The sequence below is a fragment of the Prosthecobacter sp. genome (assembly GCF_044226605.1).
Classification (GTDB): domain Bacteria; phylum Verrucomicrobiota; class Verrucomicrobiia; order Verrucomicrobiales; family Verrucomicrobiaceae; genus Prosthecobacter.
Genome location: NZ_JBGAGS010000003.1, coordinates 226,443 through 284,113, shown reverse-complemented (window position 1 = coordinate 284,113; position 57,671 = coordinate 226,443). Strand labels below are relative to the sequence as shown.

Below are 57,671 nucleotides of genomic sequence, written 5' to 3'. Positions count from 1 at the left end.
TCCCGTTCAGCCCCCGAAACTTCCCCGGTGCCATGCCCGCATAGCGGGAAAAATGCCGCGTAAACGCACTCTGGTCACACCACCCCGTCTCGATCGCGATGTCCGCCAGCGAGCGATCCGTCTCCCGCAGCAGCCGCGTCGCCTCATCCAGCCGCAGCTTGTGCAGCAGTTGCAGCGGACTCATTTGAAACAGCCGCTGCACCCGCTGCTCGAACTGATACACACTCAGTCCCGCCTTCTTCGCGATGTCCTCGATTCTCAGGCTCTCCGCAAAGTGCCGCTGCATGTGCTTCAAAGCCGCCGCCAGCTCCGCAAAGCCACCCGCCTTGTCGCTCGGCGCATTCAGATCCCGCGAGATGCCCGTCACACCGACAATGCGCCCCTTCGCATCGCGCAGCGCATGCTTCGTCGTCAGGCACCAGCCCGCCTTGTGCCCGGGGTAGATGTGCAGCTCCAGCTGATGCTCCACCGGCTTGCCAGTCTTCAGCACTGCCTCATCCTGCCGCGCATAGCTCGCCGCCAGCGCCGCCGGAAACACCTCCTCCGGCCGCCTGCCCCGCAGCTTTGCCTTGTCCCCTCCCGCACAGCGATCCGCCAGCGTTTGGTTCACCCGCACATACCGCCCCGCCGCATCCTTGATAAAAAACACCACGTCCGGCAGCGCATCAAACAGCGCCTCCGTCGTCGCATGCTCAGAGAACATCCCTCCCGATTCCATCATTTTGACTGAATTGGCAGCCTCCCAGCCAAAAAGCAATCAAGACCCTCAGCCCCCCAAACCGCAGTATCCTGCCCAGCCACGCCCCATCCAATTTCCAATTCTCAGTTTTCAGTTCTCAGTTTGCAGTCCCCTGCCGCCTCACGCACCGCTCTACATTCGTCATTCATCCTTCCCTCATGTCCACCTCCTCCCTCCCCCGCTGGTCCGGCGTCTTCCCCGCCGTCGTCACTCAGATGCACGAAGATCAGTCCCTCGATCTCCCATCCTCGGCCCGCCACTTCGAGGCCCTCATCCAGTCCGGCATCTCCGGCCTCATCGTCTGCGGCTCCCTCGGCGAAAACCAGTGCCTGCAGCCCGATGAAAAACGCGCTGTGCTGAAATGCGCCATCGAAACCGCCAAGGGCCGCATCCCCGTCGTCAGCGGTGTCGCCGAGATGAACACGCAGGCCGCCATCCAGTACATGCAGGACGGCGAAAAACTCGGCGCCGCAGGCTTCATGATCATGCCGCCCATGGTTTACAAGAGCGACGCGCGAGAGACCGAGCACTGGTTCCGCACCCTCGCCAAGGCCACGCCCCTGCCCTGGATGCTCTACAACAACCCCGTCGGCTACCACACCGACGTCACGCCCGAAATGTTCGCGCAGATCGCCGACATCGAAAACCTCACCTCAATCAAGGAAAGCAGCGCCAACCCCCGCCGCATCACCGAACTGCGCAATCTCGTCGGAGATCGCTACCAGCTCTTCACCGGTGTGGACGACCTCATCCTCGAATGCAGCATCCTCGGCATCGACGGCTGGGTCGCGGGCAGCGGCATCGCCTTCCCGCAGGAAAATCAAAAGCTCTGGGACCTCACCCGTGCCGGAAAGTGGGACGAAGCCCGCACCCTCTACCGCTGGATGCAGCCCCTCATGAAGCTCGATACCCACATCCACTTCGTGCAATACATCAAGCTCCTCTGCCAGGAGACCGGCCTCGGCAAAGAATGGTGCCGCGAGCCCCGCCTCCCCCTCTCCGGCACCGAGCGCGAGCAAGTCCTCAAAATCATCCGCGACTCCCTGGCGAAGCGCCCTCAGGTGTGAATGCGATAATCCCAGCGTCTGAACCCCCGCGCCAGCGTCCCCGGAGTGCGGCGCTTCAGCGCCGCTTTCGAATGTCCCACCGCCAGCGCAAAGCTCCAGAGGGCTGGAGCAGTCCAAAACGCTTCCTCGAGCATCGATAATCAGCCGCTTCGCTTCTAGTCGTTACCACGCCATACCATTACCTGCCATGACTTTCCGCTCGCTGCTTCTCCCCCTCCTCGCACTCGCGGCCCCCGCCTCCGCCCAAACCGTCGACGCCAAGCTCGAAGCCTTCTTCAAATCCTACCTCGAAGAAACCTTCCAGCTCCGCCCCATGGACGCCACCTCTCTCGGCGACCACCGCTTCGACGACAAGCTCGATGACATCTCCCCCGCCGCCCGCGCAGGATGGCTCGCCCAGGCCAAGCGCACCCTGGAAGCGCTGCCAAAAACCATCCCCTACGACCAGCTTTCCCGCAGTTCCCAAATCGACTTCGAGATCCTGCGCGATGACCTGACGCGCAGCATCTGGCTCACCGAAAACACCCGCCCCTTCGAGGAAGACCCACGCACCTACGGCGGCTACATCAGCGACAGCGTTTACACCCTGCTCGCGCAGTCCACATTGCCCAAGGAGACCAACATCAAAAACGCCATCGCCCGCATGGCGCACATCCCAGGTATCGTGAAGGTCGCCCGCGAAACGTTGCAGACCGTCCCCCGTTCCATCCTCGACACCGCCATCCTGCAAAACCGCGGCGCCATTTCCTTCTATGAAGAAGAAGTCTTCACCCTCGCGGGCGAGACACCCCAGCTTCCCGCGCTAAAGTCCGCTGCCAAACCCATCGTCGCTGCGCTGAAGGAATACCAAACCTTCCTCGAAACCGAACTCCGCCCCAAAGCCACCGAGAATTGGCGCATGGGCAAAGAGAAGTTCTCGCGTAAACTCGAGCTGGAACTCGACACCGGCCGCAGCGCCGATGAAGTCCTGGCCGATGCCGAAGCGGAATTCGCACGCGTGCAGCGAGACATGTACGTCGTCGCCCGCCAGCTCTGGAGCCACTACTTCCCCAAATCCCCGCTTCTACCCGATGACGATCAAGGCCGCCACGACACCATCGCTCAGATCATCCGCGAGGTCAGCCGCGACCACGGCAAGCCCGAAGACCTCGTCACCGATGCCCGCGCCACCGTGGACCGCATCAAGGCCTTCATCAAAGAGCACGACATCCTCCGCCTCCCCGAGCCCGACCGCTGCCAGATCCTCGAAATGCCCGAGTTCCGCCGCGGCAACTCCGTCGCCTACCTCGAGTCCGCGCTGCCGCTCGATCCCTCCGGCCCCAGCACCTATGCCGTCAGCCCGCCGCCATCCGATTGGAAACCCGAGCGCGTGCAGACCTTCCTGGAAGAGTACAACAAACACATGCTCCAGGTGCTCACCATTCACGAAGCCTACCCCGGCCACTACGTGCAGCTCGAGTATTCCAACCGCTGCCCCTCGCTCATCCGTCTCATTCTCGGCTCCGGCACCTTCAAGGAAGGCTGGGCCGTGTACACCGAGCAGATGATGATCGACCAGGGCTACGGCGGCGGTGACCTCGCGCTGCGCCTGAACCAGCTCAAATTCTACCTGCGCGCCGTCACCAATTCCATCCTCGACCACAAGATGCACTGCACCGCCATGACCGATGAGGAGGCCCTGCACCTCCTCACCCACGGCGCGTTTCAATCCGAAGGCGAAGCCAAATTGAAGATCATCCGCTCCAAGCAAAGCACCGCGCAGCTCAGCACCTACTTCGCCGGACGCATGGCCTTCTACCGCCTGCGCCAGCAAATGCAGCGCGAGCTTGGCGAAAAATTCGACCTCGGCCGCTACCACGAAGCCGTCATCGATCACGGCTCCCTCCCCGTCAAATTCCTCCCCGAACTCGTCCGCACCCGCCTCACGAAGCCCCGCTGAGCCTTCCGTAATCCGCGCCAGCGTCCCCGGAGTGCGGCGCTTTAGCGCCGCTCTCGCCACGCCCCTCGCGATCTCCTTCCAAAGAATCCATCGCCGCACAAAAACCTCCCCCTCAACTTTAAACCTTAAACTTCAAACTTTAAACTCTTCCCCCGCGTGCTCCGCATCCCCATCATCGACTCCCACACCGGCGGCGAACCCACACGCGTCGTTCTCAGCGGCGTCACCGAAGAGACCCTGGAAACCTACCGCCGCGCCATCATCTGCGAACCCCGCGGCCACGAAGTGATCGTCGGTGCTCTTCTCGTTCCGCCTCAGGACCCTTCCTGCGCCGCCGGCGTCATCTTCTTCAACAACGTCGGCCGCCTCGGCATGTGCGGCCACGGCATGATCGGCCTCATCACCACGCTACAGCATCTTGGCCGCATCGCCCCCGGGGAGCACCGCATCGAGACGCCCGTCGGAGTCGTCACCGCCACCTTGCATGAAGACGGTCGCGTCAGCATCCGCAACGTCCCCTCCTACCGCCACGCCAAGGCCGTGCAGGCGGGTGGCGTCACCGGAGACGTCGCCTGGGGCGGAAACTGGTTCTTTCTGGTATCCGGCCACGGCCTCGCGTTCACCCGCGAAAACATCCCGCAGCTCACCCGTGCAGCGCTGGACATGCGCACCGCCATTCACGCCGCCGGTTATCCCGAGGTCGATCACGTCGAACTCTTCGCCGCGCCTCACGATCCCACCAACCACAGCCGCAACTTCGTCCTCTGCCCCGGCGGTGAATACGACCGCTCCCCCTGCGGCACCGGCACCAGCGCAAAACTCGCCTGCCTCGCAGCCGATGGAAAACTCGCCCCCGGTGAAACATGGCGTCAGGAAAGCATCATCGGCAGCGTCTTTGAAGGCAGCTACGCGCCCTCCGGTGACCGCATCATCCCCACCATCACCGGCACCGCTTTCGTCACCGCTGAATCCACCCTGCTCCTCGATCCGACGGATCCCTTTCAGTTTGGAATCCATTGAACCTCCGGCCTATGAAGCGTCTCCTGCTCTTCCTGCTGATCTTTTCGACTCACATCGCAGCAGCGCAGCCCAATGTGCTCTTCATCGCCATCGATGATCTCAACGACTGGGTCGGCTGCCTCGGTGGTCATCCGCAGACGCGGACACCCAACCTCGACCGCTTCTCAAAAAGCGGTGTGCTCTTCACCAATGCTCATTGCGCCGCCCCGCAGTGCAATCCCTCGCGCACCGCCGTCTTCACCGGCCTGCCACCCCACCGTTCCGGCGTGTATCACAACGGCCAGAAGATGCGCGATGTGCTGCCAGATGCGGAGATCCTCCCGAAGTTTTTCTCCCGCCACGGCTACTGGAGCGCAGGCTCCGGCAAGCTGCTGCACTATTTCATCGATGCCGCGTCATGGGACGAATACTTCCCAGCGAAGGAAAAAGAAAACCCGTTTCCACCCACCTTCGATCCGCCAAACCGTCCCATCAGCCTGCCCGTCGGCGGTCCCTGGCAATATCGGGAAACCGACTGGGCCGCCCTGGATGTAAGCGACGAGGACTGCGGCGGCGACTGGAGCGTCACCCAGTGGATTGGCGAGCAGCTTCAGCGCCGGCATGACAAGCCCTTCTTCCTCGCCTGCGGCATTTACCGGCCGCACGAGCCATGGTTTGTGCCCAAGGAGTACTTCAAGCCCTTCCCTCTCGAATCCATTCAGCCCGGCCCCGGCTACAAGGAGGACGATCTGGAGGACCTGCCGCCCTCAGGAAAGAAGATGGGCCCCAACCGCTACTTCGAGCACATTCAAAAGCAGGGCCAGTGGAAGAAGGCCATCCAGGCCTACCTCGCCTCCATTCATTACGCGGATGCCATGCTGGGTCGCGTGCTCGATGCGCTCGACAAGAGTCCGGAGCGTGACAACACGATTGTCGTGCTGTGGAGCGACCACGGCTGGCATCTCGGCGAGAAGCAGCACTGGCAGAAATACACCGGCTGGCGCCTCTGCACGCGTGTGCCGCTCATCATTCGCGAGCCGGGAAGAAAATCCGGCGCTGTCTGCGACCAGCCGGTCAGCCTCACCGATCTCTTCCACACCCTCACCGACCTCTGCGGGCTCCCAGCGCCGGAAAACATCAGCGCGCACAGCCTCGTGCCCTTGTTGCAGAATGCGGATGCGCCCTGGCCGCACGCCGCCGTCACACAGCTCAGCGTGCCGGAAGAATACGCCGTCAGCACGCGCTCCTGGCGCTACATCCACTACCGCAATGGAGACGAGGAACTCTACGACATCGCCCATGATCCTCACGAATGGGACAACCTCGCCGCGAACCCCGGACACGCTGCCAGAATCGCCGAACTGCGCGCACTCGCCCCCCAGAACCCCGTTCCCGTGCCTGAAGTGCCCGTGGCTTCATTGCCCGACTTGAAATGGCACCCCGCCAGCGAACCCGCACCACCTTCCAAACCCGAGGGTGGCACCTTTGATGTCGTCTTCATCAATCAGCGCCCGAAACCTGTCGAGCTCATGTGGCTTTCCCCCGATGGCACGACCAAGTCCTACGGCTCCATCAAACCCAGGGAGCAAAAGCGCCAGTCCACACGCCCCGGCGCTGTCTGGATGGTCCGCGATTCATCGCAAAGCCCCATCGGTCATTTTCAGGTCGGCGACCGTTCCTCGAAAGCCGTCATTCCAGCACGATGAAGCGCATCATTGGATCCTTCACCTCATGAAACATCTCCTGCTCTTCCTCACGATTGTTTCAGCCCACGCCGCAGCAGCGCAGCCCAATGTACTCTTCATTGCCGTGGATGACATGCGCTGTGAGCTGGGATGCTACGGCGCAGGCCACGTGCTGTCGCCAAATCTCGACCGTCTCGCCGCCTCAGGCGTGCTGTTTGAGCGTGCCTACTGCCAGCAGGCCGTGTGCAATCCCTCCCGCGCTTCGATCATGACTGGGCTGCGGCCGGACACGACCCACGTGTGGGATCTCAAAACCGACTTCCGCCAGCAGCTCCCCGATGCCGTGACCATTCCGCAGCACTTCCGCAGGCATGGCTACCGCGCAGTCGCCTACGGGAAGATTTTTCACAACAGCCTGCCCGATGAAGTTTCGTGGGATGAACCGACTCATCACACGGAAGGGACCGTTCAATACTCGCCCGAAAACCAGCAGCGCCTCGCCGACTACAAGGCGGAGATGAAAGCCGCAGGCAAATCTCAGGCCGCCATCACGCGCATGCGCGGCCCGGCCACTGAAATGCAGGAGCAGCCAGATGAAAAGAACCCGGATGGCAGGCAGACCACGGATGCCATTGCAAAAATGCGCGAACTCTCCGACGGCTCTGCGCCCTTCTTCCTCGCTGTCGGCTACATCCGCCCGCATCTGCCCTTCATCACACCCAGGAAGTACTGGGATCTTTATGACCGTGCAAAACTCCCGCTCGCGGACAATGGCTTCATGCCACGCGGCGCCCCCGCTGTGGCGTTTGGCGACCGCTCCATGGGCGGCTTCTACGAGCTGCGGGACTACCTGGACTACGCGAATGCTCCCTCCCCCTTTGTCAGCCCGCTCACCGAGCCGCAGCAGCGCGAGCTGAGGCATGGCTATTACGCCTCCGTTTCATTCATCGACACCCAGGTGGGCCGCCTGCTTGCGGCGCTCAAAGAGCTGTCACTCGCTGAAAACACCGTTGTCGTGCTCTGGAGCGATCACGGCTGGAAGCTCGGCGAGCATGGCGGCTGGTGCAAACAGACCAACTACGAGATCGACACCCGCTCTCCCCTCATGATTCGCGCCCCTGGCGCCAAGGCCAATGGCAGCAAGTGCGCGGCCCTGGTCGAGTTTGTGGATGTTTACCCCACGCTTTGCGAGCTTGCCGGGCTGCCCGTCCCTTCGCAGCTCGAAGGCCGGAGCCTCCTGCCTCTGCTCACAAACTCCGCCACCAAGGTCAAAGACGCCGCCATCAGCCAGTTTGAGCGCACCCATGAGGGCCGCCGCCACATGGGCTACGCCATCCGCACCGAAACACATCGTTACATCGAGTGGCTCGACGCCACCAGCGGCGACATCGTGGCACAAGAGCTCTATGACCACAGCACCGATCCGGCGGAGAATGAAAACCTTGCCCTTAAGTCTGATCGCCGTGCGCTTCTCTCCGATCTAAGCGGCCAGTTGTGGAACACTATTCCGCGCCCGAAGTTCCCTCATGCATGGCTGGAGCGTGCCCCCCGCCCGGAAAACACCAAGGGCTGACCCGCCGCCCATTCCGCGCGAATCCTCTTTCCGTCTCTGACGTTCGCGGCGGAAACGCGCAGCGGCTTTCGCCACGGGATTAAGCCGGAAAAAACAGCTTCATGATGTCACACCCTGCGGCCGTTGGTCTAATGGGTGTAAATCATTTTACATTTCCCCCATGCCCACATCTAGAAACGTCCAGGCAGGAATAGAGATTCTTCAGGAGATCGCATCGAATGCCGGGACGATCGCCGGCACACTGGCAGACACCACCAGCCAGGCAGCCCCTGCGGCAGGCAGTCTGGCCGTGGGCACCTTTCTTGAGAGCGTGGAACTTATCAAAGCCGGCAAGGACGTCGTCATGGATGGTGCTGAGCTCGCCAAAAAGGCCAAGGCGGAGCTCAACTACAAGGCGGCCAAACGCGATCCCGAGATCCAGCAGCTTCTGGGCATGCGCTCCTATGCCAATGGCATGCTCAAGCTCCAGCAGGCCGCGCTCAGCGATGCGCAGCAGAAGGTCGCCCACCTCGATGAGATCGCCGCGCTCGGGGAGCAGCTCGCCGCCGACCCGAATATGAAGCTGCCCGACGGCCTGAGTCCGGATGACGCGCAACTCCTTTCCATGAACGCGGAAGAACGCGCCCAGGCCATCGGCACCCGCAAGCAGGGCCTGGAGACTCAGATTGCACAGATAAATGAAGGTGCCAGACAGCTCGACATGGTCGTCGATGCCGTGAACTCCCACCCGCGCATCAGCAATGCCGAATTCCGCAAGCTCGAGGCCAAGCACAACCTCGACAACCGCCTCGGCGAGACCGGCATGCGAACCGTGCGCGACATGATGGCCGCCACCAAGGCAGGCGTGGGCGTCGGCGGCAATCTCCTCAGCGGCGCTTCCACGGTCCTCACTGCCGCGGGAGTGTCCAGTGCCATTGCCACCACCGCGCTCGGGGCCGCCTCGGCCGGTGCCGCCATCGTCGGCGGCGCCATGATGGTGGCAGGCGGGACCGCAGGCATGGCGGCGGCGGCTTACGAGCACCACGAGCTTTCCAAACTCCAGGCCGCAGCCGGTGTCGCAGCCAAAGAAGCCATGGCCATGGCCCCGGATGCAGCAGACCCCGACGAGGCGGTGCAGATGGCCTTTGCCATGAATTGTGTGGAGGAAAGCGCACGCCAGGGAAAGAACATCGAAAAACTCAAAGTGGTCCGCAATGCTGGCATCGTTGTTGCCGGCGTGGGAGTCACCACCATGGGCACGGGAGCCTTGCTTTCTGTCGCAGGTGCCGCCGGTTATGGCGCGGGCGCCGCACCGGGCCTCATCCTCTCAGGCGTGGGTGGCGGCATTGCTGCCGCGGGCGGTATTGCGGCTCTCGGCGCGCAGGCTGGCATTGAAGGGTACAAGGCCTATCAAGAGCACGTTCAAAAGCAGGATGTGGCCCAGGCAAAGCTCGCCTTGGAAACGCAGGACATCATGATGCAGATGGTCGCCACCGAAGACCCCGCCGCCCGCCAGGCACTGCAGGACAAGCTCACCCCCAAGCACTTCGAAGCGCTCGATGGCATGAAGCAGGGCCTCAAGACCACTCTCGAAGGCCTTGATGTGGATCCAAAGGTCATCGCCTCTCAGCTCAACGACGCCAGCCAGGTCGCCAAATTTGCCGCCTGCGTCGTGATCCAGCGCGATCCCAAGATGGCTGCCGAGACCATAGCCAAAGCCGCCCTCAACGAGTGTCAGGGGGCCTTCGTCAAACGAGCCATCGGCGGCGCCACCGCCCGTGGTGCCGGCATGATCGGCAACGGCCGCGCCGTGAACATTGTGGAGGCCGACCTCCCGGCAAACACCCCGGCCATCAATGCCATGCGCAAGCTCGGCATGGACGACCGCAAGATCACCCAGACCGTGAACGCACTCGCCAGCACCAACACCCGTTCCATCGGTCAGAGGACCCTCCAAAGACACACCGGCCTGAAATAAATTCTTTCTCACCATGGACTCCGCCACCCCTCACATCACACGTCTCCATTTTCTCTCCCAGATCCTGGCCGAACACCAGATCCCCGTGGCCTATCTGCCGCCCAATGAAGACACCGGCGAGATGCTGCTCGTCACCGCCGCCGTCATGAACGGCAAGGTGGTGCCCCTCCGCCTCATCCCGCTCAATGACATCATCCCGCAAGCCAAAGAAGGGATGGCTCCTCTCACCGCCTGGCTGCTGCATGCCTCCCTCATTTTCCCCTTCCACATTCCGGATGACAGGGTCACTGAAGTCATGCGCGCTACCCAGCTCGTGAGCCGCATTCTTCCGCTCTGCTCTCTCGGCGTCATGGAGCCGGACGGCGCCTGCTACCTCCAGGCCTGCGTGGCCATTGAAGATGTGGACGCCATTCCCCGCGCCGTTCTCATGGACGTCATTGGCATGGCACGCATGGCCGCCAGCACCTACGGCCCCGCCCTGGCGGACATCGCCGCAGGCACGCTCAGCTACGCCGGATTTGCCAAAGCCCTGGAAGCGAGCGGCCTCATGCCGCCTTCGCTCTTCAGCGCTCCTGTTACGACAGCCTGAGGCTTTGGCTGAAATACCAGCCACATGCCGCAAAAGCCGTCAAGAAACCCGCTGCGCGCGGTGTTTCATGCACGCTTTTTGACGCATGAAATTCTCCCCCGGCCACGCCCTGCTCCTCTGCTGTCTTTCGTTCGGCCTTCGGGCTGCCGCCGCCAGCATTGATGAAGCTCTCGCCTTTCCCAAGCGCACCGAGAACCTCGTCTTTCGCGATCACCTCAAAGCAAACTGGCTGCCCGGTGGCAAGTCATTCTGGTATCGCGTCCAGACCGGCCCCAAGACCCACGAGTACGTCCTCATCGACGCCACAACCGGTCAGCGCAAATCCGCGCCCACGCTCAAGGCGCTTGGACTTCCCGAGCAGGAGGCGCTCAAATCCTCCACCGCCAAAATCGAACTCCGCAAAACCTCACGCACAGGCGGAGAGTCCGGCCTCAAATTCATCAACCAGCTCGACTCCGACGTCGATCTCTTCTGGATCAACCAGCAGGGCGAGCACGTGGGCTACGGCCGCATTCGTGCCGGCAGTGAGCGCGAGCAGCACACCTTTGAAGGCCACGTCTGGCTCATCACCAGCGCCACCGGCGAGCATCTCGCCATCATCGAAGGCGCAGCCGTGCCGCAGACTTTGATCATCGATGGCAAAGGCATTTCCCCGGCCAAGCCAGCGCCCGAAAAGAAGGAGCGCGGTGCCAGATCTCCCGACGGCAAATGGTCGGCCATGATCGAGAAGGAATTCGTCCTGCTGCATGATCGCACCGCCGATAAAACCCTGCGCCTGAAAATCGAGACCGCCGCCCAGTCTCCATTCACCAGCCCGATCTCGTGGTCTCCCGACTCCAAGTCCTTCGTCGTCAGCAGTTGCGTCCACGTCCCCGTGCGCAAGATCACCATCGTCGATTCCACTCCCAAGGGCCAGGTGCAGCCCAAGCTCATCGAACGCAACTACGCAAAACCCGGCGATCCCCTTCCCAAACCCTTCCCCGTCCTCTTCACACTGACTGACAGCGGCTGCGAATGGACTCGCATTTCCTCTGATCTTTTCCCCAATCCCTTCACCGAAGCCGAAGACCTCAACTTCCGCTGGTCCGCCGACGGCAGCGAATTCTTCTTCGACTACAATGAGCGCGGCCACCAGCGCTACCGCATCATCGCCGTCAATACCAGGACGCATTCCGTGCGCGCTGCCGTCGAAGAAACCTCGAAGACCTTCATCGACTACACGCAGAAAACCTGGCGTCACTGGCTGGACAAAACCGGCGAACTCCTCTGGATGAGCGAACGCGACGGCTGGTGCCACCTCTACCTTTACGACAGCAAAACCGGCCAGCTCAAAAACCAGATCACCAAGGGCACATGGCCCGTGCGCAAAGTGCTGCATGTTGACGAGGCTGCTCATGAAATCACCTTCCTCGCCAGCGGCCTGCGCAAAGAAGAAGACCCCTATCACCTCCACCTCTGCCGCGTGAAGTTTGACGGAAGCGGCTTCCAGCAGCTCACGCAGGGCGATGGCAATCACCACATCGAGTTCTCGCCCAATCGCGAAACCTTCGTCGACACCTACTCCCGCGCCGATCTCCCACCCGTAAACGAACTCCGCCACAGCAGCGACGGCAGCCTCGTCTGCGAATTGGAAAAAGCCGATGCCTCCGCCCTCCTCGCCGCCGGCTGGACGATGCCGGAGCGCTTCGTCGCCAAAGGCCGCGATGGAAAGACCGACATCCACGGCATCCTCATCAAGCCCTCGCACTTCGATCCCGCCAGGAAATACCCGGTCGTCGAAGACATCTATGCCGGACCGCACGGCTCCTTTGCTCCCAAGGATTTTGACCGCCAGCTCCGCCTGCATCAGATCGCCGAACTCGGCTTCATCATCGTCAAGATGGATGGCATGGGCACCAACCATCGCGGCAAAGCTTTCCACGATGTGTGCTGGAAAAACATCAAGGACGCCGGATTCCCCGACCGCAAACTCTGGATCAAAACCGCCGCCAAAACCCGCCCCTGGATGGACCTCACCCGCGTCGGCATCTACGGCGGCAGCGCCGGTGGCCAGAACGCCATGCGTGCGCTGCTCGATCACCACGACTTCTACCAAGTCGCCGTCGCCGACTGCGGCTGCCATGACAACCGCATGGACAAAATCTGGTGGAACGAGCAGTGGATGGGCTGGCCCGTGGACGAAAGCTACGCCCGCAGCTCCAACAAAGACGACGCCCACAAACTCGAAGGCCGCCTGCTCCTCATCGTCGGCGAACTCGACACCAACGTCGATCCCGCCACCACCACCCAGGTCGTCGGCGCTCTGCAAAAAGCCGGCAAGACCTTCGACTTCATGCCAATCACCGGCACCGGCCACGGAGCAGCAGAGACGCCCTACGGCTCCCGCCTCCGCATGGAGTTCCTCGTGAAACACCTGCGCCCCTGATCTACGCGCCAGCGTCCCCGGAGTGCGGCGATTTATCGCCGCTTTCGAACGTCCCACCGTCCCCACCGCGAAACGGCCCCACGTCTCTCCACACCATCATCCGAGATCTCCCCCCTTTTCTGCCGCTTATCCAGCGCCTCCGTCATCTCCCTCGCAAGCAGGAGCCCCCCGCATCACTTTTCGCGCCTCAGCACCGGCTCTCCCCACGCGCCCCAAGCCCCATTGATGCTATCCTTCCCTTCAATGCGCAGGGTGAGCTTCTTCACCCCTTTGACCTCCACATGAAAAGCCGCCAGATCACCCGCCTTCAGCACACTTGATTTCCACAGCTCGCGGCCATCGCCTAAAACCGTGGCTTCGATTTTTCCGAGCCCGCCCTGCAATTCGCAAACGCTGCCGCTCAGGATCTCCCAGCGTCCGCCGAGCTCGTATTCAAACAGCGAATTCGCATGCGCATACAGCCCATGCTCAAACAATCCCTCCGGCCCCAGCAAAGGCTCTCCTTCCGGAGTGCGGTCATAGTGCACGCCCGCCCAGCCCGTCTCCGCATGCAGCGGCGCTGCATCAGATAGCGCCATCTCATTCACCTTCGCCTCCGCAGGCGGGGTCTTGCCCTTGGCGCTGTCCGCCGTGCTCAGTCGTTTCAGAATCCCCTGCACTGCCGGACTCAGCTTTGCCATCTCTTGCTCCGAAATCTTTCCCGCACGGAAAGCAGGCCACTGCGCATCAAACTCGATCTTCTGCGCCGCCTTGCTCACGTCATACGCCGAATCCGCCGTGATGCGCCCGTTCATCGTCAGGGCCTGATCGGACCACACGCTCGCCGTTGCCGCACCGTTCACGCACACCGCCACAAAGTGCAGGCTCACACTTGTGTCCTTCTTTTCAGAACGCGGCAGCAGCAGCGCAAAACGCCCGCCTTCTCCCGGCACGGCCACGGCGATCTGGCTGTCATAATCACCTCCTCCCGCAGGGTCCGCATACGCCAGCACGGCATGCACCGGCAGATTGGCCTGCACGCTCCCACTCACCGCCAGCCCCTCCGCACCCGGCTCAAGTTTCCATCCAGCGAACGTCGCTTTCGCCTTGGTCCCGATCTGTTTCACGGAGCCCGAAAACTGCGGATGCGCCGCCAGCTTCAGCGCATGCGGCAGAGAAAGCAATGAACCCTGACCGTCCCCTCTCAACTCATCGCCATAGGTGCGGTTGCCACTCCCCATCAGCGCCGTGCCACGCAGCTTCCGCGCCGCCACGCACTCCTTGCAATGCGGCAGCCCCAGCGCATGCCCGATCTCATGACACACGCCGCCGATGAAGATGCTGTTGTACTTTCCCAGCGAGATTTTCCCATACTGCCTGTCCTGAATCATCTGATCCTTCACCGCGAGCGAGTCCGCATCCAGCAGCGGCGAGTCCACTTGCCATGCTGTGCCATGGGCACTGTCGCCACTCGCATAGTAGGGGCTGTGGTGTCCCATCGTGCGCGTCTCTGCATCCCAGTCCGCCAGATTGCAAAAGATCACCATCGTCTCCTTCTCCCCGTCGATGCCCGCTTCACTCAGCACCTTCAGGCAGTCCTGCTTGATCTCTCGCCCGTCCTTCTGATCTGCCTCGCTGCATTCCTCAGACTTCAGCCGTCCCTGCACCATGTGCAGCTTCAGCAGGCCATCCGCTTCCAACTCCAGCTGAATCGTCCGTTCCGGGAAACCCCAGCTCTCCATCTCGCGCCGATAAAACTCCTGCACATGTTTCAGCACCCGCGTCAGCCGCGCCCGATAGTCCGGCTGCGGTTCGCGGTCCGACGGACTCCAGTAGCAGATGCGCATAACCCGCCGTGCTTTCTCCGGCGCCTCATTTTCCCATTTCTCCAGCATCCCTTTCGCGCGGACCAGATCCTCCCGCGTCGGCTCACCCGGCAGCAGTTCTTTGAGCTGAGCGGCGGCAAAGGTGGCGAGACACAGCAGAGGGAGAATGAGACGAATCATGGTTGGGTTCATGAACAACGCCGCATGCCCTCTTTCCCATAGAAAAACCTTCGGCTTGTCGAAATTCGGCCCGCTTCAGCCACGATTCGTTCAAGATGCGCGCGCAGGCCCGCTGTATAGCCCGCCATGCCCACCCACATCACCATCCTCGGCGCCGGAGTCATCGGCCTGAGCACGGCGCTCTACTGCGCCCGGCGCGGCATGCAGGTCACGATCATTGAGCGCAGTGCCGCTCAGCGCGACGGCTGCTCCTTCGGCAATGCAGGCATGATCGTCCCCAGCCACTTCATCCCCCTCGCCGCCCCAGGCATGGTAAAGCTCGGCCTCAAATGGATGTGGAATCCCGAATCGCCCTTCTACATCAAGCCCCGCCTCGATGCCGATCTCCTCTCCTGGGGCCTGCACTTCTGGAAAGCCGCCACCAAGCAGCGCGTCGCAGCCGCAGCCCCCGTGCTACGGGACCTCAGCCTGCTGAGCCGCCAGTGCTTTGAAGAAATCGGCCTCGATTTCGGTCTGGTGAAAAAAGGACTCCTCATGCTCTGCAAGCAGCAGCAGACCCTGGATGAAGAGGCGCACATGGCCGCGCAGGCGAATGCACTCGGCATCCCCGCCGAGGTGCTGGATGCCAGAGCCACCGATGCACTCGACCCCAGCGTGACCATGAATGTCTGTGGCAGCGTGTATTTCCCCAAAGACTGCCACCTTCCGCCCCGCCGCTTCATCGCCACACTGGAGACTGAACTGAAGCGACTCGGCACGGAGTTCCTGTGGGAGACTGAAGTGTTGGGTTTTGACACCGAGCACGGAACGCTGCGTGGCATCCAGACATCGAAGGGGCTGGTGGAGGGCGATGAGGTGGTGCTGTGCGGCGGTGTATGGTCCGCAGAGCTGGCGAAGTCCCTGCAGCTCAAACTGCCGATGCAGGCAGGCAAAGGCTACAGCCTCACACTGCCACAGCCGAAGCAACTGCCTGAACTGTGCAGCATCTGCACCGAGGCCCGTCTGGCCGTCACACCCATGGATGGTGCACTGCGCGTCGGCGGCACCATGGAAATGGCAGGCATCGATGAATCCATCACCCAGCGCCGTGTGCGCGGCATCACGCGATCTTTTGTCTCCTATTTCCCTGCGTTTGAAGAAGATGACTTCGCCGAAGTGAAACCCTGGAGCGGCCTGCGCCCGGTCTCCCCGGATGGCATGCCCTACATCGGCCGCACGCAGAAGTGGAAGAATCTCACCCTGGCGACCGGCCACGCCATGATGGGCCTCAGCCTCGCTCCCGCCACCGGGCAGATCGTCAGCGACCTGATCGCGGGCGAAAAGCCGCCTGTCTCGCTCGATTTGATGTCACCCGACCGCTTCGCATGAAAACTCTCCTTGCCACTCTGCTCCTCGTTTCCTCCGCTGCCCTCGCGCTGGACCGGCCCAAGCTGCAGATCATCAATGCAGCGCCGCATGCAATCGAAGTGTTTTGGATCAACCCGGAAGGCGCGCGTGTGCCGAATGGCAAGATCGAACCGGGAAAGGACAACATCATCGGCACCACACTCGGGCATCGCTTTGTGATCGTGGATGGCAAACGCGAGACGGAGGTGGTGAGCAAAGTCCCCGTGCAAGGCTTCCGCTACGATCCCGCAACCAAGGATGGAGTGCCCGCGATCTACACGCAGCGCGAAAGCGCCCATGGTTTCCCCATTGTCGCCACCGCAAAGACGAATCCGTATGCGCTGAAGGAAGTGGCGTATCTGCTGGATCTCATGCTGCAACATCGCCCGGATGTGCGTCAGGCAATGATCGACAGCGGCGCGCGCATGATCATCATGGCGCATGATGAGTTCACCACAGACATGCCGGAGTTTGCCAGCATGGCTGCCGAGCCGATGAAGGGCTTTGAGAAGCTGTCTGGCAAAGACTACTGGGATACGCGCGCCCGAGGCCTGGGCGGCAGCAAGACAGACCCCTTCTGCTCCTGCGCGGAGGAGAATGTTCTGGGCTTCCCCGGAGATCCTTATGAAAAAGAGTGCATCGTCATTCACGAATTTGCGCACGCCATCCATCTGCGCGGCATGGTGAATGTGGACCCCACTTTCGACAAACGCCTGAAGGCCACCTACGACGCGGCGATGAAGGCGGGCCTGTGGCGTGGAAAGTATGCGAGCGTGAACCACAGCGAATACTGGGCCGAGGGCGTGCAGAGCTGGTTTGACGACAACCGCGTGAATGACCACGACCACAACCACGTGCATCTGCGCACACAGCTCATCGAATATGATCCCGGTCTCGCCGCGCTGTGCCGTGAAGTTTTTGGCGAAACAGAACTGCACTACACCAAGCCGCCCACGCGGCTCAGAGGCCACATGGCGGGCTACGATCCCGCCAAGGCTCCCACCTTCGCGTGGCCCGCGCCGCTGCAGGCAGCAAGAGAGTTGATCCAGGAGAAGGCCAAAAAACGCGATGCCGATGCCAACGCCACTGGCGCGCGAGAGATCCGCAGCATCGAAGGCTGGAGCGTGAGCATCAGCCGAGAGCTTTTGAAGAAGGAGGCGGAACTCACCGAGAAAGCGCTAAAGCTTCTTGCGCTGCAGTTGCAGGAGATCGTGCGTGTGGTGCCGCCGAAGGCTGTGACGGAACTTCGCAAAGTGCCGCTGTATTTTAATCCCGAGTATCCAAAATCCCACCCGCGTGCTGAATATCACCCCGGCGCAGGCTGGCTGAAGGACAACGGCCGCGATCCCGTGATGGCGAAGGGCGTTGAATTCACCAACGTCCGCATCTTTGAAGCCGAGACCCGGCGCATGCCGAACTTCGCGCTTCACGAACTGGCCCACGCCTACCATGACCGTGTGCTCGGCTTTGAAAACGCGGAGATCGAAGCCGCCTTCCAGGCTGCAAAAGCTGCGGGCAAATACGACAAAGTGCAGCGCCAGGATTCTGAAGGACGCAAACGCATCGCCAAAGCCTATGCGATGACGAATGCGAAAGAGTACTTTGCCGAATGCTCGGAGGCCTTCTTCAGCCACAATGATTTCTACCCCTTCACCAAGGACGAACTGAAGCAGCACGATCCCGCGATCTACGCGCTGCTGGAAAAGCTTTGGGGAGCATGACTCATCCCTGCCGCGAACGCCGCCGGTGCTCGGTGGGAGATTCGCCTGTGACCGCACGGAAAGCCCGTGTAAACGCGCTGTGGTCGGCAAAGCCGCAGTCCAGCGCGATCTGAGCGATGGACGCATCCGTCTCACCCAGCAGCCGGCTGCCGATGGTGATGCGCGTCTTGGTGATGAGCTGCATGGGGCTGATGCCGTGAATGCGCCTGACGATGCGCGCAAACCGCGCAGGAGTCATGCCCGCCTTTCGCGCGAGCGATGACGGACTCACCGGATCGCCACAGGAAGTTTCAAGGAGGCTCAACACCCGCGCTACTTTAGGGGAAACATCATCGAGACTCACCGGTGCCGAGAGATCCTTGGAAATGCCAATGAGACCCGTCACGCGGCCATTTGCATCGCGCACGGGCAGCTTGCTGGTAAGGCCCCACACAGGCACGTTCGGCTTGCGCCAGAAAAGCTCCAGACGCTCCACGATCGGCTGCCCCGTGCGCAGCACCTGCTCATCCTGCTCTGTGGGGATGCGTCCGTAATCACCGGGGCAGACCTCACAGGGGCGTCTGCCGAGCATCTGCGATTTATGCCTGAGCCCGTGCCGCTCCACGAGCGACTGATTCACCACGAGATAACGGCCTGAGGCGTCCTTGATGAAAAAGGCAGTGTCGTGCATCAGATCCGCGAGCTGCTCCACCACACGGGCGTCCACCAGCAGTGCGCCGTTGGCGGAAAGCAGGCCGGGGAAAGCTGAGGAGACTTTTTTCATGCGTCGTGGAGATGCCACAGATTACGGCCGCCATCCAGACGACTTCCACGTGCTTCGTCATTATGCCGTTTTTGACAGATCCTGAACACAGAAGACTCAAGACGCCCAAACCTCCCCTGCTCCATGATCATGCTGATGCACAAGCTCCCCTTCACCATCCTGGCCGCATTGTTCATGTCCCCGTCTCTTTTGCTCGCAGATGCATCAACGCCACTCGAAACACTGCGCAGCCACGCCGCTGAGGGAGACGCCAAAGCACAGCTGGAGCTGGCCATTCGGCTTCGGGATGGCAAGGACGCTCCGAAGGACAATGTGGAAGCGATGACATGGGCGCATCGTGCAGCGGATGCCGGCAACGCCGATGCCATGGATTTCATCGGCTTTGCCTACCTGCGTGGCGCGGTGGTGAAGCGCAATCCCGCCATCGCCTTCGCTTATTTCAAATCGGCGGCAAACGAATCTGCGCAGGCTGCTTTCAATCTCGGCCAGTGCTACTATGGAGCGCAAGGCACCGAGCAGGATTGCGCGAAGGCGCTCGAGTGGTGGAAAAAGGCGGCAGACCATGGCCATGGACGAGCCGCCGCGGCCGCAGCGATGGCCTATCACGCAGGCGAAGGCGTCAAGGCGGATGCCGCACAGGCCCGCCGTCTGGCGGAGCGCGCCGCCGAACTGAACAATCCCTCCGGTCTGGTGCTGCTTGGCGAAATGCATTTTCAGGCCGGTGAAATGGAAGCCGCCAAAGCCTGCTGGACCAGGGCCGCAAAACTGCACCCCACGGGTGCCACAGGCCATCCTTCACAGCCCTCAGACCTCTCCTCCGCGCAGCAAGGTGCGGATCTGCTCAAGCTCATGAACTACCGTGGGCGCAAGAATGAACCGGGCAAGTTTGCCTTCATTCAGATGCCGCACATCCAGCAGGGCTACAACAACTGCGGCTCCACCGCTTGTGCCATCTTTGCCCGTTTTCAAGGCAGCGAGATCGGTGGCTGGGACTTCAAACGCCTGTGCCCTTCCCCCCTCGGCACCGGCACCGACTGGGGACATCTGCTGGATGCCTCGGCGAAGATTGGGCAGAAGTGGAAGCTCGTCACCTACACGCCTGACGACGCCGGATTTGAGCAGGCAACCACCATGCTCAAATCTGAACTCGATGCGGGACGCCCCGTGGTCGTGGATTTCAAATACATCGGCCCCCAATATCCAGGCGGCAGCGCAGGCCATACGCTCAACGTCTGCGGCTACATGGCCGATGAGAACCTCTACATTCTCTGCAATCCCGCCGTCGCCACACCCGGCATTCAACTCATCACCGCCGAAGACTTGAAGAACTTCTGGCGCTCGGACCACTATGGCGCGCTCTCGAAAGGGGTGCTTTCCCGGCCAGCTTTCGTCATTGATCACCGTTGATCCACTCATGAAATCTCTCCTGCTTGCCAGCCTGCTGCTGCAGCCGTTTGCCACGACGTTCGCAGCCGACGCCAAACCCAACATCCTCGTTATTCTTGCCGATGATCTCGGCTTCGGGGATGTACGATGCAACAATCCTGAGAGAGGGAAAATTCCCACGCCGAACATCGACAAGCTGGCAGCACAGGGCATGCGCTTCACGGACGGGCACTCCTCCTCCGGCGTGTGTTCGCCGTCCCGCTACACCCTGCTCACCGGGCGCTATCACTGGCGGACGCGATTGCAGAGAGGCATCGTGGGCGTGTTTGGCGAACCACTCATCGCGCCGGATCGCATGACCATCGGCACGCTGGCGAAGCAGCAGGGCTACCGCACCGCATGCATCGGCAAATGGCATCTCGGCTGGGATTGGCCGGTCACGAAGGAACAGCGCCCCTTGCTCTCGCCTTCAAAGCAGCCGGACGATGAAGCGGGCAAGAACACCAAGAAGGAGGCGGCGGCTGGAGCGGTGGCCACCGAGCAGCAGATCGCCGCATGGCGTGACATCTTCTCAAAGCCTATTCCCGGCGGCCCAAGCACTCGCGGCTTTGATCTTTACTTTGGAACCGACATTCCAAACTGGCCGCCGTTTTGCTTCATTGAAAACGACCGCACCCTCGGGATTCCCACGGAGTTTCTGCCGCGTGAATCCATGGTTAAAAACCAAGCGAGCAACCAGGGCCCTGCGCTCAAAGGATGGAAGCTTGAGGGCATTCTGCCAGCGCTGGGAGACCGCACAATCCGGTTCATCGACGAGTCTGTGCAGAAGAAAGAGCCCTTTCTGGTGTACCTGCCACTGACCTCACCGCACACGCCGCTGGCCGTGAACGCGGAGTGGAAGGACAAAAGCCACCTCAATCTTTTTGCTGATTTTGTCATGGAGACAGATGCCGTCGTGGGCCGGATGCTTGACGCGCTGGAAAAAAGCGGCGCGGCGGAGAACACGCTCGTGATCTTCACGGCGGACAACGGCTGCGCGCCCTACATTGGAGTGAAGGATCTTGAACAAATGGGGCACTATCCCAGCGGCCCGCTGCGCGGCTACAAGGCGGACGCATGGGAAGGCGGACACCGCGTACCGTTCATGGTGCGCTGGCCCGGCGTGGTCAAGCCAGGCAGCGTGTGCGGCCAGCTCGTGTATCAGGCCGACTTCATCCGCACCTTCGCAGACCTCTTCGGCGTGAAGCTGCCGGACAACGCCGGTGAAGACAGCTTCAGCCTGATGCCTCTCCTCAAAGGCGTGGACAAACCCGTCCGTGAAAACGCCGTGAGCGCCTCCATTGGTGGCATACCGGGAGTGCGCAGCGGCTCATGGAAATACATTCCCGCACCAGGGTCCGGCGGCTGGGGCAGCGGTGGTGATCAATCTCAGCCCGCGCAGCTCTACAATCTCGCGGAAGACATTGGTGAAACGAAGAACCTCGCCGCCGAGATGCCGGAGAAGGTTGCCGAGATGAAAGCACTGCTGGAAAAGCTCATCACCGATGGTCGCAGCACTCCCGGCGGGTTGCAGAAGAACGATGTCGAAGTGGTGCGCTATCCGCGACCTGAAGCCCCCAAGCGAAAAGCCAAAGCCAAAAAGTAGCCTCATTTATGCACCGCCTGCTATTCTTCCTTGCCCTTCAGTCGGCTACCTTCGCCGCCATTCCGCGCGATGCCCTGCCGCTGGATGCACCAGATTGGCCGCTGAATTACCGCCTGCATCTGGATGGCGCTGCGAAGGTGAGACTGAGCGATGACGTGGTCCTCTCGCTCGATGCCAAGGGCCCGCACGATGTCGCGGTGGAGCATCCGGCGGATGGCGCTCCTGTGCTCCGGGTATGGAGCGATGGCAAGCTGGTGCGCGGGCCTGAAGATGCAGCGTCCCTGGCACAAACAGGTGCGAAGGAATTCGCGGATGCGAACCTCGATCTCGGTGCGGACTTCACGGCGATGAGCGTGTTTGAGTCGAATGGTGACGGCACTTTGTTTTCGAAATGCGCCGCGCAGGACAAGTGGTCGCCCGATGCCAAGGCGCTCTTCATCCGAAAGGGAAAGCTCGTCTATGACATCGGCTGGCTGGGTGCCATGAACGGAGGTCCGAAGGTGAACGACGGCAAGAAGCACACCGTCGTGCTCACCGCCCGCGAGGGACTGGCAAAGCTCTGGCTGGACGGCAAATCCATCGCGGAGAAGGCGGGCTTCACCAGGCCCGATATGAGAGAGCATGTCTTTAAAGTGGGACGTGCCGCACCAAACTTCGGGGGAGATTTTGCCAAAGGAAAAATCCACGCCGTGCGCGTGTGGAAGCGTGCGCTGCCGGAGGCGGAAATGGCGCTGCTCTTCAAAGCGGACGCCGCCGGAGCCAACACGCCTGACTTCACCTACCAGCCCAAGTCCCCGGGCAAGCCCGTGGTGGAAGGCGGCAGCGGCTGGGTGCAGGCGCTGGAGCGCAGCGACCACGCTGAACTCGTGAGCGGTTGGAATGAGAAGACGCTGGCGGAGGGCGCCGCCATCTACAAGACGCTCTGCGTGGTATGTCATGGCACCAAGGAGCAGCCCGGCTCCCTGCCCACGGCGCTGCGCTTTGCGGAAGGCCAGTTCAAGAACGGCTCGGATCCGTATTCGATGTACGTGACGCTGACGAAGGGCTTTGGCCAGATGGTGCCGCAGCCGCAATACACCACCGCGCAAAAGTACGCGGTCATTCAGTACATCCGCGAGACCTTCCTGCGTCCGCACAATCCATCTCAGTTAAAGGATGCCGACCTGGCCATGCTGCCACGAGGACTCGTGCATGCTGAGGCCGAGAAGCCGGACACCTCCCTGCCACCCTACAAGCGCATGGACCTCGGCCCGGCCTTGTTTTGGACGCTGGAGGTCGCACCGAATAACATCGCGCAGAAGGGCATCGCCATTCGTTTGGATGATGGCCCCGGCGGTGTGAGCAAGGGCCGTGCGTGGATGATCTACGACCACGACACCATGCGCGTGGCCACGGCGACTACCGGAGATTTCGTGGACTGGAAAGGCATCGCCTTTGATGGCAGCCACGGCACGCACACCGGCCTCACGGGTGAGCGCCATTTCATCAATCCGAACGGCCCGGGCTGGAGTCTGGATAGCTTTGAAGACAAGCGCGCCACGGCGAAGGACGGGAAGAAATACGGCCCGCATTCCGGGCTGAAGTTTGCCGGGATTTACACGCATCAAAATAAAGTGGTGGTGGCTGCGGACATTTACGGCACGCGCGTGCTGGAGTCTCCCGCGTGGCTGGACTACGGCACAACGCCAGTCTTTGTGCGCACGGTAAACGTGGGAGAGGCGAAGCAGCCTTTGCTGCTGCGTGTGGCTCCTGAAAGCGTGAACGTCTTTCTTCGCGGCGATGGCACCCTGATCAAGGCGGACGGCTTCTGGGTGGCCAAACTGCCCTCGGGAGCGAAAGCACAGCTCTTCATTTCACGCGTGGATGCAGGCTCTCTGGACACGCTGGCCAAAACCTTTGCCGTATCGCCTGACCTCAAAGCCCTGACTCAAGGAGGCCCCGCGCAATGGCCGCAGGTAGTCACCACGACTTCCGTGGTGGGCAAGGAGTACGGCCCCTTTGCGGCGGATGATTTCCCGCTGCCGATCGAGAACCCATGGCAGAGCTGGATGCGCCCGGGCGGATTTGATTTTACGCCGGATGGCAAAGGAGCCATCGTGGCCCTGTGGAATGGAGATGTGTGGCGTGTGGATGGCTTGATGCAGAAGGCACCGGCCGCACTGACGTGGCGCAGGATCGCCGCAGGACTCTTCCAGCCGCTGGGCGTGAAGTTTCGCGGCGAGGAGCTTTTCATCACCTGCCGGGATCAGATCGCACGGCTGCGGGATCTCAATGGCGATGGCGAGACCGATTTCATCGAATGCTTCAACGATGACGCGCAGGTGACGGAGCACTTCCACGAATTTGCCATGGGCCTGCAGACGGATGCGGCGGGCAACTTCTACTATGCCAAGTCCGGCAGACATGCGCTGGACAGCGTGGTGCCGCAGCACGGCACGCTGCTGAAGGTGAGTGCGGACGGTGCACGCACCGAGATTCTGGCCACCGGATTCCGTGCGGCGAATGGCGTGTGCCTCAATGACGATGGCACCTTTTTTGTGACGGACCAGGAAGGCTTCTGGACACCGAAGAACCGCATCAACCGCGTGAAGGCTGGCGGTTTCTACGGCAACATGTACGGCTACACGAGCGTGACCGATGAATCCGACTCGGCAATGGAGCAGCCGCTGGTGTGGATCACGAATGAAAAGGACCGTAGCCCCGCCGAACTGCTATGGGTGCCGAAAAATGCGTGGGGCGGCCTTGGCGGCTCGTTGCTGAATCTCAGCTACGGCACCGGGCGGATCTTTGTGGTGCCGCATGAGGAGGTAAATGGGCAATGGCAGGGCGCGGTGTGCGAGCTTCCCCTGCCCGCCTTTGCCACGGGCATCATGCGTGGCCGCTTCGGCACGGACGGCGCGCTCTACACCTGCGGCATGTTTGCCTGGGCTGGAAATGCTACCGCACCCGGCGGCTTCCATCGCGTCCGCAGCACGGGCAAAGCGGCGCAGGTGCCGCTGGCGGTGCATGCAACCAAAGGCGGCATGACTGTGACCTTCAGCGATCCCATCGAGGCCAAGGACTGCGCGATCAAAGTTTGGCACCTTCAGCGCAGCAAGAACTACGGCTCAAAGCACTACGATGAACACACGCTTAACATCCGCGCCGTGCATCAGAGCGCGGACGGACGCAGCGTGACGCTGGACATTCCAGATCTCGCACCCACGCAATGCTACGAGCTTAAAATCAACGACCGCATTCTCCACGGAACGATCCACCAACTCGCCAAACCATGAAACACGCCCTCAAACTGCTGCCACTCCTGCTGTTCACAGCCCAGCTCCATGCGAAACCGCTCAAGGTCTTCATCATGGCCGGCCAGTCTAACATGGAGGGGCACGCAAAGATCGAGACGTTTGATTACATCGGCGATGATCCCGCCACCGCTCCGCTGCTGAAGCAGATGCGCGGTGCGGATGGCCAGCCTACGGTGTGCGATCACACCTGGATCTCCTATTACACCGGCAAATACGACGGCAGCGCGAATGGAGAGGGCACGGGCAAGCTCACCGCTGGCTACGGTGCGCGAGACGATGCGACGAAGTCGAACGGCAAGATCGGGCCGGAGTTCACCTTTGGCCTCACGATGGATGCCGCGCTGAAGGAGCCGGTGCTGATCATCAAGACCGCGTGGGGCGGCCGAAGCCTGAACACCGAGTTCCGCCCTCCGAGCGCGGGGCCGTATGAACTCAATGACTACCAGAAGAAGCTCTACTACGGCCCGCCGGGACATGGCGTGCCGAAGGACATGAACCAGTGGACCGAGGAAAAGAAAAAGGAAACCGGCCGCTTCTATCGCTACATGGTCGAACACGTGAAACATGTGCTCGCAGATCCGAAGCGCGTGTGTCCGGCCTACGATCCTGCACAGGGCTATGAGATCGCGGGCTTCATCTGGCTGCAGGGCTTCAACGACCTGGTGGATGGCCACACCTATCCTGATCGCGGCAAGCCCGGTCGGTTTGCGTTTTACAGCGATCTGCTGGCCAAGTTCATCCGCGATGTGCGCAAGGATCTGAACGCACCGAAGATGCCGTTTGTGATCGGCGTCCTGGGCGTTGACGGAATGAAGGCCAAACAGGACATTCTTTCCTTCCGCGAGGCGATGACGGCGCCCTCATTGCTCCCCGAGTTCAAGGGCAACGTGGTGGCGGTGCAGACCGCGCCGTTTTGGTCTGACGAACTCGGCGCCATCGACGAAAAGCGGGCGCAAGTGCGCCAGATGGGTTTCCAGTTAAACTCGAAGAACAAGGACCACGCCAATGCCGACGGTCACATGACCGAGGCACAGAAGCGCGAGTATTTGAAGGAGTATGAGGCCAAGCTGATCTCTCCAGCAGAGGAGGCGCTGTGGAAGCGCGGAGCATCCAATGCCGGCTATCACTACCTTGGCTGCGCGAAGACCTTTGCGCTCATGGGCCGCGCCTTTGCCGAGGCAAACCTGGCGATGATGAAAAAGTGATCTCACCTGAAGCAACCACACACGATCGCATGAAACGTCTTCTTCCTCTTCTCAGCACCGCATTGCTCACCCTCCCTTCTGTGGCCATGTCCGCAGAGCCACAGGATGGCGAGATGGCAGGCTATCTCTTTGCACCCACAGAACGCGTGCCGGAGGAGTTCAATGCGGGCTTCTCGCTCTATGCAGCAGCATGGCCGCTGGTTGACACCTATCCGGGGCACCGGTTTCAAACGGGACTCTGCGGCACGTGGATGCACCCGCAGTATGAAGAAGGCAAGAAACCGGAGGGCAAATGCTACACGGACATCGAGGGCGGACTGGGCTGGTGGCGGGACACGCATTTTCCCACTACCACGCCGAAGTTCATCATGGGTGGTGTGGGGCCGAATTTTTCCTTCATCGCGAATGGGCCAGGCTACGGCGCGGGCACCTGGGAAAAACCGCGCGGCCAGTATGGCGTGGCACAGCTCAGCCCCTGGCTGCTTTTTCCGCTGGATGGTTTGAATCTGAAACAGGGTGCTCGCGGCGAGCTGTTTGGCTATGGCTATCTGCCTCTGCCACTGACGAATGCGAAGACCACGACGGCGGGTAAAAATGTGCCGACCGGGAATCAATGCTGGACGCTGTTTCTCAACACGGGGAACTTCAAGGGACCGGCGGCTTTCTTCACGCCTTTCTTCTGGTCACAGGCCAAGATCGACCACCCGGAGTGGGCGGAGGCGCTGCTGGATACACGCCCTGCCGGACCGAATAAAGCCATTCAAATGGAGACGCAGCATGTGCCAGCCATTCTCACGAAGGATGCGAGCGGCAAAGAGTTTGCGCGCGTGGCACCCACGTCCTTTCCCATCGGCTCGGATGGCACCTCCACCGTGCTGCACCGGCTGACAGCGTATAAGAAAGCAGCGCTGTGGGACGATGTGGAAAAATGGTTTGCCGGTGGCGCGGCTGCGGATGGCGCGATCAAGGCGGAGGCCTCGGTGGTGCATCCCTTCCGCTCGGGCGGCGGCTCCAACTGGAGCATCTATCCGCCTGGAACCAAGCGTGAGGAAAAAGTGCCGCTGGCGTGGAATGCCTTTGCCACCTCTTTCGCGCCCCAGCCGAACACCTTTGCCTACAAATGGGATGCGCAACTCACACGCAGCGCAGCAGGACTGGTGACTCTCCCAGAGTATTTCTCATTGGGCCTCAACGCCAACGGCAAAAAACCGCAGTGGAATGTGCTCCCACCGAAGGAGGTGCCCGCGGAGCTGGGACTCACAAAGCACCAGTTTACCACTCCCGCAGAAAAGCCACAGGAGCCGCGCACCACGCCGGATGATGCGGCGAGCGCCTGGAAGAAGCCCGGCCCCGTGGCTGGTCCTTTCAAAGCCCGCCTGGGAGACGGCAGTGTGGTGACGTATTACTGGTACCGATTTGCCGACCAGCCCGCGATGATGAACGCGGACCTGACAGATGCGGAGCGCGAGGAAGTGCAGAAGCGCGTAGAGAAGCTGCACCGCGCATGGACGAAGGATCGCAACTACCTCACGCCACCCGATTTCGGATCGCTGGCAGACATTGACCCGGCGCTGATCCTCACACCACCGAAGGGTTTTGAGATTGGCTACGTGCCCATCGCCACACGGCAGGAGCTGGAAAAATAAGCGCTCGTGTTCTGCATGAAAACCCCACGCCTCATCTTCGCGCTGATCACACTTGGGTGCAGCCTGAGCATTGCTGCCGAAAGGCCGAATGTCTTGCTGATCCTCGCGGATGATCTGGGGTATGGGGATGTGCGCTGCTACAATGCGCAGTCCAAGGTGGAGACGCCGAACATCGACCGGCTGGCGCAAGAAGGCATGAGGTTTACGGATGCGCACAGTCCTGCCACGGTGTGCACGCCTTCACGCTACAGCCTCATGACGGGGCAAATGGCGTTTCGCGTTCCAAGCGGTGGCACAGTGTTTCAGGGGGCGGGCGGTCCCAGCTTGATCGCGCCGGGCAGGCTGACCTTGCCAGCGATGCTGAAAAAGCAGGGTTACGCCACCGCTGCCGTGGGCAAGTGGCACGTGGGCCTGACCTTTCGTGACTCCGCGGGCGAGGCGATTCATAGTGGAAAACTGGACGATGCGCGGCGCATTGACTTCACTCGTCGAGTGGAAGGCGGACCGCTGGATCATGGCTTTGAACGCTTCTTTGGCACGGCCTGCTGTCCCACGACGGACTGGCTGTATGCGTTCATCGATGGCGACCGCATCCCGGTGCCGCCGCAGGGTCCGCTGGATCGCTCCAAGCTGCCGAAGCATCCGTATGCCAACGACTGCCGTGGAGGCATCATCGCGCCGGATTTCCCGATGGAGGAAGTGGACCTGCTGTTTCTGAAGAACAGCCGGGAGTTCATGCAGGAGCACATGCGCCGCACACCGGAAAAGCCTTTCTTTCTCTATCACGCCACGCAGGCGGTGCACCTGCCATCGTTTGCAGCACCGGAGTTTCAAAACAAGACGCAGGCTGGCCCGCATGGCGATTTCATCGGCGAGTTCGACCACATCGTGGGAGAGCTGATGAAGGAGCTCGAAAAACTCGGCATCGCGGACAAGACGCTGGTTCTGCTCTCCAGCGACAACGGGCCTGAGACCACCAGCATCGTACACATGCGCGCAGACTATCATCACGATGGTGCGAGACCCTGGCGAGGCATGAAGCGAGATGCCTGGGAGGGTGGGCACCGCGTGCCATTCATCGTGCGTTGGCCGGGTCATGTGAAAGGTGGCAGCGCCAGCGATCAACTCGCCTGCCTCACGGATGTGATGGGCACTCTCGCAGCAATCACCAGCGCGGAGCTGCCGCGTGATGCCGCAGAAGACAGCTTCAATCTGCTGCCCGTGCTCGAAGGGAAAGCGTCTGCGCCTGTGCGCCCGTATCTGCTCATGCAGGCTTTCAGCGGGCAGCGCACGCTTTCCATCCGGCGCGAAAACTGGAAGTACATCGACCATCGCGGCTCCGGTGGAAACAACTATGCTAATGGCGAACTGAAACCGTTTGCGTTGCCTGAGGCCGCGCCCGAAGCGCCGGGGCAGCTTTACGATTTGGCGACTGATCCGGGTGAAACAACCAACCTTTATTTGAAGCAACCTGCAATCGCCGCGGAACTGAAGGCGCTGCTGGAACAATCCAAACGCGAAGGCCGCAGCACCGCACCCCCGCAGCCCTGACATGAGCACCGTTTCCATTTTCAATGACGTCATCGGCCCCGTGATGCGGGGGCCGTCGAGTTCGCATTGTGCGGCGGCACTGCGCATCGGGCGGTTGGCGCGGGATTTGATGGAGGGTGAGATCGCGGAGGTGCTGATGGAGTTTGATCGCAACGGTTCTCTGCCCACCACGCATGAGAGCCAGGGCAGCGACATGGGGCTCTTCGGTGGATTGCTCGGCTGGGACGCGGATGACGAGCGGCTGCCGGAGTCTGCGAAAGCGCTGGCAGATGCAGGCATCAAGTTGCGCTTTGAAACGGTTGACGTGGGAGATCCGCACCCGAACACCTATCGGCTGACGTTGCGGAATGCGCGTGAAGAGCACTCACTCATCGCCATCTCCACGGGCGGTGGTATGATCGAGGTGCTGACCATTGATGGCACGACGCTGAGCATGGATGGCGGGTATCATGAGACGCTCATCTGGCTGCTCAAAGGCACCCCGGCTGAGTTTGCGGCAGATGAGGTGATCCGGCATGATGCGGGCGAATGCCAGCTCATCCAGGTGAAGGCGGCGGCGTTTGTGGAGCATCCCGCTGCCATTGCGGTGAAACGACTCGCGCCAGTGCTGCCGGTTCCCTCGCGCAAAGACATGAGCGTGCCCTTCACGAGTTGCGCGGAAATGCTCGCGAATGATGGTGAACGCAAGACACCACTCTGGCGGCTGGCGGTGGCGTATGAGATGACACGCGGAAATTTCACGGAGCGTGAAGTCATCGACAAGATGATCGCGATTGTGCGGATCTTGCGGAAGTCGATCGCCAGCGGCATCGCAGGCACGCAGTATGAGGATCGCGTGCTCGGACATCAGAGCGGGCGATTCAATGATCTAATGCAGGCTGGAAAGCTGCTGGATGGCGGAGCGCTGAACCGCATCGTGCTGTATGTCACGGCGCTTATGGAGATGAAAAGTTCTATGGGCGTGATCGTGGCCGCGCCCACGGCGGGCGCTTGTGCGGCACTGCCGGGGGCGGTGATCGGCATGGCAGAAGCGATGGGGAAATCCGAGGAGGAGATGGCGCAGGCGATGCTGGCGAGCGGGATCATCGGTGTTTTCATCGCCACGCGCTGGACGTTTGCGGCGGAGGTGGGTGGGTGTCAGGCGGAGGGAGGCGCTGCGGCAAGCATGGCGGCTGCGGCGCTGGTGACGCTGGCGGGTGGGACGAGGGATCAGGCCATCGCTGCGGCGAGCATGGCGTTTCAGAGCATGTTGGGGCTGATCTGTGATCCGATCGCGAATCGCGTGGAGGCGCCCTGCCTGGGCAAAAACGTCATGGCCGCCAGCAATGCGCTCTCCTGCGCAAACATGGCGCTGGCGGATTTTGATCCTCTCATTCCGCTGGATGAGGTGATCGATGCGGCGAAAAGCGTGGCGGAGAGGATGCCGCGAGAGCACCGCTGCACGTCATTGGGAGGGCTGGCGGTGACACCGACCTCGCTGGAGATTGAGAAGCGGCTGGGGGCGAAGAAAGGATGCGGTGGGTGTTCCTGCCATTGAGCAGGGCTCGCACAACCACAGAGCAGCTGCGGCCGAGTGCTAAGCGACCGCAGCGAGGCTGGTCACGAGTTTCAGATCACTGATCTTCTTCACCGGCGAGTCCGGGCCTGCCTTGGCGAATACAGCCTTGCCGTTGGAGTAGTAGATGCTTCCATCGCTGGCGATGGTGTAGGCCATGACGCTGTTACAGATCACCTTCTCGCCATCCGGACTGCGGGCGATGAGCTCCCAGTTCTTGGGCAGGAAGTCCTTCAGTTCATCCGCCGCAGCTTGGCGCATCTTTTTCTCCATGTTGATCCAGCGGCCATGCAGGAAGACCGACTTCGGATCGGGGCCATCTCGACGTGGAGGGAGGCCCGCTGTCTGCAAAGGCTTGCCGGAGAAGAACATGGAGAACACATTCAAAAACGCGAGGAATGCGCGCACGAGACGAAAGGGATACAGCACGATGTCGAGCAGGAACTGCCAGAAGGACGGCCGGTGAAACGGCTCATAAGGACGCTTCAGGTAATACAGCACTCCATCCGGGCCGTAGCTGGGACAGAGGAAGTCAAAGCGATCGTCCTCCGCGACGGATTGCATTTCCCCGGTTTGCATGTTCACCTTTTGAATGGAGGCGGGCCCCAGCCCCTCCCATGCGTTGGAGCTGTGATGGCGGCCGATGCCGGAGGTCTGATAAACAAAGGAATCCTCAGCCGATGGCGCCCATGCGGGATAGGAATCGAGCGAGTCTCCCTCGGTCAGTTCCTGGATGCCGCCGCCGCTCTGCGGCTTGATGAGTCCGATGCGACTGCCGCCATGATCACGCGCCATGGCAACAAGCCATTCCGGCCCCTCGGAGGTCTGGCGGGTCGAGATGGCGGCAAAGCGGTGGTTTGGGCCATGATAAACGCGGCGCTCATAGCGGTCCGCGATCTCGTAGATGAAAAGGGCGCGCACTTCACCTGCATCGATGCCGTAACAGATCTCGCCGGACTGCGAACTGCCGGAGACGCACGAGAATTCCGAAGTGAAGGTGTCCTCCACGCTGGGTCCGTCCTGCATCGGCAGGCCGCCGCGCATGAAGGCGGCACCGCTGCCATTGCGAATGGAGGCGCGGCTCTCAATGACCTGCAGGCGCTTTTTAAGATCGCGAACAAAGTCCGAAGACACGCTTTCTTCGGCAGGCTTGGAGCCAATGAGGTGGAGTTTTCCCTGAGAAATGCACGCGATCCGGTGGTCCATGAATGAGTAAATCACCATCCACAGGACTGTCCGCCTTGGCAAGGGCGCAGACACCCTAAAATCAGCGGCGCGGAAGGCGGTTGAAAGAGGGTTGCAGTCAGGAGATTATTCTCTTAGCCAAGTTCCCCCCTTTCATGGCCCGCACATCCCCCCATTTTCATTTTCCCTGGCTCGCGCTGGGACTGCTCACGGCGTACGCTTCCGCCGCCGCGCCAGCGGAACACCCTGGCGCCGTCATTTACAAAAAGATGTGCCAGGAGTGCCATGGCACCAAAGGCCAGGGCGTGAAGGACAAGTTTGATGATCCGCTGACGGGCGATCTGACGCTGGAGGCGCTGACGCGCAAGATCGAGCGCACGATGCCGGAGGACAAGGAAGGCACCTGCGTGGGCGAGGATGCGAAGAATGTGGCGGCTTATATCTATGAGACGTTTTACTCTGCTGCGGCGCAGGCGCGCAGCCATCCGCCGGATCAGGATTTGAGCCGGCTGACGATCGCGCAGTATCGCACTTCGGTGATGGATCTGATCGGGCGCTTTCGCATGGGGCCGGGGTTTGACCGGGCCGTGAATGCGGAGACGGGGCTGAAGGCGGTGTATCGCGGCGTGGAGCTGCCAAAGCCAGGAGAGCCTGTCGTGGACACGACGCCGAAGAAGGGCATCAAGGCCAAGCGACCCAACTACAAGCTGGAGCGGGTGGATCCGCAGGTGGCGTTTCACTTTGGCGCAGACAGTCCGGACAAGGAGAAGATGGAGGCGGAGCAGTTTCAGGACTCCTGGGAAGGCAGCGTCGTGGCTGAGGAGACAGGCGTGTATGAGTTCATCCTGAAGACCGAAAACGGAGCAAGGTTGTGGATCAATGACACCACGGAAAACGATGCGCTGATCGATGCGTGGGTGAGCGCCGGCCCCCAGGTGCGGGAGGAGAAGAAGAGCATGTACCTCGTGGGCGGCCGCGCGTATCGCCTGAAGCTGGACCATTTCAAATTCAAGGAGAAGTCCGCCTCCATCGAGCTGTGGTGGAAGACGCCGCACGGCGTGGCGGAGATCATCCCGCAGCATGCGCTGCGCACCGACCGTCCACGCGAACTCATGATCGTGCGCACCAGCTTTCCCGCGGACGACCGCAGCGTGGGCTATGAGCGCGGCACGTCCATTTCCAAATCCTGGGACCTCGCCACCACGGATGCCGCGATCTCCACGGCCGAGCACGTGCAGGAGAATCTGAACGAACTCGCCGGCACCAAGGACGGCGCGCCGGATCGCGTGGAGAAGCTCAAGAAATTTGCCCTCGCGTTTGTGGAGGCCGCCTTCTGCCGCCCGCTGACGGAGGAGCAGAAGCAGCTCTACATCGAGGCGCTTTTCAAGACGGCCAAGAGCCCGGATCAAGCGGTGAAGCGCGTGGTGCTTTTCACGCTGAAGTCGCCACAGTTTCTTTATCCGGAACTGCGCGAGGACGAGAAGCCGGATGACTACGCCTATGCCTCACGTCTGGCGCTGGCGCTGTGGGATTCCATTCCTGACAAGAAGCTCATGCAGGCCGCGGCGGCTGGCAAGCTGCGCACACCGGAGCAGATCCGCGCCGAGGCGCAGCGCATGCTGAGCGACACTCGCACCAAGGCGAAGATGCACGGCTTCTTCCATCACTGGCTGGAGCTGGAGCGCGCCGAGGGCAATGCGAAGGACATGAAGATCTTCCCAGGTTTTGACGACAGCGTGCTGGCGGATCTGCGGGAGTCGTTGTTTGCGTTTCTTGATCAGGTGGTGTGGAGCCCGCAGTCGGATTACCGGCAGCTGCTGCAGGCGGACTACCTGCTGCTCAATGACCGGCTGGGCAAATTCTACGGAAAGCCGGTGCAGGGCGGGGAGTTTCAGCAGGTGTCGTTTGATCCGAAGCAGCGCGCGGGTGTGGTGACGCATCCATATTTGCTGGCATCGCTGGCCAGCAGCCGGGCGACTTCGCCGATTCATCGCGGCGTCTTCCTGACGCGCAACATCGTCGGCCTCTCGCTGCGTCCGCCGCCGATGGCGGTGACGTTTGATGAGAGCCACTTCAATCCGAAGCTGACGATGCGCGAGAAGATCACGGAACTGACGCGGAACAACTCGTGCATGTCCTGCCACTCAACGATCAACCCGCTGGGGTTCAGCCTGGAGAACTTTGATGCGATCGGCCGTTGGCGCACGAAGGACAACAACAAGCCGGTGAATGCGGATGGCGAGTTCTCCGATGACGAAGGCCGCAAGGTGCATCTGACCGGACCGCGCGACATTGTGAACTATGTGGCCGGCAGTCCGTATGGACACCGCGCCTTCATCCGGCAGCTGTTCAATCACTTCGTGAAGCAGCAGCCGCTGGCCTACGGGCCGCAGACGCTGGAGGATCTGCAGAAGACCTTTGCTGCCTCCAACTGCAACGTGCAGAAGCTGCTGGTGGACATTGCGATGGTGGCGGTGACAAACGGCAGGGATGCGGTGAAGGCGACGCCGTAGGGCTGAGCGTGGTGGAGAGAAGCGCTCTCCTGCTGACTCACTGCGTGTCTAGCTCGTGGTGCCGGGTAATTGGGCGGGCACAAGTCTGCCGCCCTGATCTGCACTATTGCCTTCGTGATATTCGGCATCCTGATTCACCTGCCAAAGATCGTACAAAGGAGACCCGTGGATGATGTTCCGGGCGCAGAGCATGGCGGTCATCATGGAGTGATCCTGATTGTTGTATTTGTGCATGCCATTGCGGCCGACGAGGTGCAGGCGAGGGAGGTGCGTGGCGATGGCCTGGCGGATCTCGCTGACGTGGGTGGCGTAGCTGGCATCATACACCGGATAGGCCTTTGCCTGACGGACGACACAGCCATCCGCCCAGTCGGTGGCTTTGGCGAGACCGAGCTGCTCCATTTCGGCTTTGGCGAGCGCGAGGAGATCTGCATCTGAACTCGTCCAGAGGCCGTCACCTTCAAAGCAGAAGTACTCGAGGCCGTAGCTGGCGAGGTTGGGATCTGGCACCATGTCGGGGGACCATGATTTGAAGTTTTGAATGCGGCCGACTTTCACGCTGGGGTCATGGATGTAGAGCCAGTTGTCAGGAAAGGCGTCCTGATGGCGGTACATGAGGACGACGGTGAGGAAGTCGCGGTAACGGAGGGCCTTGGCGGCGGACTTAGCCTGAGCAGGCAGCGCGGGGCTGAGGCTGGGGATGAGGTCGGCGATTGGGGCGGAGGAAATGAGGTGCTGCGCCGTGAGTGCGTGAAGATTCCCTGCGGTGTCGCGATGCGTGATCGTCCAGCGCTGCGTGGCGGCATCGTAGTCTCCTTTGATAAAGCGGTGGCCCATCAGGATGCGACCGCCTTGGGCGGTGATTTTGGCGGCGCAGGCCTCCCACATCATCCCAGGGCCGCGTTTTGGATAGCGGAAGGTGTTGATAAGGGTCTTGATGACAGCGGAGCCGGACTTCTGACGGCGGGGCCAGAGGGCATTCCAGATGGCGGAGGAAAGGGAGAGGCCTTTGATGCGCTGCGCGGCCCAGTCGGCGGAGATGTCGCGGCAGCTCATGCCCCAGACCTTTTCGGTATAGGTTTTGAAGAAGATCTCAAAGAGGCGGGCGCCAAAGTGATTGCTGACCCAGTCCTGAAAGCTGGCAGGTCTGGCGACGGGCATGAGGCGGGCTTTCAGGTAGGAGAGGCCGCAGCGAATCGATTCCCAGATGCCCAGCTTCATGAGGGCATCCAATGCAGCGATGGGGTAGGCGAAGAATTTCCCACGGTAATAGATGCGGGACGAGCGTGGGCGCTCAAGCATGCCGTCGGGCAGGATCTCTTTCCACAGGGCCTCGACCTCGGCTGACTTGGAGAAGAAACGGTGGCCGCCGATGTCAAAGAGGCAACCTTTGTAACTGACGGTACGTGAGATGCCGCCCACCAGATGGGGATCGGCTTCAAGGATGATGCAGGGGATGCCTGCCTTCCCCAGCATGTAGGCAGCGGTGAGGCCGGCGGGTCCTGCGCCGATAATGGCTACGGCGGTTTCTTGCGCGCTCATGGGACTCGATTTGGCGGTGAAACTTCGGGGGCTTCGTAAAGCCGGTAAAAGCCTTTGGAGGTGGTGGTCGCCTGCCTGCTGATCAGTTCGGCGGTCATACGCGAATCTTCCTGTGCTGGCTCTGCGGCTTCGATCTGCAAAGCCAGCACATCGGGGTGATAATTCTCAGCCGCGGGCAGGGCGAGAATGCCTGTTGATGTGGGTTGCACGGGGCATCTGAGGTCCAGCGCCAGACTGGGTGGAGCGGCGATGATGCGGCCCTGAGCAGCTGCGGTCTGGAGTTTTGCGTGCACCGTCCAGCCGCCTGCGTTGGCAGGAGAGATGACAAAGCTGCGCCACCAGAAGACATTCGCACCCATAGCCAGGAGCAGGCAGAAAGCAACGAGGTGACGGTGACACTTGCGAAGGAGTCCGGCATCCAGCGCGGTCAGCAGGCTGAGGAAAGCGATGGGGAAAAGGTAGCGCTCCGGGCGGCATGACTGAGTGGCGAGAGCGGTCAGGCCAGCGAGAACCGCCCAGACGGCCGGACCGAGCGCACGGCCACTGCGGAAAGAGCGCCAGAGGCACCAGCCACAGCCCACGAGAGCCGTGGCGGTGTAGAAGGCCGAACGAAAATCGGGCAGTCCGCGGAAGAGCGCCAGCAAATTGGCCACAGGGGCGGTGCGTGCGACCATGTGCTGACGCCAGATTTCTTTGAAGCGATCATGATCGACACTGAGGTAAACAGACACGTAGGCAATGGCGATGACCCCGGCGGTGGCGAAGATGAAGAGCGCCAGCTCTTTGAACTTTCGGGAGAACAACAGACTGGCGCACATGCCTGCGGGCAGCCAGATCATCGTGAGCTTCACGCCAATGAGCAGGCCCGTCAGGAAACCCAGGAAGAGGATATCGAGCAGGCTGAACTCCGCACGCGAAGCCCGCAGGTACCAGGCGACGATGCCGAACATGAGCAGCGGCTCAAGGATGGCCCAGCTGCCCATTCGAAAGAGATAAGGATCCAGCCATAACCACGCGAGAAGCATGGCGGCGCCCGCGGCGTTCCCCTGACGCATGAGCCGCAGGCAGGCGAACCCCGCAGCGGCAGCGACGAGCAGCGAACAGAAAATGCGCTTGGCCAGCACCGAGGGTGAAGCAAGGGAGAAGAGCACCCGGTTGATCCCGTGATTCACCGGACTCAGGGCACTGTGGAGGATGCCATGAGCGGGAAGATCCCATTGCTCACAGCGTGCATTCCACTGCCACAAGCCCTCGTCATTCGTCGGCTCGAGAACTGCATCCAGCACAAACAAACGACCCAGCAGCAGCAGATAGAAGACGCTCAGGAGAAAACGCATGCCAGCAGTCCTTCTCGCTAAGGGTCACCTGTCAGCTTACGCCAGTCGTCCGCAGCACTGTTTGTACTTCTTCCCGCTGCCGCAGGGGCATGGGTCGTTGCGACCGACGGTGGCGGCGGGTTTGGGGCGGACAGCGGTGGGGATGATGAGGCGTGGGCCGTCCTTCGCGGGGTCGGGAAGTGCGGCGGGTTTTTCCTCCTCTTCTTCCTCCTGCTGCTCCAGGTGCATGGGCATGCCCTGCTGCAAGGCCATCTGAGCGAGGAACTGCTCGAAGGCGGCCAGCTGCTGGGTGCTGCGGAAGAGATTGCCGAGGACCTCGCCGTTGATGTTGTTCATCAGTTCCGCGAAGATGGTGAAGGCTTCCTGCTTGAACTCGATGAGCGGGTCCTTCTGGCCGTAGGTGCGGAGGTTCACGCCTTCCTTCAGGGCATCCAGCGCATACAGATGCTCCTGCCACAGACGGTCGATGGCGTTGAGGAGAATCATCTTCTCGATCTCCTGCAAGGCGGTCGGATTGGCGTTGCCAACCTTCACGTCGTAGGCACCGAGGATCTTCTCCTTCAAGTAGGCGGACTTGGCTTCGAAATCGAGCTTCTTGAACTGATCGTCGAACTCACGCAGACCGATGGGGAAGGTCATGTTCACCCAGGCGAGGAGGCCTTCATAGTCGGCTTCGTCATCCTTGATGTCCTTGGAGATGAAGGCTCCAAGGCGTTCGGTGATGCCCTTTTCCACGGCTTCATTGATGAGGATGCGGGTGTCGTTGCTGTTCAACACGTCGTTGCGCCATTCATAGACGACTTCGCGCTGCTGGTTCATGACGTCATCGTATTCGAGGACGCGCTTGCGCCAGACGTAGTTGCGCTGCTCCACGCGTTTCTGCGCAGTTTCGACGCTGCGATTGAGCCAGGGGTGCTGAAGCTCTTCGCCCTCCTTCATGCCAAAGCGCTCCATCATCTTCGTCATGCGCTCGGCGGCGCCGAAGTTGCGCATGAGGTCGTCTTCAAAGCTGAGGAAGAATTTGCTCTCGCCGGGGTCTCCCTGACGGGCGGAACGTCCGCGTAGCTGGCGGTCCACACGACGGCTTTCGTGACGCTCGGTGGCCAGCACGAAGAGGCCGCCGAGTTCGGAGACGCCTTCGCCCAGCTTGATGTCGGTACCACGACCGGCCATGTTGGTGGAAATGGTCACGGCACCGCGATGTCCGGCGCGCGCGACGATTTCAGCCTCCTGGCGGTGATACTTTGCATTGAGCACGTTGTGAGTGATCTTCTGCAGCTTGAGCATGCGGGAGACCATTTCGGAAGCTTCGACGCTGGCGGTACCCACGAGGATGGGCTGGCCCTTGGCATTGAGTTCGCGGATCAATTCGATCACGGCGGTGAACTTCTCGCGGCGTGTCTTGTAGATGCTGTCGTTGTGGTCCTGACGCTTCACCGGACGATTGGTCGGGATGGTGAGCACGTCGAGATTGTAGATGTCATGGAACTCCGCGGCGTCGGTTTCAGCGGTGCCAGTCATGCCGCCCAGCTTTTGATAGAGGCGGAAATAGTTCTGAATGGTGATGGTGGCGAGCGTCTGGGTCTCGGCGTCAATCTGCACGCCTTCCTTGGCTTCCACGGCCTGGTGCAGGCCATCGCTCCAGCGGCGGCCGGCCATCTTACGACCGGTCTGCGCATCGACGATGACGACCTTGTTCTCTTCGACGACGTATTCCACGTCCTTCTCATAGAGGCAGTAGGCGCGCAGGAGCTGGCTGATCTGGTGCACGCGCTGCGCCTGGTGGGAGAGGCGGTCCATCATCTCGCCCTTCTTGCGGGCGCGGGCGTCCTCAGAGAGCGTCATGTCGCCATCGATCTCGGAATACACCGTGGCGATGTCAGGCAGCACGAAGGCATCCGGCTCATCGGGGTTGAGGAAATTGCGGCCCATCTCGGTGAGATCGGCGTCGTGAGATTTTTCCTCGATGAAGTAGTACAGCTCTTCCTTGAGCTTGAAGAATTCGACCTTCTGCGTGTCGGCGTAGAGGGAAAGCTCGGACTTCTCCATCGCACGGCGGAGCTCAGGCTCCTCCATGGCGCGCATGAGGGCGCGGTTTTTCGGCTGGCCCATGTGCACCTGGAAGAGCTTCAGACCGGCCTGCTCCATTTCACCGGCGGCGGCGGCTTCCTTGGCATCGGTGATCAACCGATTGCAAAGCGTGTTCTGGCGGCGCACGAGCTGTTCCACGAGGGGCTTGTAGCGCTCATACTGGTGATTGCTCTCGGCAGCCATGACGGGGCCGCTGATGATGAGAGGCGTGCGGGCTTCATCGATGAGGACGGAGTCCACTTCGTCCACGATGGCGAAGTAGTGGCCGCGCTGCACCTGCTGCTCCTTGCTCGAGGCCATGCCGTTGTCGCGCAGGTAGTCGAAGCCGAACTCGCTGTTCGTGCCGTAGGTGATGTCGCAGAGGTACTGTTCCCGGCGGAGGTGGCTGGGCTGGTCGTTCTGGATGCAACCCACGGTGAGACCGAGGTACTTATAAAGGCTGCCCATCCACTCGCTGTCGCGGCGGGCGAGGTAGTCATTCACGGTGATGACGTGCACGCCGCGGCCGGTAAGCGCATTAAGGTAGGTCGGCAGGGTGCCGACGAGGGTCTTGCCTTCACCGGTGGCCATTTCGGCGATCATGCCGCGGTGCAGGGCCACACCGCCGATGAGCTGCACATCGAAGTGCACCATGTTCCAGCCGAGGGGCTGGTCGCAGACGATGATCTCGCGGCCACACATGCGGCGGGCGGCGTTTTTCACCACGGCGTAGGCTTCGGGGAGGATGTCATTGAGCATCTTCTGCTCGATGGGGGCGAAGTCGGGCTGGATGGCGTTCCAGGCCTCGCGGGCGCGGTCGATGCGGGACTTCTTGTCATCCAGGGAGGCACCGTTCCAGGCGGCGCTCTGGAGGTAGTCTGTTTCCAGAGCCGGGAAATGCGGCTTCAGGTCGGTGAAGTACTGCTGCACGGCCTGCAGGCAGGCGTCCACCTCAGCTTCGTTCGCAATGCGCAGGCCCACGCCGCCAAGGAACGGAGGTGTGTGGAAGGCGCGGAACTGGGCCTGCCACTTCTGGGTGCGCTCGCGCAGGCTTTCCTCGGGCTCGTTTTGAAGGCGGGCTTCGATGGCATTGATCTCGACCACCACAGGTTGAAGCTTGCGCACGGTGCGCTGGTTCTTGGTGCCGATGATTTTTTTGATGATCCAGTTGAACATGGGAAATGGGAATACGCCTCCCGGCGCACAATGGCCGGGTCGAAGGGGAGGCCGAATGTGGCGGAAGTCAGGCCACGTGCAAGGACTCAAACAGCCTGTCTCGCCGGAGCTGGGCGGGCCACCAGCTCCTTCACCCGGCGCGGAATCATGGCACTTTTGACCACTTCAGGCTTCACGCTGCGCAGGAAATCGAGCAAAATGACGGGAGATTCCACGATCATGCGCTCGATCTGATCACGGCGGTGTGTCCAGCGTGAGTTGCGGTGGAGGTAGTCGAGATCGGCGAGGATTTCGTCAACATCCCCCTCGCTGAAACCAGCGAGTTGAAACGCGTATGGATCGTAAAGGGGCATGGGCTGCGGAAAGGGAACGGTCGCAGATCAAAACGAGGATGTGTGATCCGACAAGCGCTTCCATCTTCATTTTTTGGCAACAAAAATAAATGGCGATGGTTGAGATGTAGCTTTTGGCCGCATACCACGTTTACTGGCAGCCCATGCCCCGCATTCTCTGGCAACACACGGACATCACCTGGCTCGCCGCCCTGGTGGTCGCTGTTGTCCTCGGGCTTCTCTGGATGGGATACCGCCGCTCCCAGCTGCGGGGCTGGCGCAAACTCGCGGCGATGACCTGCAAGCTCGCGGCTCTGGCCCTGCTGGCGCTGTGCCTGCTGGATCCGCTGTGGACGAAGCAGCAGCCGAAGAAAGGTGAAAATGAAATCGTGGTGCTGGTGGACACCAGCGCCTCCTTGGAAACGGCGGAGAAAGCAGGCGAACCCACACGCGCCACACAAGTCTCCGCAGCATTGAACTCTGGCGACCAGGACGCAGCGTGGATCCGGACGCTGGGAGATGACTTCCGCCTGCGCCTCATGACGGCGGGCGCGCAGACGCAGAGCGTGCCGCATTTTCGCACGCTAAAGTTTGACGGCACGCGCTCGGACCTGTGCCGCACGCTGATGACGCTGCGCAGCGGCGGCACCAACCTCGCTGCGGTGGTGCTGGTGAGCGATGGCAATGCGACCGATGCCGCGACATGGAAGGCCGAGGCGAAGGGCGCGCCGATTTTCACCGTGCTGGCCGGCAAGAACACCCCTACCCCGGATCTCGCGATCCTCGACTCCACGGTGGCGACGAGTCCGTTTGAAGATGCGCCCATCACCATCACCTCCCGTGTCTCGGCGCATGGGCTGAACGGCAAGCAGGCCACGCTTTCCGCGCTGGATGAGCAGGGCAAGGCGATCGTGACGGAGAAGGTCACCTTCAATGGCGACTCGCCGCAGACGGTGCGCCTGCGCATCCCGGTGGCCAAGCCGGGGGTGTCTTTTCACAAACTGGAACTCAAGACCGAAGGGGTGCAGGAAGCCACGCTGGCCAACAATTCGCGCCTGCTGGCTGCGGATCGCGGAGCGGGTCCTTATCGCGTGCTCTATCTGGCGGGCAGACCGAACTGGGAGTACAAATTTCTGCGCCGTGCGATCGCGAGCGATGACGACATCCAGATGCCGAGCCTGGTGCGCATCGCCAAACGGGAGCCGAAATTTGAATGGCGCGGGCATGCCGGTGAGAGCGCGAATCCGCTCTTCCGCGGCTTTGGCGCGAAGGAGGGCGAGGAAGCGCAGCGCTATGACCAGCCGGTGCTGATCCGTCTGGGCACGCGCGATGCCAAGGAACTGAGCGATGGATTTCCAAAAGCCGCGGAAGATTTGTTCAGCGAGTATCGCGCGATCATCATTGATGACCTTGAGGCCTCTTTCTTCACGCAGGAGCAGATGCACCTGATCCAGCGCTTCGTGAGCGAGCGTGGCGGCGCGCTGCTGATGCTGGGCGGGCAGGAGTGCTATCAGGCGGGCGGGTATGACCACACGCCCATCGGCAGCATGCTTCCTGTCTATCTTGACCGCACGACCACGACGGGGCCAATGCTGGATGCGCGCTTTAATTTAACACGCGAGGGCTGGCTGGAGTCCTGGATGCGGCTGCGCACGGACCGCGCGGAAGATGAGAAGCGGCTCGCGGCGATGCCTGCCTTTTATTCCATCAATCAAACGTTCTCGATCAAACCGGGCGCAAGCATTCTGGCCACGGTTTCGGATGGCACGCAGACCACCGTGCCGGCCATCGTCTCGCAACGCTTTGGCGAAGGGCGCGTGGGCAGCGTGATGGTGGCGGACCTGTGGCGCTGGGGCATGCACGATGAGGATGCGCGCAAGGACATGGAGCGCTCCTGGAGGCAGCTCATGCGCTGGCTGGTGGTGGACGTGGCGGACAGCATCACCTTCAGTGCGGAGACGGACGTGGCAGACCGCGAGCGTGTGAAGCTGTCTGTGCGCGTGCGGGATCGTGCGTTCAAGGCCCATGGCGATGCGCTGGTGAAGGTGGAGGTGACGCAGCCGGATGGGAAGAAGTCGCAGCTTTTCGCGGAGCCGAGCCTGAAAGAGGCGGGGCTGTTTGAGACGGAGTTCTTCTCGGCCAATCCCGGAAACTATCGCGCCGTGGCAAGTGTGGAGGACATGGAGAAGCATGCGCCGCTGGGCAGCAAGATCGCCGGATGGACCTACGGCCCGCAGGCGGAGGAGTTCAGCCGCCTCGCGCCGGACAAGGCCTTCATGCAACGCATCGCCACCGAGACCGGCGGGCAGATGCTGGCGCTGGAGGAGATTGGGAAACTGCCGGAGTTGCTGAAGAACATCCGAGTGCCGGTGGAAGTGACGCTTTCGACCCCGCTGTGGCATACGCCGTGGATTTTCCTGGCGCTGCTGCTGCTGCTGGGCGCGGAGTGGTTTTTGAGAAGGAAGGGAGGCCTGGCATGAGAAAGAAAGTAGTTCAGAGCTTTAGCTCGTTCTGGAGCGGCATTCGCTTCGCCACCCCTTGTCTGAACGAGCTAAAGCTCTGGACTACTTTGGGCTTCGCGCTGCTCGCTCCCCTGCTCCACGCCGCGCCGCGGGAGATGGATGTGGTGCTGGTGGTGGGTGCTGCGGGCACGGAGGAGTACGGGAAGAAATTTCAGACGCAGGTGGAGGCGTGGAAGAAGGCATGCACGAAGGGTGCGGTGCCGATGGAGGTCATTGCCGGGAATGAAACGACAGCCAAGCTGGAGCAACGACTCGCTGCGGCGAAGCCCGAGCGCTCGCTGTGGCTGGTGCTCATCGGCCACGGCACCTTTGACGGACGCGAGGCAATGTTCAGCGCGGAGGGGCCTGACTTCGATGCCAAGCAGCTCGCAGCGTGGATCAAACCGCTGAAGCAGGAGGTGGCGGTCATTCACACGGCCTCCTCCAGCGGCGGCTTTTTGAAGGCGCTCTCGGGCAAGAAACGCGTCATCATCACTTCCACCAAAAGCCCCGATGAGGTGTTCTATGCACGCTTTGGCGAATACTTCGCTGTAGCCATCGGCGGAAAAGACGAGGCGGATCTGGACCAGGACAAGCAGGTGTCCCTGCTGGAGGCCTTTCGCCATGCCAGCAAAGCCACTGCGACCTTCTATGAGAACGAGGGCCGTCTGGCGACTGAGCACGCCTTGATCGAGGACAACGGCGATGGTGTGGGCACTCGCAGCGAAGTCTTCGGCGCAGAACCTTCTGCCACCGCCGGCATGTCCGTGGATGGCGAGCGCGCCGCGCAGATGGTACTGGTGCTGAGCGAGGAAGAGCAAAAACTCACCGATGCCCAACGCAGCACACGCGACGCCCTGGAGAGCGAGCTGAAGAAACTGAAGGAGCAGCGGGCCAAGATGAATGAAGACGAGTACTACACCAAGCTGGAGACGCTGATGCGAAAGCTGGGCGAGGTGTATGAGACGAAGTCCTAGCACGCAGAGCCATTCGCTGCCGCAAATTCCTGCCGAGCCAATCCGTGGCGCTCAGTCTGGCTCCATCACGGCTTCAGCGGCAGCATGACCTCATTCAGCCGCTGCGCTGGCAGGGTGAAAGGACCGTCATACACGGCATACACGGGTTCCTCCACCCAGGCGAGCTTTCGCGCCTGCAGCCAGGCACGCAGCTGCTCCAGTGCCTGAGCACGACCCGCGCCCTCCGGGCGGCCACTGTAGGAGCACACGGCCATCTGGCGGGCGGGCAGCGTGGTAATCTCCACGGCGGTGTCTCCCGCGCGCGGCGCCTCCTTCTGGTGACTCTGCGGCAGGACAAAGCTCATGGTTCTCTTTTCCATGAGCACCGGCGTGGTCATGGAAATCTTTTCCCCCTTCTCATTCGCGCCGCCAATGTAGCGAAACAGCCGCATGAAGCTTCCGCCATCCTCCGCGCCGCTCGTGCGTGCGATCTTCAGCGCTGGATACTCACGGATGGAAAGCCGCCCCTCCGCCGCCACCGTGCGGTAAGGGGTTGTGGGGTAGTTTTTGCGCGAGGACGAGGCGCAGGACTGGCAGCAGACCACCACGCCCGCCAGCAGCAGCAGCGCCGAGCTGGATGCGATTGGGCGGCGGCGCAGGGCGTGCAGGGCGGAAAAGAAAAAGCGTTTCATGGATGGCGCGGGGACGGGGGGTGACCTCACCCCTATCAACGACTCCCCACGGCGTGCGGATTCTCCTTTTAGACTCGGTTCCTGCATTGTCATCAAACACCAGCCGGTCACGCCTGCGGTCGCGGATCCAGGCCAGGGCCTTGAACCGCGCCACACCAAAGGCCCAGGGGCGGAAAGCAGTCGCGTCGTGCAGCTCTTCAAACCGCTGCCACAGCACTACGGCCACCTCCTGCATCACCTCGCGTGCATCATCACGCAAAGGCACCAGGGTACGCACAAAGCCGAGCAGGGCCTCTTCATGCGCCACGTAAAGGCGCAGGAACTGGCTGTGGCGGTCAGCTTCAGGAGAGGTCATCCCCTGAACATTCTGCGAGGCACGTCATTTGCCGAAAAATGTTTTCAGTGGGCTTCGCGAAGCACGAAGCGACTTTTGGAGTGCGGTCGCGAAGTGAAGAATGAACGGAGCTACCGCTTTCGCCGTGGCGGACGGTGAGCGCTCATCCGCAGAGACGCGAAGGCGGGAGCAGGTGGACGCTCTTCCCGCACTCGGCTTACGCGAGCCACGAGACACTCGAAAGCGGTAGCTGCGGTCGTGCCTCCCTCCGCGACCGCACTCCAAATTGATTTCGCGAAGCACGCAGAGCGCTCGCTTCTCATCACAGCTCACGGATCATCCCGCCCTGCCACGAAATCCCGGAACGCCTGGGCGACGCGCTGGGTGACGGGGCCCGCCACTCCGGGCATGGGGCGTTGATCGATCTTTGCCAGCGGATGAACATCGCGGGTGCTGGAGGTTAGGAAGGCTTCTTCACAGGTTTTCAGCAGTGCGATGGGAATGGAGACCTCTTCGACCACGATGCCTGCAGCGGCGCAGGCTTCGAGGACCAGCCCGCGAGTCACCCCCGCGAGGCAGCCGGAGCTGAGCGGCGGCGTCTGCACACGACCGCCGGTCACGATGAAGATGTTGGTGCCGGTGCCTTCGCAGAGTTCATCCTGGGTATTGGCAAAGATGGCCTCCCCTGCCCCTTCGGCGTGGGCCAGGGCCAGAGCACGGACGTTTCCTGCATAAGATGTGGACTTGATGCCTGCGAGGGCGCAGCGCTCGTTGCGCGTCCAGGGCACCGTCAGGATGGTCTCGGTAGGCGGCCAGGGCTTGAGCGGTGTGGCGGCAACGGTCATGGTGGGGGGGGAGTCGCCGCGATCCGAGCCGAGCGGGCCATCGCCACTGGTGAGGGTGACGCGGACGCGGGCATCGGCGAGTCCATTGGCCTCCATGGTGGCGAGCATGGCGCTCAGGAAAGTGTCATACTCCGGCGGAGTGATGTTCATGGCTCTGCATGAGTCCACCAGCCGCCGCCAGTGCCGGGTGGGAGTGAAGGGCCTGCCACCGCGTGCCACGAGTGTTTCAAACACACCATCACCTACCAGAAAGCCGTGATCGAAAGGCGAGACGCGGGCCTCGGCGGTGTGAGTGATGTGGCCGTTGATCCAGATATGCGTGGGAAGATTCACGGACTCAGCATGGCGTGAATAAAAACATTCTCAACTTATGCACTTTATGCTTGCACGATCTTCATCATGCGCCACACTCTCCATCCCAACGCAAAAGCGGGTGTAGCTCAGTGGTAGAGCACTTCCTTGCCAAGGAAGATGTCGCGCGTTCGAATCGCGTCACCCGCTCCATCTCTCACAGAGAGATGGATTCCCCAAAAAGACTTCATGTTTGTCTGGTCAAAACTCTCAGCTTCACGTTCGGCTGATCTCTGGGAAGAACGTTTCGCGGAAAACAAAGACGGCACTCTCGTCATCAACAGTTTCCCAGGCCGCAAAATGGTCTGCCTGGAATTTTACAGCGAGACGCAGGCGCCGGTAAAAGCGGTGCAGAAAATATATGGCGGCAAGGTAAAGCACCTGAAAACACAGAACTGGGCCGCCCATGCCTCGCAGACCCCTCCCCCGGTCAAGGTGCGGGACACCTTTGTGATCTGTGCCGCCAAAACGGACGCGGAGATCGAGAAAGCACGCGCGAAGTTTCCCGGGCGCGAAATCATCGCCGTGCCGGCAGACATGGCCTTTGGCACCGGACACCATGCGACCACGGCCACCGTGCTGCGCCTGCTGGTGGATGCCGCTGAAGAACGGCAGGCCGCCGGGAAAAAATGGAGCATGGCCGATCTCGGCTGTGGCAGCGGCATCCTCGCCATCGCTGCAGACAAACTGGGCGCGACGCGTGTGTGGGGCTGCGATTACGACCCCGCCGCGGTGAAAATCTCCAAAGAGAACGCAGAGCGCAACGAAACTCCCAAAGTGCGCTTCACGAAAGTGGACGTGCTCAAGTGGGAGCCGAAGCAGCAGTGGGACATCGTGGCCGCAAACATCTTCTTTGATGTGCTGGAGGCCGCCTTTCCGCAACTGGTGCGCTCCGTGGCTCCTGGCGGCGTGCTCATGCTCTCCGGCATTCTCAAGTCCCAGGCCAAAGCCTGCCTGGCTGCGGGCAAACGCGCCGGCTTCGTGGTGGAAAAAGTGGTGACCAAAGGCAAGTGGGTGACCGCGATGGGAACGGTGAAGTAGGGCCGTCTGCGGGATTGCAGACGCCTGTGGGAAGAGGGCGGTCGAGAAGGCAGGCGCGCGTTTGGAGACACTCACGATCGGGCTTTGCCCTATCTTACCCTTTGAGCCTCAGCCTTCTCCCGTCCCCGGCATCAGCCCCCTCACCTATTTTTGTTAGACACTTAATTCTTGAGTTTGGAGGCGCTGCTCGTTTATTATTCACAAGCGTTTAGCAGCCCCTCATGCTCTTCGATCCCGCTTCCCCATCCAGCGGGGCTGGTAAAGCCAGTCCGCCGAAAAAGCGTGGCCTGCTCAATAAGGCCCAAACCGAAGGAAACCGCATTGGCCTGCTGCCAACGGAAGGCTGGCGAAAGCGTAACTTCCAGTTTCTCAATGAAGTGCTCATTCCCACCCTGCTCTCTCCGCGCAGGCCGAAGCAGGACTTCGGGCTTCTGCCCGTGGCCAAGAGCAGCGAGATCGCGGTGACCTGGCTCGGACATGCGGGTTTCTTTGCGCAGGTAGGCGGGGTAAACATCGCCATCGATCCCAACTGGGCGCTCTGGCACGGCCCGGTGAAGCGGGTGCGCCACCCGAGCGTCTGGGCAAACGACCTGCCTCCCATCGATCTCGTGCTGGTGACGCACGCGCACTACGATCACCTGCACCTGCCGAGCCTGCGCAAGCTGGCGGCGGCGCAGCCGATCATCGTGCCGGAAGGTGTGGGCCGCGTGGTGCGGCACTGTGGCTTTGGGCACATTGTGGAATTGAAAACCTGGCAGAGCGCCACCTTTCAGGACCTGCGCATCACCCTCACGCCGGCGCGGCACTGGGGAGCGCGAAACATTCACGACACACACCGGCAGTTTGGCGGTTATTTGATCAAATCTCCCGAGCGCTGCCTCTTCCACTGCGGTGACAGCGCGATGTTTGACGGCTTCCAGGAAATTGGCAAGCGGGCCAGCATTGATCTGGCGCTCATGCCCATCGGCGCCTATGACGCCCCCAGCGGTCGTCAGGTGCACATGAATCCGGAGGAGGCTCTGGACGCCTTTGAAATGATGGGGGCGCAGTCCATGATCCCCATGCACCACGATACTTTCCCGCTCGGCGGCGAACCGCTGCATGAACCGGCCGAGCGCCTGATGAAGGCCGCCCGGGAGCGCGGCCTGGAGAACCGCGTGCGCCTTCTTTGCGAGGGAGAATCCGCCATTTATTGACCCCGTTCGGTCACGCTCTCCCCTCTCCTTTCCTGTGAGTTCCCGCCCTGTCGTGACCCTGATCGCCGTCGTCTCTGCGGACGGCCTTATCTCCCGCGGGCAGGGGGTGGCGTGGGACCTGCCGCGAGACAAAGAGCACTTCCGCCGCGCCACCCGCGGGAAGTGGCTGCTGCTGGGCCGCCGCACCTACGAAGAGATGCTCGGCTGGTTTGAGGACCGGCACCCTCTGGTGCTGACGCGAGATTCAGGCTACACCCCGAAAGTGGGCGAAAAAGTGGCGGGCGTGCAGGAGGCCCTGGCACGCGCAGCTGCGGCAGGTGCCCGGGAACTCGCTGTCTGCGGGGGCAGCGCCGCCTTCGATGCGGCCATGCCCTGGGCGGACCGGCTGATCCTGACCCACGTGGAGGATTCCCTGGGAAATGGAGTCCCCTTCCCGACCGTGGCCCCCGAGGAGTGGCAGATAACCTCTCAGCAGCACTTCCCGCCCGATGCCGTGAACGCCCTTGGGATGACTTTTGCCACCTATGAGCGCCGCCAACCGTCCCAAAATGCGGCAGAATCGACATTCTAGTAATTTCAAGATGAGCAAAATCACCTTTGGGTGTATCTAAGACCCGCAGATGACTTCTCTACTACAGTTTAAGACCGGTTCCGCTGCCGCACTGCTGGCAACAGCGCTGCTGGGCGTCGGCTGCGCCAGCCTGAACACCACCGGCACCGCCAGCAAATCCGCCTCCGCAGACAAAGACAAGGACAAGGCAGCCTCCGGCATCAAGGAGGTTTCCATGACCAAGTCTCCCACGGATCTGAGCTTCCTGCTGAGCATGAGCTTCACGGAGGCCAAGAGCATTTCCACGCAGCAGCTGGAGTTTCCGCCCTATCTGAAGATCGCCGCAGATTCGATCCAGGTCTTCAAGTACTCGGCCGATGGCAAGCCGCTGAAAGCGCGTGCGCGTGGCAAGGTCTTTTTGGAAATGGACTTCAGCGAGCCTGCCAAGGCGCTCTGCCAGGAGGCATTCATCACCCAGGATGAGATCATCCTGCGTGGCAGCCCCATCCTGCAGCGCGGCGGCAGTATGGTGGAAGGCCTGGATGACAGCACCATCTTCTACATGTTTGGCACCTCCCTGCGTGTGATCGGTCTGCACAAGGTGAACAATCAAAACGAAATCGCGTCCCTGATGCCGACCCTCGGCACCTGGGCCTCAGGACCCAATCCGCTGCTGCCACCGCTCACCGAGAGCGCCGTGCCCACCAGCATCCGCGACTCCATGCAGCGTGCCGCCGAGGCGGAGATGATGCACCAGAAGACGCGTGAGCTCTACGGCCCCGCCGATGCTCCGCCGCCTCCTGCCGTCACGCCTGCCAAGCCCGAAAAGGAAGCCGAAAAGCCCAAGCCAGCCCCCCAGCCCTCTTCCAAAACGAAGAAGAGCCCGATCGTGGAAATCCGCCGCGCCGTGCCAAACAAGAAATCGTTCTGGAGCCGCTTCCGTGCGGACAAAAGCAAGGCGTGAGGGATTAAGCTGGAACTACGCGTCAGCGTCTTGGAACCGAAGCGCAGCGAAGGTAGACAGCCGCAGGCTGCCCCAAAGGGGTGAGCGTAAGCGAATCAATGCGGTGACATAGATGCACGGCGCAAGCCTGCATCGACGGCACCGCTTTAGCGGGGTTTACTCCATTCCTCGGAACTCAGCGCCCCGTCCGGCCTGCGAAAGCGGCGTCGCGCCGAGGCTTGCCGCACGCATTGATTCGCTGCGCTCACCCTTCGGGCAGCCTGCGGCTGTCTATCTCCGCTGCGCTCCGGTTCCAAGACGCTTCGCGTTCGCGTGGGAACGGGTGCTTTCGACGCTACTCACCCCACAATCGCCTGCGGCACGCGACCGTGCACATCCGTCAGGCGGTAGTCGCGGCCCGCATAGCGATAGGTCAGGCGTTCGTGATCCATGCCCAGCAGATGCAGAATGGTCGCGTGGATGTCGTGCACGTGCATCTTGTCCACAGCGGCCTTGAAGCCAAACTCATCGCTCTGCCCATACGCCTGCCCGCCGCGTGCGCCGCCGCCGGCGAAGAACATGCAGAAGCCGTGCGGATTGTGGTCGCGGCCGTTGCCGTTTTCACTCACCGGGGTGCGGCCAAACTCACCGCCCCAGATGATGAGGGTGTCCTCCAGCATGCCGCGCTGTTTGAGATCTCCGATCAGCGCTGCGATGGGGCGGTCGATGTCCGCCGCGAGCTTGCGCGTCTGCTCGTCGTGCTTGGAATGCGTGTCCCAGGGCTGGCCGTTGCCGTAGTAGAGCTGCACGTAGCGCACACCGCGCTCCACCAGACGGCGGGCCATGAGGCAGCCATTGGAGAAATGGCTCTTGCCATACAGCTCGCGCACCTTCTCCGGCTCCAGATTCACATCAAACGCATCCGTGGCGGCGGACTGCATGCGGTAGGCCGTTTCCATGGCCTGAATGCGGCCGTTCAAAGCGACATCTGCACCTCCGCGTGCGGCCAGGTGCTCGGCATTCAGCGCCTGCATGAGGTCGAGCTGCTTGCGCTGATCCGCGCGCGCCAGCTTCTCATTCGTCAGCCACGGGATCATCTGCTTCGGATCCAGATTGGAGTGATTGATGTACACGCCCTGATGCTGCGCGGGGAGGAAGGCGCTGGTCCACAGAACGGAGAAGCGCACCGGTTTGCCGGGGCAGAGCACCACAAAGGAGGGCAGGTTCGCGTTCTCATTGCCCAGGCCGTAGCTGAGCCACGAGCCCATGCTCGGCACGCGCTCGGTCATGGTACCGTTGTTGATGAGCAGCAAGGCGGGGCCGTGATTGGGATTGTCCGTGTGACATGAGCGCAGCACGCACAGGTCATCGGCATGCTGGGAGAGATTTGGCAGCAGCTCGCTGATCTCCAGCCCGCTCTGGCCGTGCTTGGAATACTTGTACGGAGAGGCCAGCAGGCCGCCTGTGGGGCGCTCCGTGCGCAGGTCAGCACCGGCGGGCTTTTGGCCGGCGTATTTGAGCAGGCCCGGCTTCGGATCGAAGAAATCCGCGCCAAAGGGGCCGCCGTTCATGAAGAGCTGGATCACCCGCTTGGCCTTCGGCACAAAGTTCGTGCGCGGTGCCAGAACCGACGCTCCCTGCAGCGTGGATGCCAGCCCCAGCGCGCCAAAGCCGCCCCCCATGCGGGAGAGGAGTTCACGACGCGAGAGTGCGGAGAGATCAGGCATGCAAAACAGTACGCAGGCCGCAGGCCAACGCTTGCGCGCCATTGCATCCAAGTTCTGATTCAGGGCCTTGTTCCCCACAGCAGCCGGGGGGACTGGCCTTCATGCGCGCATGCAGCCCAAAACCGAGGGGCAGATACAAGGCAAAGACAGGCCGGGTAAGGTTCGCGCGTTCCCAAAGTGCCACAAATGCAACAAATACGTCGGGTGGGGGTACGCACACGCTGGCACCCAGCCAACGAAACTGCGGAAACTTCAACAAATTCGGCGGGTATGGGTACACGCACACGGGCACCCAGCCGACGAAACTTCAACATATTCGGCGGGACCTTGTATTCGCGACGGTCACCAAGCAGTGGGCCAGCCAGCGGTGGGATTTCTCAGAATGCCATGCTAAAAGCGTCACACGGGCTTTCATGCCCGGTGGCAGGCCAGAGATATGAGGAACAAGCATGCCAGTGCCAGAAACCTGACCTTCCTTGTATCTTTGGCCCTCATTCCAAGCCGAATTCGAAACCTGTTTTTGATACCGCCATCGGGTAAAACAAGCTCAGGTCTTGCTGCGCAGAGCGTCCGCTATGGCCAACGAGCGAATCTGGGTGATCGCGCAGCGTTGAGGGATCGGGAAGATGCTCTCCTCCATGGCACACGCACTACGAAGCTCTGGAAGAGTGGGACCCTCTTGGTCCCAGGACACTCCGCAAAGCCCAGCGCTCTGCTACCTACGCGCAGTGGCAAACTCATGCCGTAGGTCGGTCGTGTTTGGCGTCGAAAGCATGCCATGGAGCATCCCTTCCTCCGCCAAACCGCCCGACTTCCAGGACATTCGTACGCCAGGGTGTTCGCAATGCGCTCGCAGACGGGCGGGCTTGCGCCACGACCGTCCTACGTCCATGCCAGCGCCGAATCCCCCCACCATCTCCCATGGAGTGGAGCACGCTTTCGCTTCGGACTCCTCCAGGATGGTATTTCATGGCATTCATGTCCTTTGAAGAGCCTTTTGGATTCATGGCATGCTTTATCCTGGCAACCCGGTCTGCAAAGGTGGCCATCACTGGCGGATGATCCGAGACCAAGGTGCTACGCATTGTTGTACACCATACCCGCCGAATTTGTTGAAGTTTCTGAAGATGGTTTGGCTCGGCTGCAGCCCGCGCGTATCCCCTACCGACGTATTTGTTGCATTTGTTGCACTCTGGAACGCGCGAGCCTTTCCCGGCCTGCCCACGCGTCGTGTACGCCTTGGCGAGGAAACGGTGGAAGTCTGGAGGTGCAGGAGTCCGATGGCGCCCTGGCCTGCCACTCCGCCCCCATCACTTGATCTCAAACGGCGTCAGCATGAAGAGAGGAGCGTCGCCCTCGCATTCAAAAGGATAGACCATCACGTTCGGCACCACGCAGCGGAGGTGGAAGCTGAAGAAGTCGCGCATGTAGTCTGCCGTCACCGGAGCGTCCGGATTCAGCTGCCGCCACAGGATCGACTTGATGACGTAGGCATGGCAGAAGACGGCGATGCGCTCCTCGGCGCGCTGACGCAGCGTCTCCACCGCATCATCGATCCGCGCGCAGAAATCGCGAAAACTCTCCGCGCCCTCGCCATCGCAGTAATCCGGATCGCAGCGCTCCCAGTATTGACGGGCAGGCTCGCGGCGCAGCGTCTCCGTGGTGCCCACGTAGCGCGCCGGGGCGAGAAAGGTCAGCTCATGCACCGGCAGCTCGATCACCGGCACCTGCGGATGAATTTTGCGCAGCGGCTCCGCCGTGAATCCCGTGCGTGAATAGCGCGAGACCACCATGAGGTCCGGCTCCGTGCGCCACTGCACCGCCAGCGCCTCCGCTTGCGCGAGCCCCTTCTCACTGAGACCGATGGCATGCGGCGTGTCCGTGGCAAAGCCCGCATTGCTGAGGCTTTCGGCATGACGGATGAACCAGATCGTTTTCTTCATAAGGGGCGTCTGCCATAGGCGCAGGGATGCGCGATGGCAAATGCGGTTGCGTTTAGTTTGGAAAAGCGCGCCACGGGTCGTCGCACTTCCTGTCACAACAACGAAGCCACCCGCCTGCGGAAAGCGGCAGCAACGCTCCTACCTCGCCACGCGACCGCACTCCAAAGAACGGCCACGCCTCACCTCCGCTCCGCATTCATCATCTCCGCTTTCGCCTCCGCTTCCCTCTCCTCGATCCTCCCCCGCTCTTGCAGGGCAAAACCCAGCGGCATCACCACCGCGAACGCACAGCCGAACATCCAGATGCAGGTGCCCACCCAGAACTTCACCGGCTCCCGACTGCGAAAGGTCGGGCCCCTGTTGTCATTCAGGCAGCCCGTGCGCAGCGTCTGCTCCAGATGTCTCCCTACCAGAAAACACCAGAGCGGCCCAAACACCATGAAAAGGCTGAAAGTATGAATCACAGCCCCAGCCGCCGCCGACGCCACCGACAGCCCAAACAGCCCCCAAAACCACGGCGACCGAGACTGCATCTGGCTCGCCGGCACCGCACGCCTCTTACCCGCCCTGGGCTTGGGCTTCTTCTGGACGCGCACGATCGTCCACCCCAGCGGCCCGCCGCCCCGGATCTCTCCGCAGGCCGGGCACTCCATCGTCAGTTCTTCCGAGCCATCGACCTGCGCCTGACCCGGCCTTGCGCAGAACGGACACATCAGCGCCAGCTGCCCCCGCTTCAGCTTGATTCCCAGCACCAGCCCCACCAGCACATAACCCACCGTCAGAAACACCAACATCACCTCCACCGGCGTCAGCACCCAGCCGGACTGCCCTGGAGAGAGCAGCATGTTCAAAAACCACCCCACCCCCAGCACCCACGGCGCCGCGCGAATGGCGTAGAAACAAAATCGATAGCTCAGCATCACTTCAAGTGAGCCTGCCCCCGCCCCTTGGCAATGACAGTCTGGAGCAGGAATTGGAAGCAGTGGGGCTGTGGGCAAATGCGAGTGATGACAGGCGGAAAATGATTCGCACTAGCTGCGTCGGCATTCACCGTTCTGGGGGTGCGTGGGGTCCCACCTCATCCTGGGCTTTGATCAACTCCCAGTAGCGGCACCGGAGAGTCCCCGCTTCGGTGATTCCGCAGCAGTTCCAATGATTGACATTGTTGATCCCAAGGCCGCACTTTCTAGGAGTACCTCCCGCCACCACACTGCGGCAGGCCCAGCACCCTCCTTTTCCGAACACGCCGGTGTGCTGAAAAAATCCGCCCAGGCGCATGACGGCCAGTGCCAGGATCTTTTGCTCTTGATAGTCTCGGTTATCACGCGAGACCGTCACCCCACGCGTGCCCGCGGCAGTGATGAGTTCCTGAGCCTCAGGAAGCTTTGCGGTCACCCGGAGTTCCGCGGCTACCAAGGCAGCAGGAGTTGCGGCTTCTCCCGGGCCCTTCTTCGCCTCCGCCTCATCAAACAGGTGCAGAGGCCAGGACTGCGAGAGCGGAGAACAATGCGTGTACCACAGCACCGCGCGCGCGTGGCGTTCGCCCTTTTCAAACCTGGGATGCGCCGTAAAACCCACGGCACCCGGAACCTTGGCCGCAAACTTCGCCACGTCATCGAGGGTATGCGCCTGATCGAATCCTTCCATCGTGCTCAGATCCACCATCTCATCGAGCCCGCCGTTGGTTCCGTGCTTGGCCGGAAAGTATCGGAGAGGTTTTTCCTGGTTCGTTTCCTCGCCCATGGAGGCCGCGAAAGCCAATGCGCAGACGATCACCATGAGCACCGTGTATCTGTTCATAAAGGCAAGAAGGTGGGTGCTGCGAGCATGCAGCGGTCTTTTCATCAACTCAGCAGTCACTGCCGGACTTAGCCCGTTTCTTGAAAAACGTCACATAAAGATTCAGTCCCGCCAGGAGCAGCAGTGGTGACGCCCCCAGCCAGGCGACGTCTGGCATGGATTTGATGAAGTGCGCAATCGTAGGATCATCCAGGCGAATGTCGGGCGCAACCCAGCGCATCATCACATAGACCACGGCGGCAAGGCTGGCGCTCACCCACCAGGGAATGCCATGAACGAGCATGGAGAGGAAAGATTCTTTGCGGCGAGCCATGGGTGTGACTCTTCACGATGCGCCGCGGAGTGTCATGCGACTTTCGGTCTCATGGCGGCATGCGCGCACGCAGCAAATATGGAGTGCGGTCGCGCAGGGAGGAACGACCGAAGCTACCGCTTTCGCCGTGACGGACGGTGAAAATCAATCCGCAAGCACTGCAAAGGCGGGAGCCTATGGACAATCTTCCTCACGAGGCCTCCACGAGCCACGAGACGCTCGAAAGCGGTAGCTGCACTCGTTCCTCGTTCCGCGACCGCACTCCAAATGAGCGCTGTGCAACGATGAATGATTTGGGAGGTTCCAGAACGAGCTAAAGCTCTCGACTACTTTTTCGCCTCCGCCTTCAGCGCTGCTTTATCCGCCTGGATGGCGGCGAGGGCGGCGGCCTGACGGGCTTTCTGTTTGGCTTCGTATTCGGCCAGGGTTTTGGCGCGGGCTTCGGCGCGGCGGGCTTTGGCTTCTTCTTCGGCCTGGGTGAATTTGGCGCGTTCGGCATCTTGAGCGGCCTTCACGGCGGCGGCTTCGGCGGCGCGTTTTTCCTTCTCTTCGCGGATGGCGTCCTTCTCGGCCTGCTGCTTGGCTTTCAACTCGGCAGCGGCGGCGCGGAGGGCTTCTTTTTCGGCTTCGGCCTGGGCCTTGATGGCGGCTTTGGCGGCCTCGGCCTCCTCTTTGGCGAGGCGTGCGGCTTCCTTGGCAGCTTCTTTGGCGGCCTCGGCTTGGGCTTTGGCAGCGGCCTTCTCGGCATCGGCCTGCTCCTTGGCGATGCGAGCGGCCTCTTTGGCGGCAGCTTTCTCAGCGGCCTCCTGTTCTTTGGCAAGTCGGGCGGCTTCCTTGGCTTCGGCGGCGGCGGCTTTCTCAGCCTCCTTCTGGGCGAGAAGCGCGGCCTTAGCCTCGGCGGCGGCGAGCATGGCGGCCAGGCGCTCGGCTTCGGCCTTCTCCTTGGCGGCAGCCTTCTCGGCGGCGGCCTGCTCTTTAGCGAGACGTTCAGCTTCCTTCGCGGCGGCTTTCTCGGCATCGGCCTGCTCTTTGGCGAGACGGGCGGCTTCCTTGGCCTCCGCAGCGGCGATGCGTGCGGCCTCCTTCTCGGCGTCGGCCTGAGCCTTGGCAGCGGCTTTCTCAGCAGCGGCCTGCTCTTTGGCGAGGCGCTCGGCTTCCTTGGCTTCGGCGGCGGCGGCTTTCTCGGCTTCCTTCTGGGCCAGCGCCTTGGCT

The 57,671-nt window shown here is 61.5% G+C and carries 40 protein-coding genes, 1 tRNA gene and 1 pseudogene (2 of these 42 cut by a window edge); 25 read left to right on the top strand and 17 right to left on the bottom strand.

Annotation, left to right across the window (positions count from 1 at the left end; genetic code table 11):
- On the bottom strand, positions 1 to 703 hold the 5' portion of the coding sequence (locus ACILSO_RS05625; protein ID WP_395736394.1) for a helix-turn-helix domain-containing protein. Its footprint begins 5 nt before the window's first position; only the first 703 of its 708 coding nucleotides appear in the window; it begins with the start codon at positions 701 to 703; its stop codon lies beyond the left edge, outside the window.
- 194 nt (positions 704 to 897) lie between these two features.
- On the opposite strand from ACILSO_RS05625, the gene ACILSO_RS05620 reads away from it, so the two are divergent.
- The 8 genes from ACILSO_RS05620 to ACILSO_RS05585 all read left to right on the top strand — a co-directional run bounded on the left by ACILSO_RS05620 (position 898) and on the right by ACILSO_RS05585 (position 12,973).
- Positions 898 to 1,806 carry a dihydrodipicolinate synthase family protein gene (locus ACILSO_RS05620; protein ID WP_395736393.1) on the top strand — a complete coding sequence of 303 codons (909 nt, stop codon included), beginning with the start codon at positions 898 to 900 and terminating at the stop codon, positions 1,804 to 1,806.
- Between the two features lie 187 nt (positions 1,807 to 1,993).
- Entirely contained in the window at positions 1,994 to 3,745 is a 1,752-nt protein-coding gene (locus tag ACILSO_RS05615; RefSeq protein ID WP_395736392.1) for a DUF885 domain-containing protein, read from the top strand.
- Between the two features lie 156 nt (positions 3,746 to 3,901).
- Positions 3,902 to 4,765, top strand: coding sequence for a proline racemase family protein (locus ACILSO_RS05610; protein ID WP_395736391.1), 864 nt, complete (start codon positions 3,902 to 3,904; stop codon positions 4,763 to 4,765).
- 11 nt (positions 4,766 to 4,776) lie between these two features.
- Positions 4,777 to 6,450: a sulfatase-like hydrolase/transferase gene (locus ACILSO_RS05605; RefSeq protein WP_395736390.1), complete on the top strand. Its 1,674-nt coding sequence runs from the start codon at positions 4,777 to 4,779 to the stop codon at positions 6,448 to 6,450.
- 25 nt (positions 6,451 to 6,475) lie between these two features.
- Positions 6,476 to 8,002 (top strand): sulfatase, encoded by a 1,527-nt coding sequence (locus tag ACILSO_RS05600; protein ID WP_395736389.1) that lies wholly within the window; start codon positions 6,476 to 6,478, stop codon positions 8,000 to 8,002.
- Between the two features lie 160 nt (positions 8,003 to 8,162).
- Positions 8,163 to 9,959, top strand: a complete 1,797-nt coding sequence (locus tag ACILSO_RS05595) for a hypothetical protein (protein WP_395736388.1) — start codon at positions 8,163 to 8,165, stop codon at positions 9,957 to 9,959.
- Positions 9,960 to 9,972: 13 nt separating this feature from the next.
- Complete coding sequence (locus tag ACILSO_RS05590) at positions 9,973 to 10,548, top strand: hypothetical protein (RefSeq protein WP_395736387.1); 576 nt, start codon at positions 9,973 to 9,975, stop codon at positions 10,546 to 10,548.
- 85 nt (positions 10,549 to 10,633) lie between these two features.
- Positions 10,634 to 12,973, top strand: coding sequence for a prolyl oligopeptidase family serine peptidase (locus ACILSO_RS05585; protein ID WP_395736386.1), 2,340 nt, complete (start codon positions 10,634 to 10,636; stop codon positions 12,971 to 12,973).
- Positions 12,974 to 13,146: 173 nt separating this feature from the next.
- Here ACILSO_RS05585 and ACILSO_RS05580 read toward each other — a convergent pair whose 3' ends face one another.
- Entirely contained in the window at positions 13,147 to 14,958 is a 1,812-nt protein-coding gene (locus ACILSO_RS05580) for an NPCBM/NEW2 domain-containing protein (RefSeq protein WP_395736385.1), read from the bottom strand.
- Positions 14,959 to 15,084: 126 nt separating this feature from the next.
- On the opposite strand from ACILSO_RS05580, the gene ACILSO_RS05575 reads away from it, so the two are divergent.
- Positions 15,085 to 16,326 (top strand): NAD(P)/FAD-dependent oxidoreductase, encoded by a 1,242-nt coding sequence (locus tag ACILSO_RS05575; RefSeq protein WP_395736384.1) that lies wholly within the window; start codon positions 15,085 to 15,087, stop codon positions 16,324 to 16,326.
- Positions 16,323 to 18,065: a hypothetical protein gene (locus ACILSO_RS05570; RefSeq protein WP_395736383.1), complete on the top strand. Its 1,743-nt coding sequence runs from the start codon at positions 16,323 to 16,325 to the stop codon at positions 18,063 to 18,065. Before ACILSO_RS05575 ends, ACILSO_RS05570 begins: the two co-directional genes overlap by 4 nt.
- A gap of 1 nt (position 18,066) precedes the next feature.
- Here ACILSO_RS05570 and ACILSO_RS05565 read toward each other — a convergent pair whose 3' ends face one another.
- The gene (locus ACILSO_RS05565; RefSeq protein ID WP_395736382.1) at positions 18,067 to 18,828 is read right to left on the bottom strand and encodes a helix-turn-helix domain-containing protein; all 762 of its coding nucleotides are present in this window, start codon (positions 18,826 to 18,828) and stop codon (positions 18,067 to 18,069) included.
- Between the two features lie 123 nt (positions 18,829 to 18,951).
- Between ACILSO_RS05565 and ACILSO_RS05560 the strand changes: the two genes are divergently transcribed.
- Genes ACILSO_RS05560 through ACILSO_RS05530 form a run of 7 tightly spaced genes read left to right on the top strand, consistent with a single transcriptional unit; the run spans position 18,952 to position 31,094 of the window.
- The gene (locus ACILSO_RS05560) at positions 18,952 to 20,235 is read left to right on the top strand and encodes a C39 family peptidase (protein ID WP_395736381.1); all 1,284 of its coding nucleotides are present in this window, start codon (positions 18,952 to 18,954) and stop codon (positions 20,233 to 20,235) included.
- Positions 20,236 to 20,242: 7 nt separating this feature from the next.
- Complete coding sequence (locus ACILSO_RS05555) at positions 20,243 to 21,859, top strand: arylsulfatase (RefSeq protein WP_395736380.1); 1,617 nt, start codon at positions 20,243 to 20,245, stop codon at positions 21,857 to 21,859.
- Between the two features lie 8 nt (positions 21,860 to 21,867).
- Entirely contained in the window at positions 21,868 to 25,134 is a 3,267-nt protein-coding gene (locus ACILSO_RS05550) for a DUF6797 domain-containing protein (RefSeq protein ID WP_395736379.1), read from the top strand.
- Positions 25,131 to 26,360: a sialate O-acetylesterase gene (locus tag ACILSO_RS05545; protein WP_395736378.1), complete on the top strand. Its 1,230-nt coding sequence runs from the start codon at positions 25,131 to 25,133 to the stop codon at positions 26,358 to 26,360. Before ACILSO_RS05550 ends, ACILSO_RS05545 begins: the two co-directional genes overlap by 4 nt.
- A gap of 29 nt (positions 26,361 to 26,389) precedes the next feature.
- A complete protein-coding gene (locus tag ACILSO_RS05540; protein WP_395736377.1) occupies positions 26,390 to 28,006 on the top strand; it encodes a hypothetical protein in 1,617 nt (538 codons plus the stop codon).
- 15 nt (positions 28,007 to 28,021) lie between these two features.
- Positions 28,022 to 29,557: an arylsulfatase gene (locus tag ACILSO_RS05535; RefSeq protein WP_395736376.1), complete on the top strand. Its 1,536-nt coding sequence runs from the start codon at positions 28,022 to 28,024 to the stop codon at positions 29,555 to 29,557.
- 1 nt (position 29,558) lies between these two features.
- Complete coding sequence (locus tag ACILSO_RS05530; protein WP_395736375.1) at positions 29,559 to 31,094, top strand: L-serine ammonia-lyase, iron-sulfur-dependent, subunit alpha; 1,536 nt, start codon at positions 29,559 to 29,561, stop codon at positions 31,092 to 31,094.
- A gap of 39 nt (positions 31,095 to 31,133) precedes the next feature.
- Here ACILSO_RS05530 and ACILSO_RS05525 read toward each other — a convergent pair whose 3' ends face one another.
- On the bottom strand, positions 31,134 to 32,318 hold the full coding sequence (locus ACILSO_RS05525; RefSeq protein WP_395736374.1) for a hypothetical protein: 1,185 nt from the start codon (positions 32,316 to 32,318) through the stop codon (positions 31,134 to 31,136).
- A gap of 134 nt (positions 32,319 to 32,452) precedes the next feature.
- Between ACILSO_RS05525 and ACILSO_RS05520 the strand changes: the two genes are divergently transcribed.
- Positions 32,453 to 34,810, top strand: a complete 2,358-nt coding sequence (locus ACILSO_RS05520) for a DUF1592 domain-containing protein (protein ID WP_395736373.1) — start codon at positions 32,453 to 32,455, stop codon at positions 34,808 to 34,810.
- A gap of 48 nt (positions 34,811 to 34,858) precedes the next feature.
- On the opposite strand, the gene ACILSO_RS05515 is transcribed toward ACILSO_RS05520, so the two are convergent.
- From ACILSO_RS05515 to ACILSO_RS05500, 4 genes are all read right to left on the bottom strand, one after another.
- Complete coding sequence (locus tag ACILSO_RS05515; RefSeq protein ID WP_395736372.1) at positions 34,859 to 36,352, bottom strand: NAD(P)/FAD-dependent oxidoreductase; 1,494 nt, start codon at positions 36,350 to 36,352, stop codon at positions 34,859 to 34,861.
- A complete protein-coding gene (locus tag ACILSO_RS05510; RefSeq protein ID WP_395736371.1) occupies positions 36,349 to 37,689 on the bottom strand; it encodes a hypothetical protein in 1,341 nt (446 codons plus the stop codon). Before ACILSO_RS05510 ends, ACILSO_RS05515 begins: the two co-directional genes overlap by 4 nt.
- Before the next feature lie 36 nt (positions 37,690 to 37,725).
- On the bottom strand, positions 37,726 to 40,935 hold the full coding sequence (gene secA, locus ACILSO_RS05505; RefSeq protein WP_395736370.1) for a preprotein translocase subunit SecA: 3,210 nt from the start codon (positions 40,933 to 40,935) through the stop codon (positions 37,726 to 37,728).
- A gap of 86 nt (positions 40,936 to 41,021) precedes the next feature.
- The gene (locus ACILSO_RS05500; protein WP_395736369.1) at positions 41,022 to 41,288 is read right to left on the bottom strand and encodes a hypothetical protein; all 267 of its coding nucleotides are present in this window, start codon (positions 41,286 to 41,288) and stop codon (positions 41,022 to 41,024) included.
- Positions 41,289 to 41,431: 143 nt separating this feature from the next.
- On the opposite strand from ACILSO_RS05500, the gene ACILSO_RS05495 reads away from it, so the two are divergent.
- Both ACILSO_RS05495 and ACILSO_RS05490 read left to right on the top strand, forming a co-directional pair.
- Positions 41,432 to 43,747 carry a hypothetical protein gene (locus ACILSO_RS05495; RefSeq protein ID WP_395736368.1) on the top strand — a complete coding sequence of 772 codons (2,316 nt, stop codon included), beginning with the start codon at positions 41,432 to 41,434 and terminating at the stop codon, positions 43,745 to 43,747.
- Positions 43,744 to 44,745: a C13 family peptidase gene (locus tag ACILSO_RS05490; RefSeq protein WP_395736367.1), complete on the top strand. Its 1,002-nt coding sequence runs from the start codon at positions 43,744 to 43,746 to the stop codon at positions 44,743 to 44,745. Before ACILSO_RS05495 ends, ACILSO_RS05490 begins: the two co-directional genes overlap by 4 nt.
- A gap of 65 nt (positions 44,746 to 44,810) precedes the next feature.
- Here ACILSO_RS05490 and ACILSO_RS05485 read toward each other — a convergent pair whose 3' ends face one another.
- The 3 genes and pseudogenes from ACILSO_RS05485 to ACILSO_RS05475 form a co-directional block, all read right to left on the bottom strand.
- Positions 44,811 to 45,416 carry an SOUL family heme-binding protein gene (locus ACILSO_RS05485; protein WP_395736366.1) on the bottom strand — a complete coding sequence of 202 codons (606 nt, stop codon included), beginning with the start codon at positions 45,414 to 45,416 and terminating at the stop codon, positions 44,811 to 44,813.
- Positions 45,417 to 45,537: 121 nt separating this feature from the next.
- Positions 45,538 to 45,771: pseudogene (locus ACILSO_RS05480) on the bottom strand (sigma factor); the annotation flags it as partial.
- 308 nt (positions 45,772 to 46,079) lie between these two features.
- The gene (locus ACILSO_RS05475) at positions 46,080 to 46,928 is read right to left on the bottom strand and encodes an aminotransferase class IV (RefSeq protein ID WP_395736365.1); all 849 of its coding nucleotides are present in this window, start codon (positions 46,926 to 46,928) and stop codon (positions 46,080 to 46,082) included.
- Between the two features lie 96 nt (positions 46,929 to 47,024).
- On the opposite strand from ACILSO_RS05475, the gene ACILSO_RS05470 reads away from it, so the two are divergent.
- The 5 genes from ACILSO_RS05470 to ACILSO_RS05450 all read left to right on the top strand — a co-directional run bounded on the left by ACILSO_RS05470 (position 47,025) and on the right by ACILSO_RS05450 (position 50,697).
- Positions 47,025 to 47,099 (top strand) — tRNA-Gly (locus ACILSO_RS05470).
- A gap of 36 nt (positions 47,100 to 47,135) precedes the next feature.
- Positions 47,136 to 47,987, top strand: coding sequence for a 50S ribosomal protein L11 methyltransferase (locus tag ACILSO_RS05465; protein WP_395736364.1), 852 nt, complete (start codon positions 47,136 to 47,138; stop codon positions 47,985 to 47,987).
- Positions 47,988 to 48,208: 221 nt separating this feature from the next.
- On the top strand, positions 48,209 to 49,183 hold the full coding sequence (locus ACILSO_RS05460) for an MBL fold metallo-hydrolase (RefSeq protein ID WP_395736363.1): 975 nt from the start codon (positions 48,209 to 48,211) through the stop codon (positions 49,181 to 49,183).
- 34 nt (positions 49,184 to 49,217) lie between these two features.
- Positions 49,218 to 49,754, top strand: a complete 537-nt coding sequence (locus tag ACILSO_RS05455; RefSeq protein ID WP_395736362.1) for a dihydrofolate reductase — start codon at positions 49,218 to 49,220, stop codon at positions 49,752 to 49,754.
- 49 nt (positions 49,755 to 49,803) lie between these two features.
- Positions 49,804 to 50,697: a hypothetical protein gene (locus ACILSO_RS05450; RefSeq protein ID WP_395736361.1), complete on the top strand. Its 894-nt coding sequence runs from the start codon at positions 49,804 to 49,806 to the stop codon at positions 50,695 to 50,697.
- Between the two features lie 338 nt (positions 50,698 to 51,035).
- On the opposite strand, the gene ACILSO_RS05445 is transcribed toward ACILSO_RS05450, so the two are convergent.
- The 6 genes from ACILSO_RS05445 to ACILSO_RS05420 form a co-directional block, all read right to left on the bottom strand.
- A complete protein-coding gene (locus ACILSO_RS05445; protein ID WP_395736360.1) occupies positions 51,036 to 52,403 on the bottom strand; it encodes a DUF1501 domain-containing protein in 1,368 nt (455 codons plus the stop codon).
- 1,310 nt (positions 52,404 to 53,713) lie between these two features.
- Positions 53,714 to 54,346 carry a histidine phosphatase family protein gene (locus ACILSO_RS05440; protein WP_395736359.1) on the bottom strand — a complete coding sequence of 211 codons (633 nt, stop codon included), beginning with the start codon at positions 54,344 to 54,346 and terminating at the stop codon, positions 53,714 to 53,716.
- Positions 54,347 to 54,525: 179 nt separating this feature from the next.
- Positions 54,526 to 55,266 carry a hypothetical protein gene (locus tag ACILSO_RS05435; protein WP_395736358.1) on the bottom strand — a complete coding sequence of 247 codons (741 nt, stop codon included), beginning with the start codon at positions 55,264 to 55,266 and terminating at the stop codon, positions 54,526 to 54,528.
- A 127-nt stretch (positions 55,267 to 55,393) separates the two neighbouring features.
- Positions 55,394 to 56,146: a hypothetical protein gene (locus tag ACILSO_RS05430; RefSeq protein WP_395736357.1), complete on the bottom strand. Its 753-nt coding sequence runs from the start codon at positions 56,144 to 56,146 to the stop codon at positions 55,394 to 55,396.
- A gap of 49 nt (positions 56,147 to 56,195) precedes the next feature.
- The gene (locus ACILSO_RS05425) at positions 56,196 to 56,459 is read right to left on the bottom strand and encodes a hypothetical protein (protein WP_395736356.1); all 264 of its coding nucleotides are present in this window, start codon (positions 56,457 to 56,459) and stop codon (positions 56,196 to 56,198) included.
- Between the two features lie 326 nt (positions 56,460 to 56,785).
- Positions 56,786 to 57,671: the 3' portion of a hypothetical protein gene (locus ACILSO_RS05420; protein ID WP_395736355.1), read on the bottom strand. Its footprint extends 542 nt past the window's final position; only the last 886 of its 1,428 coding nucleotides appear in the window; the start codon falls outside the window, past its right edge; the stop codon is at positions 56,786 to 56,788.

Excerpts from the sequence above, each read along its gene's own strand:
- ACILSO_RS05520 (WP_395736373.1), top strand. The coding sequence starts at position 32,453 with ATGGCCCGCACATCCCCCCATTTTCATTTTCCCTGGCTCGCGCTGGGA.
- ACILSO_RS05620 (WP_395736393.1), top strand. The coding sequence starts at position 898 with ATGTCCACCTCCTCCCTCCCCCGCTGGTCCGGCGTCTTCCCCGCCGTC.
- ACILSO_RS05430 (WP_395736357.1), bottom strand. The coding sequence starts at position 56,146 with ATGAACAGATACACGGTGCTCATGGTGATCGTCTGCGCATTGGCTTTC.
- ACILSO_RS05435 (WP_395736358.1), bottom strand. The coding sequence starts at position 55,266 with ATGCTGAGCTATCGATTTTGTTTCTACGCCATTCGCGCGGCGCCGTGG.
- ACILSO_RS05445 (WP_395736360.1), bottom strand. The coding sequence starts at position 52,403 with ATGCCTGATCTCTCCGCACTCTCGCGTCGTGAACTCCTCTCCCGCATG.
- secA (WP_395736370.1), bottom strand. The coding sequence starts at position 40,935 with ATGTTCAACTGGATCATCAAAAAAATCATCGGCACCAAGAACCAGCGC.
- ACILSO_RS05515 (WP_395736372.1), bottom strand. The coding sequence starts at position 36,352 with ATGAGCGCGCAAGAAACCGCCGTAGCCATTATCGGCGCAGGACCCGCC.
- ACILSO_RS05570 (WP_395736383.1), top strand. The coding sequence starts at position 16,323 with ATGAAAACTCTCCTTGCCACTCTGCTCCTCGTTTCCTCCGCTGCCCTC.
- ACILSO_RS05465 (WP_395736364.1), top strand. The coding sequence starts at position 47,136 with ATGTTTGTCTGGTCAAAACTCTCAGCTTCACGTTCGGCTGATCTCTGG.
- ACILSO_RS05460 (WP_395736363.1), top strand. The coding sequence starts at position 48,209 with ATGCTCTTCGATCCCGCTTCCCCATCCAGCGGGGCTGGTAAAGCCAGT.
- ACILSO_RS05450 (WP_395736361.1), top strand. The coding sequence starts at position 49,804 with ATGACTTCTCTACTACAGTTTAAGACCGGTTCCGCTGCCGCACTGCTG.
- ACILSO_RS05440 (WP_395736359.1), bottom strand. The coding sequence starts at position 54,346 with ATGAAGAAAACGATCTGGTTCATCCGTCATGCCGAAAGCCTCAGCAAT.
- ACILSO_RS05550 (WP_395736379.1), top strand. The coding sequence starts at position 21,868 with ATGCACCGCCTGCTATTCTTCCTTGCCCTTCAGTCGGCTACCTTCGCC.
- ACILSO_RS05490 (WP_395736367.1), top strand. The coding sequence starts at position 43,744 with ATGAGAAAGAAAGTAGTTCAGAGCTTTAGCTCGTTCTGGAGCGGCATT.
- ACILSO_RS05495 (WP_395736368.1), top strand. The coding sequence starts at position 41,432 with ATGCCCCGCATTCTCTGGCAACACACGGACATCACCTGGCTCGCCGCC.
- ACILSO_RS05575 (WP_395736384.1), top strand. The coding sequence starts at position 15,085 with ATGCCCACCCACATCACCATCCTCGGCGCCGGAGTCATCGGCCTGAGC.
- ACILSO_RS05425 (WP_395736356.1), bottom strand. The coding sequence starts at position 56,459 with ATGGCTCGCCGCAAAGAATCTTTCCTCTCCATGCTCGTTCATGGCATT.
- ACILSO_RS05580 (WP_395736385.1), bottom strand. The coding sequence starts at position 14,958 with ATGATTCGTCTCATTCTCCCTCTGCTGTGTCTCGCCACCTTTGCCGCC.
- ACILSO_RS05500 (WP_395736369.1), bottom strand. The coding sequence starts at position 41,288 with ATGCCCCTTTACGATCCATACGCGTTTCAACTCGCTGGTTTCAGCGAG.
- ACILSO_RS05605 (WP_395736390.1), top strand. The coding sequence starts at position 4,777 with ATGAAGCGTCTCCTGCTCTTCCTGCTGATCTTTTCGACTCACATCGCA.
- ACILSO_RS05525 (WP_395736374.1), bottom strand. The coding sequence starts at position 32,318 with ATGGACCACCGGATCGCGTGCATTTCTCAGGGAAAACTCCACCTCATT.
- ACILSO_RS05600 (WP_395736389.1), top strand. The coding sequence starts at position 6,476 with ATGAAACATCTCCTGCTCTTCCTCACGATTGTTTCAGCCCACGCCGCA.
- ACILSO_RS05595 (WP_395736388.1), top strand. The coding sequence starts at position 8,163 with ATGCCCACATCTAGAAACGTCCAGGCAGGAATAGAGATTCTTCAGGAG.
- ACILSO_RS05540 (WP_395736377.1), top strand. The coding sequence starts at position 26,390 with ATGAAACGTCTTCTTCCTCTTCTCAGCACCGCATTGCTCACCCTCCCT.
- ACILSO_RS05485 (WP_395736366.1), bottom strand. The coding sequence starts at position 45,416 with ATGAAACGCTTTTTCTTTTCCGCCCTGCACGCCCTGCGCCGCCGCCCA.
- ACILSO_RS05530 (WP_395736375.1), top strand. The coding sequence starts at position 29,559 with ATGAGCACCGTTTCCATTTTCAATGACGTCATCGGCCCCGTGATGCGG.
- ACILSO_RS05560 (WP_395736381.1), top strand. The coding sequence starts at position 18,952 with ATGATCATGCTGATGCACAAGCTCCCCTTCACCATCCTGGCCGCATTG.
- ACILSO_RS05510 (WP_395736371.1), bottom strand. The coding sequence starts at position 37,689 with ATGCGTTTTCTCCTGAGCGTCTTCTATCTGCTGCTGCTGGGTCGTTTG.
- ACILSO_RS05585 (WP_395736386.1), top strand. The coding sequence starts at position 10,634 with ATGAAATTCTCCCCCGGCCACGCCCTGCTCCTCTGCTGTCTTTCGTTC.
- ACILSO_RS05545 (WP_395736378.1), top strand. The coding sequence starts at position 25,131 with ATGAAACACGCCCTCAAACTGCTGCCACTCCTGCTGTTCACAGCCCAG.
- ACILSO_RS05555 (WP_395736380.1), top strand. The coding sequence starts at position 20,243 with ATGAAATCTCTCCTGCTTGCCAGCCTGCTGCTGCAGCCGTTTGCCACG.
- ACILSO_RS05535 (WP_395736376.1), top strand. The coding sequence starts at position 28,022 with ATGAAAACCCCACGCCTCATCTTCGCGCTGATCACACTTGGGTGCAGC.
- ACILSO_RS05615 (WP_395736392.1), top strand. The coding sequence starts at position 1,994 with ATGACTTTCCGCTCGCTGCTTCTCCCCCTCCTCGCACTCGCGGCCCCC.
- ACILSO_RS05590 (WP_395736387.1), top strand. The coding sequence starts at position 9,973 with ATGGACTCCGCCACCCCTCACATCACACGTCTCCATTTTCTCTCCCAG.
- ACILSO_RS05565 (WP_395736382.1), bottom strand. The coding sequence starts at position 18,828 with ATGAAAAAAGTCTCCTCAGCTTTCCCCGGCCTGCTTTCCGCCAACGGC.